The organism is Ancylobacter sp. Lp-2 (assembly GCF_020523795.1).
Lineage (GTDB): Bacteria > Pseudomonadota > Alphaproteobacteria > Rhizobiales > Xanthobacteraceae > Ancylobacter.
In genome coordinates, this window is the sequence record NZ_JAJALI010000001.1 from 733,472 (window position 1) to 789,636 (window position 56,165).

Sequence of the window (56,165 nt, forward strand, 5' to 3'; positions counted from 1 at the left end):
TCATGGGCGACGACGCCGATGTGCGCGACATGCTCAAAGCCGACCTCGCGCAGAATGTCGAAAACCTCGCGTTGGGCAACGAGGCCGGCGCCGCGTCCCTCCAGTCCGTGAATCGAGCGCTCGGTGACGGTGACGTTGAGGCCTGCGCGATGCAGTAGCACGGCGGCGAAGAGACCACCGATGGAGCCGCCAATAATGAGGATGCGGGGGCTCATAATCGTTCCCTCCAAGGGGGATTGCGAAGGGGCCGGCCGATTGATGCGCAAGCCCGGGACGAGTGGTTTTCGTGGGAGGCGTTTCGTTCAGGGAGAGCCTGTCGCACCTGCAGGAAGATGAGAGGGCGCCGAAGCAGCCGAAGACTGACCCACAGGCGCCGGTGCGACGGGCACCGCCTCGGCGGGAAGGGGAGGGACGGCCAGGGCCTCGCCCGCCGTGTTGCCGATGAGGGCACCGTTACGGTCGATGGATATGGAGGCAGTGAGGCCGGCAGCGAGCCGGACAGACGGCGGCACATTGTCCAGCGCGACGCGCACCGGCACGCGCTGGGCAAGGCGGACCCAGGTGAAGATCGGATTCACCGTAGCGAGACCCGAGGCGTCCGGCTCCGCGTTTGAGACGGCGATGCCGCGTCCGATACCGATGACATGGCCTGCAAGCGGTTCAGAATAAGCCATCAGAGAGACGCTGGCTGGGGCACCGAGACGGATGCCTTCGAGAACGGTCTCTTCGAAATAGCCGTCCACCCAGAAGCTGTCGCTGTCGATTACCGACAGTGCGCGCTCGCCGGAGGTCGCATAGTCGCCGGGTTGGGTGAGCAGGTTGGTGATATAGCCGTTCACCGGGGAGACGATCCGCGTCCTGCTAAGATCGAGCTTGGCCTTGTCGCGATTGGCCAGCGCCTGCTGATAGGCCGCTTCGGCCATGGCGGCGGCCGCGGCATAGGTCTGCTGTTCCTCTTTGGAAACGGCGATCGCGTTCAGTTCCGCGCGCCGCTGCGATTCCGCCTGCTTGTTGTCCAGGTTGGCCTTGGCCTGCGCGACCGCTGCTTCCGCATTGGCGAGTGCGATCTGGTAGTCATCCTGCTCGACCATCATGAGCAGATCGCCTTTGCGGACGAACTGGTCGGCCTTCACCGAAAGCTGGACGATACGCCCGGAAACTTGTGGCGTGACGGTCACGACATAGGCGCGCACGGTGCCGTCGCGCGTCCAGGGGGTCTCCATGTAGGACTGCCACATGCGCCAGCCGAGAAACGCTGCCGCCCCCAGTGCGCAGAGTGTGAAAAGGATTGGCAGCATCTTGCCGAGGGAGACGGACCGGTCACTTGCCGGCTCGGTGACGGTCATTGGTGAGCTCCCACGACGAGAACGATGACGGAAAGGATGATGACGTAGATGCAGAGGTTGAAGAGGCCGGGGTGCCAAACCCTGCGAGCGATGCCGCAACGGTTGGCCAGCATGCTCAGCGGGAGGGTCACGATCCAAGCGGCGAGCATCATCACCGCGAACGGCGCGACATAGACTCCGAGGATGCTGATTTCCGTGTACATGGTTCGAGTTCCCTCACGTGAAGGAAAGCAGGAGCAGGTCGAGCGGCTCGACCGGTTCGGAGAGCAGTGCGGGATGCGAATCGATGGCATCCGTGATTACCGCCAATGCCGCTCGCAGACGTGCCGGCCGCACCGTCTCGTCATTGGTCGTCGGAGGTGGCGGGTGATCAGCGAGACGGCTCGTCGCGATGAGTGTTTCCCGCGCCGTTGCAAGCCGGCTTTCGGCGAGTTCCACCAGTGCCTGCGACAGCGAGGTGCCGGCCGGGCCGCGAGGTATAGCCTGGCGCAGATAAATCACAGCCTGGCCGAGGGCTAGCAGGGCTGTGATGTTGCCGGCTACTTCCAGTGTGGCCTGCGGCGGCAAGGCCTCAATGCGGCGGGTCAGCAGGGCGGTCCAGGTCGCAAGCGCATGCGGCCAACGACCCTGCGCCAGCCTCCGGAAGTCCCGCAGAGCAAGCGCCTCAAGACGGCGCGCGCGAATCTCCGGCCGAGGCACCGGCATGACGACGAAGAACATAGTCCCCACCACGGTGCCGAAGACGATCGCCACCACCAGATTGAAATAGTCCGCCGCGCTGTAGAGGATTGGATTGCCGACCCCAAGCAAGGGCAGCGACACGACGGACATGGCGAGAAAGACGACGCTGTGCCACTTGCCCGCCTGTAGGACGCCAAGCGGCACGAAGAGCATGACGAGCACGGTCATCAACGCTGGAAAGGTCGACAGCGACGGTAGGATGGCGAAATAGAGCCCGCCGCCCAGAACCGCCATAAGTGCTGATCCGATCGCGTAGTCTTTCGCAAGGGCACGTGCCTGATCGCCGAATGAACCAAACACCAGCGTACCGATGGCGGCGAATACCACGGCGAACGAGCCGTTGGGCCAAGCGGTGAACACCCAGAATACGCAGGTCACAAGTACCGCTGAAAAGACGCGGACGCCGTTCAGGATGGCCGGCAGCGGATCCGCGACCACGAGAGGTGCGGCCGGGCCCATCAGGCGGTCGCCTTCCCGGTCGCTCAGCAGAACAATGCAGTCGACGAGATCCGCGAGACTGATCGCCACGTCCCGCGACGCATCGACCAGCAGGCAACTGGTTGAATCAGTACTGGCAATGGTACGGAACTCGCCGACGACCTCGCGGCAGATCCGTTGCAGCCGTCTGGGGTCACTGCGTATCAGGGAGACGTCGACGCGTTGCAGAAGAGGCACGACGATCGATGTGACACTCAACTCACCATCATGTCTCGCGAGGCGATTGCCGACATTGCGCCACGCGACCAGCGCGCTGACAAGGGTTGCCATCATCCGCTGAAGATTGCCAGTACGCGAGCGGAAGAACGAGGATTCACCAATGGTGGCGTCGACTTGGGTATCGAGGGAGCCCAGCGCCCGCGTGAGATTGCGGCGCGCGGCCTGCAGTTCGGGCGTGTCATCTGCTCGCATCAAGGTTTCGAGGAACCCACCGACAAGCTGCTCGGTTGTCTGTTGCAACGTATTGGCAAGCTGGCGGCTGGCGGTGCCGAAATCGGTGAGAAGCATCACGAGGCCGGCAGCTCCAATGCCGATGCCGATCTCTCCCACCCGGATCACCGAGAGAAAGAACGCATTGCTTGGGTTAGTCAGAGAGTCGGCAAAGATGATGGTCGCGGTTATGCCCGCCAGCGCAGCGGCGTAGGACGCAAAGTTGCGCAGCATCACCACCGCGAAGCCGCATACCCCGCACCACAGTGCAAGCGACAACATCAGTATGTCGCGCTGCTGCGGAAATACCGCGTAGAGCTGCACCATGACCAGCGCTCCGACGATGGTGCCGATCACGCGAAAGCGCGCTTTCCGTAGCGAGGCGCCGAGGTTCGGTTGGCATACGATGGCTGCTGTGGTCGCCGCCCAGAACGAGTTCTGCAGCTCGAGAAAATAGGTGATGTACAGGGCCGTGCACACAGATGCTGCAAGACGGGCGCCGAACAGCAGTCTTGGATTTAAGCGGACCACCCAAGATCCCAGCGCTGCAAACGGGGTGAGCGGGCCATGCAAATCTCGGGCGCGGGATTCGTAGGTGTCGCTCATCGCGTTACCATGCCGTTGGACAGATCGATGTTTCTGAGCATAGGCAGGGGGCGATTGCGGAAAATCATACTCCCGTGTTCGCCACCCCCACTATGGTTTGCTTGTCCCAGCCTTTTCGCAGGTGAGCGGGGGTCCATCCTAATGTGCAAATTAGGAGAGGCAGCTCCACCTCGCGGCGTTGAGGGCGTAGACTCAAACAGTTGAGCTGGCTTTTGGACGGCCGCTCCCCCGACATGCTGTCGCGACGCGAATGGCTGGCCTGTTCGGCATTTATCCAGGCGGTTTAGGCTCAGGACCTATTGGTTCGGTTCGGTCAGCCTTTTGCTGGTTCCGCGGACACCGAGATGAGGCGTTCAACGGGGCTGGAGAGCGGGAATGCAACGACGGAGGTTCAGCTGTTAATTCATGCTTTGGGTCGTGATCTTGATGAGGGCAAGCGAGCAATCTCGTGCACGTTCACCCGGGCATCTCCGCCTCAGAAGATTGGGTTTAACAAGCCACCCCTTTGGCATATGCCCGGATGAACAATCTACATAGTTTCGACAACTAGCCTTAGACGACGGACTGGTAGGCCGTCCGCAGAGAGGACAGCAACGGCTCGCCGACGTCCAGATGGCCCTGGACCAGGTGCTTTGGTGTCAGAGCAAGCCAATTATTAAGGGAAACGTCCTTGAACTCGCCGGTATGGAACACGTTGAGAACGCGCACTGGTTCATCGCCTGTGTTCTCGATATAGTGAGCGAGCGTTTTGGGCACATAGCCCACATCGCCGGCAACGAAATCGAAGGTACGTGCGTTGTTCACCGCGTCGAAGACGGTCATACGCGCCTTTCCACTGATGTAATATTGAATTTCGTCCGCGTCCGGATGCCAGTGGATCTCGCGCATCCCACCAGGTTCGAGGTCGATGATCAGTGCGGCAAGGTTGGTGACCTCGAAGTTCCTTGAATCGATGATCTGGGTAGCGCCGCCGGGATAGGTGGTCGGGGTAACCTGCGAGGCGCGGAACACATACTTGTCGGTGAAGTTCACTGCGCCAAGGGCTTTGCGGACCTCCTCGATGGGCGGCGGCACCGGCTGGCGGAAGATGTACTTCTCCTCGGCTGGGATCCCGTCGAAGGCCTCAACTGGCACGCCGAAATTCTTGGCCAGCACCTCTCGCGGGGTGTGGGCGAACAACTCGGTAACCAGAAGTGTCTGGTTCTCCGAGAAGTTGCCATCATTGAAGACAAGAACGAATTCCGTTCCCTCTTCAAGACCTTGGATGGCATGCGGGAACCCAGCCGGGGCAAGCCACAGATCGCCAGGCCCCAAATCTTCGATAAGCGTCTGGCGCTGATCGTCGACCAGATAAAAGCGCACGCGCCCGTTTAGCACATAAGCCCATTCGGCCTCCTTGTGCCAGTGCAGTTCACGCACCACGCCCGCCGGCAGCCGCATGTTAACGATGGCGAGTTCCTTCAGGGAACCGAGTTCGCGCTGAGTAACTTCGCGGGCCCAGCCACCGTCCTCTAGGCGATTATGCGCCATCGCAAAGGGGTATTTCAGATTCGGGATGCCGCCATGATCGGTCAAGGGCGGGATCAAGATATCAGGGTTCTGTGCCTCTACGCCCGGATTGCGCGGGCCGACGATGTCGGCACCCTTCGTGCCTACGATTGGCTGTTTCAAAGAGTTCATTTAAGTTTCCTCTAAATTATATATTTTAGTGTAGAAGTTGGTTTAAATCATAAACAACAAATATCCATAATCTGTATGGACAATGCTGTTTGACTCTCAAGGTGATTTTGACATGGAATTGTTTGGCTTCGTTCGAAAACGCACGCAGTTTTGTTAAATGAAATGAAAATAGGTACTTTGGTAGGAGTATATATTTGTCGTATGCGATAATTTATCGAAGTAGATGGGCCGGGATAGGTCGCCATATGAGGGGCCATCTACACTGAAGGAAGCCCGTCGCTTGGGCGCAGGACTCATGGCTAGAAAGGCGCGGATGCGGCGAGGAGTATGGTGAACGAGACGGTGGTCGGATATCGGTCGTAACGGGTGGACAACCGGTGCCAGTTCTTCAGTCTGCCGAAGATGATCTCGATACGTTTTCGGCGATTGTATCCGCGCTTGTCGCAGCGGAATGGGCTGGGTCCGGATTTTCGCTCTGGGATGCAGGGCTTGATGCCCTTGGCCTGCAAGGTTGTCTCTAAACGTGCGCGTCGTAACCCCGGTCGCCCAGCCGCCACTGTGCCCTAGGCAGACTATCTAGCCGGGCCGCAGCGCCGGTGTAGTCGCATGCCCGCCTAATCTGAATCAGATTGGCAAACCAAATAGCTGGGTCCTTAGTCAGGGTCTATGTGGGTCGAACTCCAGGTGGCGAGCGCCATTTCGGGCATGTTTTATGGTGCGAGCGCTCTATTTTCGAACTTAGTAAAATATGGACAAATTTAATAGAAAAATTATATTACATATAATGTAATTATCTATATGAATCATACGGCTTGTTCAATAAATGAACTGATTATGGAATTGAATTTTGATGGATTTTCGAGAAACATGAAGTGCGATCCGCCTTCGTCATTCTCAAATATGACCGTGTGCGAATACTCGATTGCCCTGCCAAGTGATACCATGGCCTGCCACGGAACGATGCTCCGGCGGGCACCCACGCACAGACATGGACGGGTGATGCGAGCGATGACGTCCCTCCAGTCCTTGAACGCGTGATCGTAGAACAGCTGTGCGGCCTGCCGGCGCGGAAACAGGGCGTTCTGATCAAGCACCCAGGCCAACTCCCTCGATGAATAGCCGGCACTGAACATGCTGGTGACAAAGGAGGTGCTGAGAGAGCCATCGTCCCGAGCGAGCCGGATGACAAGATCGACCGCTTCCTCTGCCGAGAGGATCGACCCCGCGCTGAGCCGCTCCTGCTCGGACCAGTTCGGCATGCTGACGATCGCCGAGGCCTGATCGACGAAGACCATGCGCTCGACCTTGGCCTCGCCATACTGTTCCAGGTAGCTCCATATCACCGACGAGCCCATGGAGTGCCCGACCAGAGTTACGTCGCTCAAATCGAGGGCGCGGATAAGATCGTCGAGGTCGGCGGCTAGCCGGGCGATCCGATAGCCATGGTCCGTCTTCTCGCTGTGTCCATGCCCGCGCATATCGACTGCAATGACATGATGAGTCGCCGCCAGATGCTCGATCTGGAACTTCCATTGCGCAGCCGTCTGCGACCAGCCGGGAATCAGGACGACCGGCTTGCCGGCGCCGGCGAACAGATAGTGCAGCTGAACGCCGTCGTTCGTACGGAAGGAGCCTTCGGCCCAAGATTTTCCGGCACTGCCGCCCAGCTCTCGCATCTTGCCTTTCCCAATCGAGGGCACCGCCACGTCGAGGCCGGCGCGCGGCGGTAAGCTCGGCTGAAAAAGCACAGAAGTTCAAGACAGGCCGCCGGAATTGTCGTGCTTATTCGATCATATGGAAGGCTGAGGGCTGAACGGTGTCCGACTGTCATCGGACGCGGGGGGATGTGGATTTCGTGGCGCGCGTGTCAACGACAACGGCCAATTCAGTAAATGGAGACAGGTGGGGCTATCCGGCCGCCGCTCTTGTTCTCGCCATGCTGTTTTGCGCTGATCTCTGGCTTCCGGTTCATGGTCCGATCGCGGCACTTTATATCATCGTGGTGCTGATCATCGCGTTGTGCGGTCGGCAGGCGCTTGTCGTTCCAGCGGGTGTCATCTGTCTCGTTCTTACGACCATCGCCTTTCTCGTCTCTCCGGTCACGGCGACGAACCCCAATGCGGTGCCCGATTTCGTCATAAGCGGGTTTGTCATTGTCGGCGTGACGGCGCTTGCGTTTCAACTTGGCATTCAGCGCGGCCCACTTCTCGAACAGGCGCGCATTCTCGAACTCACGCACGACACGGTCATCGTCCGCGACGCCCAGAACCGCATCACTTATTGGAACGATGGTGCAGAGCGGCTCTATGGTTGGGCACGCCAGGAAGCGATCGACGTTGATTGTCATGATTTGCTCCGGGCCCGCTATCCGGAGGTCGATGTCGAGATGGCGCTGGCCTCACACGGCAAATGGGTCGGAGAAGTTACGCGACAGCGAAAAGATGGAAGCGAGATTGTGCTGGCCAGCCGATGGCTGGTGCGTCTCGATCGGCTTGGGCGCCGAATAGGCATCATTGAGGCGAGTTCCGATCTGACCGCCGAACGTCGTGCACATGAGGACCGCAGGATCTCCGAAGAGAGCTACGAGGCGATCTTCCACGCATCGCCCGTATCAATATGGGAATCCGATTGGACCCGTGTCCTAGCTCACTTTCGAGCCCATGGCGTGACGCCGCAGACGCTGCGGGCCAGCCGTGATCAGCTGAGTATCGTCCGCAATCTTGGTTCGACGCGCATTGCCAACCTGGCGACCGCTATACTGTTCGGCGTAGAGACCCCGCGTTCCATGACCGGCAAGACTTTCGTCGCTCACTATATGCCATCGACCGAATTCGCGCTCGCTGAAATCTTTGCTACCTTCCTCGAAGGTGGGCAGATGCGAGAGGTCGAAACCCAGTTCCGAACCACCTCAGGCAATATTATCGACGTGCTTTGGCGCGCCACTCTTCTGGCGAGCGAGGCCGAGTGGTCTCGGGTGCTCATAACCGCCGTCGACGTGACAGATCGCAACAAGGCGCGAACGCAACTGGAACAGGCGGCAGCCGATCTCGCCCATGCCGCGCGAATATCGACTTTGGGCCAGTTGTCGGCCTCCATCGCCCACGAGGTTAGCCAACCACTGGCCGCTATAAAAACATTTGGCGAATCCGCCAAGAGATGGCTCGCCGCACCAACGCCAGCTCTGGACGAAGTTGTCAGTTGCCTGAATGGCATTGTCTCCAATAGTACGCGCGCGTCCGATATCCTAGCGCGCGTGCGCTCAATGGCGAAAAAGGAGGCCTCGGTGCCCGAGGTCTTCGATATGGCGGAGCTCGTCATGGAATCTGTGCGCATGCTTCAGCGCGAGGCGAGCGCACATGGAGTCCATATTCGCGAGTTTATCGAGCCCGACTTGCCTAAAGCGTTGGCCAATCGCGTGCAGATCCAGCAGGTCACCGTCAATTTGATGCTCAATGCCGTTCAGGCCATGGACAAGGTCGAGGGGCGCTCGCGGGAGGTGCTCATTTCAGTCACGCTTACGCAGGATCAGATGATGCTCGTGCGGGTTCGCGACAATGGCACCGGCATCGCGCTGAACAATCCCAATGATATCTTCCAACCGTTCCATACTACCAAGGCGGAGGGGATGGGCATGGGGCTGACCATCTGCCGCTCCATCGTCGAAGCGCATGGTGGAGCCATAAGGGCCGAGAATAATATCGACAATGGCGCGACGGTCGCCTTCACCGTACCGATGCTTATAGGTGAGGTCGATACGGAGCACCTGCAGAGGGATGATGGTCACGACCAGACCGGCGGTATAGTCGTTATGGCGAGGCGCAACTTTGGAAGCGGCTATCCAACGGGGTTGACTGATGTCAACGGGGACCGCTGAGTACTCGCAGTCGGCTACTCGGCATGTTGTTGTCCAAGCGAAACGCGAAGTGTCCTATTCTGCACGTCGCGCCGCCAAGCACCCGGACTGGCGCCGACCTGACGACTAAAAACGCGCGTGAAGTGGCTTTGCTCCGCGAAGCCGCACATCAGGGCGATGTCTGTCAATGGAAGCGACGTTCCAATCATAAGTTGCTTGGCCTCGGCAATGCGGAGCTCTGAGAGATAGCGATGCGGCGAGATTCCCATGCTGTTCCGGAAGGCGCGGGCAAAATGGCTTGGCGTTAGCTGGCACTCGCGCGCGATCTCTTCGATCGTCACCTGACTACCGATCCGCGCCGTTAAAAGCTCTTTCGCCCGACGTTCCTGCCATGGTGCCAACCCGCCTTCAATATGGGAACGCCGTACGCGTAATCCGCCGTAGGTCTGGGCAAAATGCGCGAGAAGGCTGAGGCCCAGCTGGTCGATGAAAAGGCTGCTGACCGGCATTTGCCGTGCGGTGATTGTCGTGAGCGCGCGGGAGAGGGCGGCCAGAGTCTCGTCGTTCTGGTCACGGGGCCATCTAAGCGTGTCGATACCTCCTCCACCATGCTCATGGAAAAAGTCCTCGAGCAATTGACGCGGAACATAGAATTGCAGCGCTTCAAACGGGCCAATGAATTCGCATTGGGGATTATTGTGAAGGTCGATGACGCTCACGGTTCCGGCTGCAAAGCCGCTCGAGTACCGCTGCTTGCCCGCCAGCCAACAGGAATGACGTTCGAGATCCTTCAATTGGTGAAGAATACTGAAGGCATCTTCCGTAGGGATCGCCGTGCTTCGTTCGCGCGTCAGCTTGTCACACGAAATATGTGTGACAGCAAACGGGAATTCGATGCGTTGATTGGTGCCGGCGATGAGCCCCCCCGACATGCCTAGGTGGTTGCAGATGCGTTCGCCAAAAAAACCGCGGGGCATAACGGTCTCTGTCTTGAGAGGCGACATGCCAGTACTTTTTCCTCTTTGGTACGATATGCTTAATATAATACTCGACGCGCTCTCCATCATCGGGATAGAAAGCGGGACAGCACGGACTACAATTCCGCATGGATAAGCTTGACGGCATCTCCATCTTCGTTCAGGTGAACGATTCCGGCAATTATGTTGCGGCTGCCCGCGTGCTCGGCATTTCCGCCTCGGCGGTGGGCAAGGCCATCGTCCGACTGGAGGAGCGGATCGGGGTCCGTCTGCTCCATCGAAACAATCGAAGCATCGGGCTGACGCCAGAGGGCGGCGTGTTTCTTGCCCATTGCCGCAACATAATGGCCGAGATGGCGGCGGCGGAGGCGAGCCTCTCGCGCGCTCATGCGCGACCGAGCGGAAAGCTGCGGGTCAGTGCACCGGTCGGCAGCGAGGGATGGAACCGGGTCGTGTTGCGGTTCATGGCGAATTTCCCGGACGTCGATCTGGAGGTCAGTTACACCAATCGCCTGGTCGACCTGATAGAAGAAGGGTTCGATGTCGTCTTGCGCATTGGCCCGCTCGAGGACTCGCGCCTGATCACGCGGCGGGTGGGTACCTTCAGCCTGATGCTGGTGGCGTCTCCCGCCTATCTGGCTCGGCGGGGAACGCCCGAGACGGTCGAGGACCTGCTGGGCCATGATTGCCTGCGCAATCGCAACGTTTCGCGCAATCGTCTCGACAATTGGCCACTCGGTGCGGCGTATGCACATGTGAATGCTGAGTTGTCCAACAGATTCGTCGCCGACAATTACGCTGTGCTTTTGTCGGCGGTCTTGGACGGGCTTGGTCTAGCCTGCATGCCAAGCTTCTGGGTCAAAGAGTACGTTGCCCAAGGGGCCCTGTGCCACCTGCTTGCCGATCAAATGGCGAATGAGCGAGCGGTATCCGCCGTTTGGCCCGCAGGGCGCGGGTTTCCGATCAAGCTGGCAGCTTTCGTCGACTTCATGGCGCAGAATCTACCGGCGATCCTTCGTTGACCCGCACTGGTCCGCTGCCCGCGAAGTGCAAGCTCATGCACGAAATTGCATAATGACCGGCATTTCCGCCAATCCTCGCTGCCCGTATTTCCTTAGTGTGCCGGCGCAAGCTGTCTGAGGTCAGCTGCTACGGGAGGGTGAGGTGATTGAGCGGCACGAGCGACCCGCTGCATTTAAGGAGCAACTGTACCGTCAGTTCGGAGTGGCTTCAGAGATGGTCGTGAGCACCAGTTCGGATTGCAGGGTCAGTCTTGAAATGGCCCGTCTCCGTTACGATCAGCCAAATTTTGGCGAGGTATCTGTCCCGGCCAATGCTTCTGGATTCATAATCAATATCCAGCTCGGAGATCTGCATAAACGGAAAGTGCGCTGCGGGAAGACGGATAGTATTATCACATATAATCGCGATGCAATAAGCATTCACGATTTGAGAGAAGATTATAGTGCCGAACTATTGACACCTTTCGATTTCGCTGTGTGTCATGTGCCGTATGAAACATTCGAGGCCATCGCACAGGAAGTTGGGATCAAGAATTTCAGCACCTTTGATTGCTCTATCACGACGTGTGATCCCGTAGCTGCGAGTCTCTGCCGCGCCCTCTTGCCTGGCCTGCACCGACAGCGCACAAGTGAGGCCATCTTCGTGGATTCAACCGCGGTGGCGCTCGTTTCTCATCTTGCGAGCACCTATGGTGGGCGAGCGCCCGCGCCAGCGACGGGACACGGTGGGCTGGCCGAATGGCAGAAGCGCCGCGCGATCGAACTTCTCTCCCTGACCGGTGACGCGGCGCGAAACATGTCTGTCGCGATTATTGCGGCAGAGTGTCGACTGTCACGCAGTCATTTCGTCCGGTTGTTCAAGAAAACGACGGGCCTGCCGCCGCATCGCTGGCTGACCGAGTACCGCCTTGACAAGGCGAGGCGCCTTCTTATGGAAGGTAGCCATTCGATCGCCGAGATTGCCGATAGATGCGGATTTTCCGATCAGGCGCACCTGACACGCTCTTTTGCCTCGGCCGTGGGGATCACGCCGGCCGCGTGGCGCAAGCGCCTCAAATCCTGAACATTCGCGTCATGCGACCCGTATCAACCGGGCATCGCCTCCAGCGCCCCGCCCTCTGCCAAGTAGCACGGATAGCGACATTTCTGGCGTCGCGCCACGCGGGCGTCGATATCGACTACAACAACAGCTTGGCTGGACGAGGTTGTCGCCATGAGCTCACCGTCGGGTGCGAAGGCGAAACCCGATCCGCCGAATTCCGGATTGTTTCCGGCTCGACCCATACGATTGGAGCTGACCACGTAACTCCCTGACACAATGGCAGCCATCGCACCGGCCGTCACGCACGGAGACGCTGCGTCCGTGGCGCGCGGCACGACGATCAACTCAGCTCCGTCGCCGCCCAGATTGCGGGCGAGCTCATTGAACATTAGCTCCGTACACAACAGCATTCCAACCCGAACACCGAGGACATCAGCGAGCAGGGGGGCTCCACGACCGGGCCGAAACCAGGTTCTTTCCCGCCAGCCTTCCTGATCGGGTAGCACGAGCTTGCGGTGCAGGTAGCGAATGCGTCCGCCTTCGAGTACCACGCCTTCATTGGCCAGACGACCGTCCGACCAGACCGGGCGAGACGTGATGACGGCAGGGAGGTCGAGGTCGGACAGCGCGATGATGCCCTGCTCGTGAATAGCAATGCTTTCCGCGGCCACCTTCTCATCATAGCGGGGCGATTCCGCGATCCATCGTCCGAACGGCAATTGGTTCGTCACCAGAATGTCCGGGCCGGCGGCTTCGATGTCGCTAGCGAGAGCTTGCCATTCCGGGCTGGAGGGAACGAGCCCGTCGGGCCATTGGACAAACGCTACGCGCAAGGAGACCTCCAGTCCGACTCGTCAAGGTGCCAGTGGCTGATGCTTCGCCTTACTCACGACAATTCTACCCTATCGGCCCTGCTAAAATCACAGCCTTCAAAAGCCGTGCTCCCGCGCTATTTTGACACCGCGCCGAATAGTGCAACACTATATCGTCCGGGCGAGTGACGCTAGTTTGATCTTTTTGAAGCACGGGTTGGGCCGTGAATTGATCTCCGGGGACCGATCCGTGAATGGGAGGAACTATGGTGCCAACATTGCTCGGCATATACATTTGAGCGACGCTCCACATCTTGTCATCGGTACGGCGGCGCAGATGCAGCTGGCGGTCACGCGCCTTCGCTCGGATGCTGCACCGCCCGCCGCGACACTGCCGATCCCGTGCGAGCCGGCGTTCATGGTGAGCCTGCAACTTCGGCACAATGCCGATCACGAGCTCTGGCTCAACGGAAAGCGGGAATTCAGGGGAGCCTATCGGCAAAATACCGTGAGTGTCGTCGATCTCCGGCACAATCCCATCGCTCGTCCACGCAACGCATTCGATTTTATCAGCTTTTATGTCACGCAATCGTCCCTCGACAACGTTTCCCGTGAACATGACGGTCACGCCATAACCTCCCTGAACTGGCCCCGAGGAACGGAAGACCCGATATTGGCGGCCTTGGGAAGATCTTTGATTCCCGCCTTGGAAGAGCGATCCGATCCCGGTTCGCCAACTGTTCAACACATCGGGCTCGCAATTCGCATCCATATAGCGTGGGCCTATGGGGGTCTCGATGCAGCGCGGCTGGTGACCGCCGGTGGCCTCGCCGGTTGGCAGGAGCGCCGCGCAAAAGAATATATCCGCGAGAACTTCGCCACTTCGCTCAGTATTTCCGACATCGCGCGCGAGTGCGGACTGTCACCAAGCCATTTTACTCGGGCATTTCGGAAAAGCACGGGGATGCAACCGCATCGCTGGCTCACCCATCATCGGGTAGAAACCGCGAAGGCGCAGTTGTTAGAAAGTAAAATGACGGTCGCTGAGATTGGGATCTGCTGCGGATTTGGCGACCCAAGCAATTTTGCGCGCGTCTTCTCATCCGTAGTCGGATTAAGTCCGAGTCTCTGGCAGCGAATGCATCGCTGAGGCCGGCGTCGAACGAACTCGCCAACGTGATCGTACCGAGGGATTCTGTTTCAGAGTTTGGTCACGCCGCCGTGGCCTCGGATCCACGGAACGGCGGCAGAGCAGCCTGGAGTGATCTCGATCTTCAGGAGGCAGCTCATGTCGCGGTGCGTGCAAGATAAGTGTGAATCTGGGAAACGACTGCGGCTCCTTCGCCAACGGCGGCGGCAACTCGCTTCGTCGATCCGGCCCGGACGTCGCCGATGGCAAACACACCTGGCCTGCTGGTCTCGAGCGGCAGTACCACGGGCCGGTCAGGACCACCTTGTTGCCCGGTGACTACGAAGCCATGAGCATCGCTATCCACGCACCCGTCCAGCCATTCGGTATTCGGATCAGCGCCGATGAACAGGAATAGATGGTGCACGGGTAGGGTGACTGACCTTCCCTCGTCAAGTCGACGACACACTACCCCGCGAAGGCCATGGCCCGTATCACCTTCCAACGCCACGACCTCTGTTCTTGTATGCATCTCCACATTCGGAAGCGAGCCGATGCGGTCGATGAGGTAACGCGACATCGACGCCTCCAATCCACTCGCCCGAACAATGAGGTGAAGTCGCTTCACCTTTGGTGCGAGGAAAGCGATAGCCTGCCCGGCGGAGTTGCCTCCCCCGACCAGCGCCACGTCCTGGCCTGTGCAAAGGCGGGCCTCGATGGGTGATGCCCAGTAAGCTACGTCCGACCCCTCAAATGTCGCGAGATTGGCGACGTGCGGGCGCCGATATCGTGCTCCAGTAGCAATCACGACGGTGCGCGCCTGCACTGTCGTGTCGTTGGATAGTGCGAGACGCCATGGCTCCACGCCGTCCTTCTCGCAGTCGAGCCGCTTCACCTCTAAAGGAATTGCCAGTTCGGCACCAAACTTCTGTGCCTGGTTATAGGCTCGCCCGGCCAAGGCCTGGCCGGAAATGCCGGTGGGAAACCCCAGATAATTCTCAATGCGAGCAGATGCGCCCGCCTGCCCGCCGATGGCTCGTTGGTCCAGCACCAGCACCGAAAGTCCCTCGGACGCCGCATACACAGCCGTTGCCAGCCCGGAGGGCCCGGCCCCTACCACCGCGACGTCGTAGACCCTTTCGGGATCAAGCCGGGGTAGCATGCCGAGGCAGGTCGCGACCTCAGCCGTGGTGGGGCGCTTGAGTATCGTGCCGGTCGGGCAGATCAGCAATGGCAAGTCATCGGACAGGACGCCGAGCCGTTGCACAACAGCGCGGCCTTCCTCGTCCTTCGATGCATCGAGAAAGGTAAAGGGGTAGCCGTTTCTCGTTAGCAGTCCCTCGATTACGACAAGCAGTCCCTCGCCAGGCCGGCCGACGAGAACCGAGCCTGCCGCTCCGCCCTCGATGAGCCCCACGCGCCGCAGTATCAGAGCACGCATCAGCAGCTCCCCGATCTCCGCTGAGCCTATGGCAAGAGCTCGCAAGTGAGAGGCATCCAAGGGGAGTGCCGTGCATCCCTCTGGACCTGCGGTCGCTGCGGCATACGACGGACGTCCCGCCAACTGGCTGACTTCTCCCGTAAATTGACCAGGGCCCTGCACGGTGATCGGCTTTTCCCGGCCAAGTCCATCGCGACGCACGATCGCGATCGAACCTTTCAGGATAAGCCATGTCGGGACCGCGACGTCACCGACGTTGAATACCGGCTCACCTGGATGGAAATGCCGTTCCGGGCCGCTCGCGAAGCGTTGCACCATCTGCATTTGCATCGCGGTGAGGACGGGAAACATCTGATGCTTGCGTTCGTCGATGAGGCTCACGATTACGATTCCCGTCCGGCCGTCATTGTCTGGGCAAGGCTCCAGCCTCCACCGTTTCAGCGTGCCCACTGCCCGATCAAGATGACGCGGCTGCGCGGCGGTCGTCTTCCGGACCCGAACGAGATCGGGGGGCGTGGTTTTGCGATACGCCCATCATGTGCCGGCCCTAGGCCGGCCGGCGAGCAGGTTTTGCGGGCGAATTTTCGCGGCATCGAGGGGCAACGCATGTAGTCGTTGTCCGGTGGCGTCACGCACAGCGTTCGCGATGGCCGCTCCTGTCGGCCCTTGCGCGGCCTCGCCCGCTCCAAGGAAGGGAAGGCCGGGGCGGTCGACGATGTGGACGTCGATCGCGCGCGGCACATGGGCGAAGCGCAGAATGGGATACGCCGCCCAGTCGATCGACGTGATGCGGCGCCGATCAAAGCGCACGCCCTCGAACAGCGTCCAGCTCGTCGCCTGTACGATCCCGCCCTCGATCTGGTTGCGCACGCCATCGGGATTGACGACCTGTCCGGTGTCCACGGCGGCCGTCGCCCGCTCCACGATCGTGCGGCCAGTGTCCTGATCGATAGATATCTCCAGCGCCACGGCGCACCAAGCTTCGAGATTCTTGTAGCGCGCGAAGCCAAAGCCGTATCCGCCTCCCGCCGGCAGCTTGGGCCGTCCATCCCAGCCGAAGCGTTCGGCCGCCGTGATGATCACCGCCTTCGCCCTCTCATCGGCGAGATGACGCAAGCGGAACGCTACGGGATCCTGCTTCGACAGACGCGCAAGATCATCCATGGTGCTTTCGATAGCGAACACATTGAGATAGCCGCCAAGCGAGCGCATGGAAGATCCGCGCAGGAGCATTTCCGGCAGGAAATGATTCACGGCCCGTGCATTCGGCAGCACATAGAGCGGTATTGCGTTGCGGTCTCCTCCACCTTCGGGCATCGGCAGGTCGACGGGAGGCGGCGGTGGGAACGGATCGGCCTTTTCCCGCGCGGCGAGCAAGGTGCCCGGTGGACCCGGCCGCATCATGTGAGATTGGCTCCAGACCTCCTGCCGCCAGGTGGAGATCATACCATCGGCGCCGAGCGCCGTCTGCAAATGGACGACCATGCCGGGGCCGAAAGGCTCCCAGGCGTGCTCCTGCTCGCGCATCCATTGCACGCGCACCGTCCGGCCAGGCAGGGCGCGCGCCAGCATCGCGACGTCGGCGCCGACATCGTCAGCACCGTTTTGGCCATAGCAGCCAGCACCTTCAACCTGGATGCACCGTACGTTCTCGCGAGGCATGGCGAAGAGCTCCGCCAGCGCATTGCGTAGTGGAAACACGCCCTGTGTGTGAGTCCAGACCGTGAGCGTGTCGCTGTCCATCCGCGCCACGGCACAGGAAGGGCCGATTGATCCGTGCGCGAGATAGGGGCGACTGAAGCTTGCATCAACATCATATTGCGCGGCGTCAGGCTTTCCGACGTCGAGAATGACGGTATCTTGCGTAGGCAGGGCCATCAGCGCCTCGGCTAACCGGGACTCGTCGGGAAGTTCGGCCGTCTCGTTCCATTTCGCGAGCGCCGCGAGCTGCCGCATGGCTTGGATGGCCGTCCATTCCTTCTCGGCGATCACACCGAGAAACGAACCGTCTTTCACGACCTTCACTACGCCGGTCATTCCTTCGACGGAGGTGGCATCGATCGAGACAAGACGGGCCCCATAACTGGGCGGGCGGACGACGCGCCCATGAAGCATGCCGGGCACCCGCATGTCCTGCACATAGGAGGCCACCCCGGTGAGCTTGGCGGGGATGTCGACGCGCGGCACCGGCTTGTCCATGACCGTAAAGTCTTTGGGGTCGGTCAGGTTGGAGGTGGGCTGCGCTTCGACATGCAGTAGTTGGGGCGAGACAAGCTCGCCATAGCTGAGGCGAAGGCCACCCGGACCGGTGACGACGCCATCGCGCGCTACCAACTCATCGGCGCCCGCGCCGGTACGACGTGAGGCCTCACCGATGAGAATCTCGCGGACCTGCGCGGCTGCGTTGCGAATGGCGGTACCGGAATCCTGAACGGAATGGCTGGCGGCGGTATACCCCTCGTTCGGTGTGCGTCCGGTGTCCGCCGTCACTAGCGTCAGCCGTGTAAGCGGCAGCTTCAATTCTTCCGCCGCCACTTGAAGCAGGGCGGTCTTGATGCCCTGGCCGAGTTCGGCCTTGCCGGTGAAGATCGTGGCACTGTCATCGGGATCAATGCGAATCCACGCGTCCAGCATCGGCGTGGAATCAAGATCGCCGGGCAGCCTGTGCACCGAAGTGTCGCCTACGCCGGTTTCCGTGAGGGCGAATGCCCGTCGTGTGAGCGCAAAGGACAAGATTAGCGCGCCGGTGCCTTGCAACACTGCGCGTCGGGAGATGTCGTGTCTCATTTGGTTGCCTCCGCTGCCGCGGACAGGCTCCGTGCGGCGTGTTTCACGGCGCGGATGATGCGCATATGTGTGCCGCAACGGCAGAGTTGCGGCTCGAGGGCGCCGCGGATCTCGTCGTCGTCGGGGTTCGGACTGCGTTCCAGCAAGGCTTGCGTCCGCATGATCATCCCAGCGATACAGTAGCCGCACTGTGCTGCCTGCTCCGCAATGAAGGCGGCCTGCACAGGGCCGGGATTCTCCAGCGTGCCCAGGCCCTCCAGGGTGCGTACTTCGCGGCCCTCCAGCAGAAGGAGTGGCGTGAGGCATGAAAAGACCGGCTGACCGTCGATCAGGACGGTACAGGCTCCGCACTGGCCAAGACCACAGCCGAACTTGGCACCGTTCAGCTCGAGTTCGTCGCGCAGCACGTAAAGGAGCGGCGTATCCGGATCGGAGGAAACAGTCCGGAGCTCGCCGTTGACGATAAGATGGGTCATCGTGTGGCTCGCACATGGATCGGAGGGGAGGCGGCTTTCCGGGCCGCTGCGACAGCGGCGGGGAGGTCGGGCCAGGCCGATTTGCCGGCAACCTCCACTCGTAAGAAAGTCAGGAGGGAGGCCAGCGTCGCGTTGGTCATGGATCCGGCGAAACCCGGCATAATGAGCGCCGGGTTGCCATCGCTTGCCGGCACGCCGTTCAACACGATGTCGAGGAGATTTTGCGGTGTGGAGGCCGATAGGCTGGTCGACAGGGCGAGATCGACCCCACCCAGCGGAAGCGGCCGCTCGCTGAGATGACAAGAGGCGCAAGCGGCGGAGAAGATCGCCCGGCCGATCGGGCCACCCGCCGCAGGAGTTGAAATAGCCGCCTGCCAGCCCGCTGACTGCGGGCGTTGGCCTGACGCATCGGGAGAAACGGTCGGTATCTGAACAGAGGGCCCCGCCGTGGCTCCGAGCGAAGCGAGGTAGTGCGCCATGGCCGCCACGTCTTGCGCCGGCGCCTCGGCTAGGTTCTCCACCACCGGCCGCATGGGGCCGAGAGCCACGCCATGGTGGGCCTGCCAGCCCTCTCGTAGATAGTGGTTCAGGGCATCCTCTGTCCATGGAATGGGCGCGGGCGAAAGACGCCCAAGCGGGAAGGCGGACCATCCTTCCACCTCGCCACCGGCGTAGTCCTCGGAGCGAGTCTCGGCGCCCATGAAATTGCGCGGCGTGTGGCACGCCCCGCAATGGGCGAGTCCCTCGACCAGATAGCGCCCACGATTCCAGATATCGTCATGCGTCGGATCGGTCGTGTAGCGCGCGGGATGGAAAAATAGCAGCTTCCATCCGGCGAGGACGAGACGCACATTGATTGGAAAGGGCAGATCGTTGGCTGGCGCTTCGGCCACGATGGGATCGCGGGTCATGAGAAACGCGTAGAGCGCCTTCATGTCCACATCGGTGGTCAGGCTGAAATGGTCATAGGGAAAGGCTGGGTAGAGATGGCGCCCTTCCCGGTCGACGCCCTCGCGCATGGCACGGGTGAACGCCTCAAGCGACCACTGCCCGATTCCCGTCCGTGCGTCGGGCGTGATGTTGGTAGAATAGATCGTTCCGAACGGAGTGGGCATGGCAAGGCCACCCGCGAATGTCCGCCCCCCGGGCGCGGTGTGGCAGGTGCGGCAATCACCGATTAGCGCCAGATCTGCGCCGTACCTCACCTCGGAGGCGTCAAAGCCTGTGGGTGATGGTGGGGCAATTGGAGGCAGGGCCGGTTGCCAGGCATAGATGAGCGCCGCGCTGCCTGCGCCGCATGCGAGGATAAAAGCAGTTGTAACGATCCGTTTGATGGTCATGCTGGAACTCCATCGCCGCAGTGAATAATGGGCGATGGATTAGATTTCTTCTGAGAATGCACACATCGGGATTGGTCATCGTTGTTTGTCGCGGTGTCTCATATCGATGGAATTGGCTGGCGATGCATGACGATGCCTTAGCGAACGTCCCCGTAGGCCTGGCTTAGCCTGGGCGAGCTTCGCGCCATGGGAGAAACGTAAACCCAAGTATTATTTTGGCACGCCAACAAGCAATTTCGCGCGTCGAACCGAACGGCAAATATGACGGCGTGGGTTGAGGAGCGGACAGGCGTTGAGATGCCGGCCTCCGTTCAGCTTGCGGCGTGCCATGTGGCCCGTCGTCCGGGGCTTTGGGGCTTGATAAGCCGCAGGTTACCGGCCCGTTGACGCAACGGAGGTCGCCATATGCTCGCGGCAACACGCAGGACGATTGCCCTTTTTGAACTCAGGCGTACCGAGGGTAGTTGCGCCGCGCCAGGCGCGGTCGTGATGTGCCGCGCGCAAGGAATTTCGGTATGACCCGTTCCGTTCCGCCCGTGAGTGTCGGGGATCACTCGATCGGATCCCACAACGCCTTGGTCACGCTGATCGAATACGGGGACTACGAGTGCCCGTACTGCGGTGAGGCCTATCCGGTCCTCAAAGCCGTGCAACAGGCGATGGGTATGCGGCTGCGCTTCGTTTTCCGCAATTTTCCCCTTGTCGATATGCATCCACATGCGCTGCGTGCGGCTGAATTTGCCGAAGCTGCGGCAATCGAAGGGCAGTTCTGGGCGGCTCACGACCTGCTTTATGAGCACCAGAACGCGCTCGATGACGAAAGCCTTATTGTCTATGGCGATCGTCTGGGCCTCAGTCGGGTGGGTTTGCTCGCAGCCTTCGAGGGGAGCGTCGACGCCAAGATCCGCACGGATTTTTCGGGCGGCGTATATGGTGGTGTGAACGGCACACCGTGCCTGTTCATCAACGGTGCCCGTTACGACGGTCCGCGTGATGTCGACAGCCTTGTCGCGGTTCTCGATCAGATGGCGCGGACCAGCGCCTGATTTCCACGTTCGCATGATGTTTCGCATCGGCACCGTCCTGAGGGGGCGGCGTCGTTCGCTTTCCCATTCACGATGGAATGTTTCCATGACGATGCAGCACACCGTTCAGGATAGTGAACCCACCACTTCCGTCCTTGGGGCCGGGGCGACTTTTGCGATGGCTACGGCCGCTGGTCTGGCCGTTGCCAACATTTATTATAATCAGCCTATGCTCGAATTGATCGAGCAGGACCTGCCCGGATCGCTGGCGGGGGCGATCCCCACGGCGACCCAGCTGGGTTATGCAGTTGGTCTCTTCCTCCTGGTCCCGCTTGGAGATCTCGTCGAACGGCGGCGCCTGATTGTCGCCCAGTTCCTTGTACTTGCCGTCGCCCTGCTGGGTGCGGCGATAGCGCCAAGCGCGCTACTTCTTGTATTTGCATCTCTCGCAGTCGGTCTCGTGTCGACGGTCGCACAACAGATTGTACCCTTCGCCGCACATCTTGCGGCTCCCGAGAAGCGCGGCGCAACGGTCGGCACCGTGATGGCGGGGCTGTTGACCGGCATCCTGCTCAGCCGGACGTTGGCAGGGTTTGTCGCTTCGCATGCCGGTTGGCGCGAAATGTTCTGGTTGGCCGTACCGCTCGCTGTCGGGGCAGCCGGCCTGATGATCGCCATCCTGCCACGGAGCACGCCGGACTCCACGCTCAGCTATCCCCGCCTTTTGCATTCGATCTGGCACCTGTGGCGTGAATTTCCAGCGTTGCGCCTCGCCGCTTTGACTCAGTCGGCGCTGTTCGCCGCCTTCACGGTGTTCTGGACCATTCTTGCCTTTCGGCTTGCCGAGCCGCGTTATGGCTTCGGCGCGGAGATCGCGGGGCTTTTCGGTCTTGTGGGTGCCGTCGGCATTCTTGCCGCGCCACTGGCGGGGCGTTTCGCCGACAAGCGCGGGCCGACACAGGCCGTGGTGCTTGGCGCGTTGGTCACGCTCGTCTCATGGATCGTATTCGGCCTTTGGACCTCGCTCGCCGGGTTGGTTGTCGGCGTCATATTGCTCGATTTCGGCATACAGAGCGCGCTTGTCTCGAACCAGCACATCGTGTTCGCGCTTCGGCCTGAAGCCCGCGCCCGGCTGAACACAGTGCTTATGGGCACGATGTTTCTCGGCGGAGCTCTTGGTTCGGCAACCGCGACCCTGGCTTGGGGAAGTGGTGGATGGTTGCTGGTCAGTGTGCTCGGCACCGCCTTCGCAGCGTTCGCTGCAGGACTTCAATTTTTGGCGTGGCGTTCTCGTTAGTATCCAATGGGAGGCATGAAAATGTCGGATCTTCTGTTCAGCTCCATCCAGGTCGGCAGGATGTCGCTCGCGTCACGCATCGTGATGGCACCACTGACCCGGTCGCGTGCCGGCGCCGGCAATGTTCCGACCGGAATCAATGTCGAATACTACCGGCAGCGGGCCGGAGCCGCGCTGATCATCACCGAGGCGACACAGATTTCCCAACAGGGCCAGGGCTATGCGTGGACGCCTGGCATCTATTCCGACGCTCAGGTCGAGGGATGGCGACCCATAGCGAAAGCCGTGCATGAAAAGGGAGGGCACATCTTCATGCAGCTTTGGCACGTGGGTCGTGTGTCGCATCCAAGTTTCCAGCCGGGCGGCGGGTTGCCGGTCGCACCGACGGCCATGCCGGTGGAAGGCAAGACCTTCATTGTGGATGCCGACGGCAACGGTACCTGGGCCGACCTGCTTGTCCCGCAGGAGCTGACGCTCGACGGTATTAAGGCGATTATCGCAGATTACGCGACAGCCGCAGTCAACGCACTCGCCGCGGGCATGGACGGTATCGAGATTCATGCCGCCAATGGCTATCTGATCGACCAGTTCATCAACAGCGCGAGCAACCACCGACGCGATGCTTATGGTGGTCCGGTCGCCCATCGTGCGCGACTTCTGCTCGAAATCGTCGACGCGGTCATTGCGGTGGCCGGCGAGGACCGCGTCGGCGTCCGACTGACGCCGCTGGGACGTTTCATGGGAATGGGCGACGACACGCCGGAGGAAACCTTCGACTATATCGCAACCGCGCTGGATCGGAGAAAGATCGCCTATCTGCACGCCGTCGAACCGACGACGTTCGGCGTCGAGACCGACATGCCGATCACGCCGGAGGGAGAAGCCATGATGCGCCTCATCCGTAAGCGTTTCTCGGGAACTATCATCGTCGCCGGCGGCTATGACCAGCGAAAGGCCGAACAGGCACTCGCTGACGGACGTGCCGATATGGTCGCGTTCGGGAAGCTCTTTATTTCCAATCCCGATCTCCCTGTCCGCTTTTCTGTGGGAGCCGCGCTCAACGAGGCGGATCGTGCGACTTTCTTCGGCGGAGGGGCTCATGGCTACACGGACTATCCATCGCTGCCTTCGTCTGTGACCCTGGAAGCCATTGCAGGATGATGCTCCGGACTGTTGCCGGCTCCGTGGGGACCAACGTTTGGAGGCATTTCACGGAGCCGGAGACAGACTGGGCACGGCAATGCCTGATTTCGACGACGCGCCCTCCATCTGAAACCAACCCTTGATCGTGCTCGCTACTGACCATGCTCCGGTAGATTGACGTGCTGATGTCGTGGGGCAGTCCGGTGCCGGGGCGATCCTGGCGGTTGAGGCGAAAGACGTTCCCCTTTTGTGGCTCGCACAAGGAGCTCGGCAAGCCGAAGAACGATCGGGCGAAGCAGCTTAGTCACCGGAAGCGGTCTGGAAGGCGGCCTCGGCGAGATCCATCTCCCGCAGCAATTTGTGGGCGATATCGCTCGATATGCGGTGGCTGCGCACCATAGCGATGATGGCGGCGCTTTCGGCTCTCAGAGCCAATACGTGCAGTTGCTCCTCGTCGTGCAGAGTGCCTTCCTCCCGAGGCTGCTGAGCTCCGGGCTGTAGCTGAGTCAGGCGGTGCTGGTAGTAGTCGGCAACGGCGGCAATCGCCGCCAAACGACTGCCCGCTTCCGGCCCCTGGTGCTCTCCGGCTCGCCCAAGCGCGGCGATCGCTGCCTTTGCCGCCTCAATGCGGGCCATCAGCTCTTGCTGGTCCTGTCGAGGTTCCTCCGGCATAGGCACCCCCTTCAACAGTCTCGGCAAACCGACATTGGCCAGGATCAGCGAACCGAGGATCACCCCTGCTGCGATGAGGATGGCAAGATCACGGGAGGGAAACGGCGACCCGTCAGGCAGCAGCAATGGGAGGCTGAGAGCGCCTGCAAGCGTGACGGTACCCCGGACGCCCGCCATCGACATCGCCAGGACCAGCCGGCTGTTCGGCATCCGTTGGCCATGGGCGAGCGTTGTGTTGAGCCGCAGCCAGATGAACACCGAGATCCAGACCCAGGCGAAACGCAGCACCGCAAGGGCGGCGATCACGGCCAGCACATAGATGGCGAGCCAGCCGAGCTGCGCATGGCCGCTCTCGGCAGCGCTCGCGCCAACGCGCGCCATGATGCCGGGCAATTGCTCACCGAGCAGCAGGAAAATGGCCCCGTTGAGTGCGAATTGCAGCGTCTCCCATACCGCGTTGCGGCGGATGCGTGTCACGGCAAGCGCCTGACCGCTCACCTCGATCCAACTCATCATCATGCCGGCAGCCACCGCCGCCAGCACCGGCGAGCAGCCGATCGCATCAGCCAGTGCATAGGCTCCGTAGGGGTTGAGGAGGCTGATCAGGATCTGGGAGGACGTGTTCTCCCCCAGCCGCGCCACCACCCACAGCTTGACCGAGGCGATGACCCTGCTGAAGGCGAGGCCAAGCGCCACCCCGCCGATCGTTGCCCAGGCAAGTCCGCCCACCGACGGCCAGAAGGGAAAGGTGCCGGTCATCATCACCGCTACGGCGAGGCGGAGGCAGACGAGACCGGACGCGTCGTTGAAAAGGGCTTCACCTTCCAGAATTCGGAGCAGCCGACGCGGGATCGGCACATCCGTCACCATGGCGGTGGCTGCCACGACGTCGGTGGGTGACAGCACCGCCGCCAGTGCAAAGCAGACCGGGAGCGGCATGGCGGGGAGGATCACGTGCAGCATGAGCCCAACCCCGAGCACGGTGAAGAAAACGAGCCCGAAAGCAAGCGACAGGACGATCGCCGCATTGTCCTGAAGGTCGCGCTTCGGCACGCGCCAGCCGTCGAGGAACAGAAGCGGCGGCAGGAACAGCAGGAAGAACAGTTCAGGTTGTAGCGTCACGCCGAAATCGGTGGTGAGGCCGATGACGGCGCCGGCGGCGATCTGGATGAGTGGTGGGGCGATCCGCCCCCCTGCTGCGCCGGCGATCCAATGGGTGGCAACGACCCCGACCAAGAGCACGAGGATGATCCAGAGCAGGTTCATGTGGTCTCACCGGGAGAGATGCGGAGCGGGTTTCGTTGGGATGTTCTGGCTGGCGACATGATGCAGGCTTGAACGGTCGATCCCTCCGCTCGCATGGCGGATGGTCTGAAGAGGAGGGGGGGACGAAATCCCTCGGGAGAGGGCGACGGCTCAGGCCGCTGCGGGCGAGCATGCCGGGCGGGAGCGTGTCGGTCTTTTCGATCCACATCGCTGATGCGGTTTCGATCGGCGGGACGTCACGCTGGAGGCTGCGGGGCGGGTGAGAGCCATGGCCGTTTCCGGACGACGCTCGCATCCGTAAGCGCCTGACACAAAGCACTGTTATTTCTCACAATCCGCTCGACTTCGCTGCGCTGTGGAGCGATCAGTGGTCGCCAGGACGACGACGCAAACGAGGGGCTCCGGGACAAGGCTGCGTTGGCTGAAGCTCCCTGGCTTCGGTCAGCGGATAGACGGCCGGGCGATCTCCGCTTCGCCGCATTGACGGCAGGATGGCTCCCGTTTCGGGGGCTTGTGGCAGTGGCGGCGCTGATGCCGCCAGATCCCAACGGAGCTGCCTCATGCCGCGTGCGTTCAAACCCACTGACACCCACCTCGTTCTGCTGTCGGCTGCGGCCCAGCGCGACGATCTGCTGCTCGATCTGGCCTCCCGCCTGGAAGGCGCTGACCTGCAGCGTACCGGAGAGAAGCTGCTGGCCGCGGGCCTGGTTGCTGAGACGGTGGCGGGACCGGATCAACCGACCTGGCGCAGCGACGATAACGAGCAGCGCATCGGCCTGATGCTCACGCCGTCCGGCTTGGCCGCGATCGGGGTGGAAGCTGGCGCCTCCACGGAGGTCGATGTTGTGGCGACGGGGGAGGGCGCGGAGACGGCGGTTGTCGCACCTCGCGAACGCAGCGGTACCAAGCGCGCCCTGGTGATCGATCTGCTGAGCCGGGAGGAGGGGGCCTCGGTTGCCGACCTCATGAGCGCGACCGGCTGGCTGGCGCACACCACCCGTGCGGCGCTCACCGGCCTGCGCAAGCAGGGCCATGTGCTGATCAAGGCGTCGGGACCGGATGGCAAGACGATCTACCGGATTGTCGTGGCGTCCACGGCTGTGGCGGGAGCGTGAGGTCATGCCGGCGATGACCCTCACCCCGGAGGCGCTCGAGCGGGAGCTGGCGAACCTCGGGACGCTCGACCTGCCGGAGCTCAGGGACATGTTCCTTGAGCTGATCGGCACGCCGCTGCCGAAATTCCTGCGCACGGGCTTCGTCCGGCGCGTGGTCGCCCATGCACTGCGTGAACGCGCGGACGGCGGTCTCGACCGCGAGACCCGCAGGCAGCTCGACGATCTGGTAGCGCAGATCACCCCGAACGGTCAGGCGCCACTGATGCGACCGAACCGCAAGCTGCGCTCCGGCACCCGGCTGGTGCGCGAATGGCAGGGCAAGGTCCATGAGGTCGCCGTCACCAAGGACGGTTATGTCTGGAACGGCACCACCCACCAATCACTGTCGAAGATCGCCAGCTCCATCACCGGCACGCGCTGGAACGGCTGGGTGTTCTTCGGGGTGAAGAAGCCGGCACCGCCGGAGCGCGATGCCTTGCCGACCCCGGCGAACTCGGGTGCCGGTCGCACGCGTCGGGAGGCCGCCCATGGCTGAGACCCGACGCACCATCCGCTGTGCCATCTACACCCGCAAATCCAGCGAGGAGGGGCTGGAGCAGGACTTCAACTCCCTGCATGCCCAGCGCGAGGCCTGCGAGGCCTTCATCGCCAGCCAGAAGCACGAGGGCTGGCAGCTGCTGCCGGCCCGCTATGACGATGGCGGCTACTCCGGTGGCAACATGGAGCGTCCGGGTCTGACCCGGCTGCTGGCCGACATCGCCTCGGGTAGCATTGATGTGGTGGTGGTCTACAAAGTCGACCGTCTCACCCGCTCGCTGACCGATTTCGCCCGCATCGTCGAGGTGCTCGACCATAGCAATGCCAGCTTTGTGTCGGTGACCCAGTCCTTCAACACCACCACCAGCATGGGGCGGCTGACGCTGAACGTGCTGTTGTCCTTTGCCCAGTTCGAGCGTGAGGTCACCGGCGAACGCATCCGCGACAAGATCGCCGCCTCGAAGAAGACGGGGCTGTGGATGGGCGGCCATGTGCCGCTCGGCTACGACGCCGCGGGGCGCACCCTCGTCCTCAACCCACCTCAGGCCTAGACGATCCGCACCATCTATCGTCTCTATCTCGAGCTACGCTCGGTCGATGCGGTGAAGGAGGAACTGGCCCGCCGGGGACTTCGCGCCACCAACAGCCCCTTCTCCCGCGGCCATCTCTACCGCCTGCTGGAGAACCCGATCTATATCGGCCGCATCCGGCACAAGGCGACCATCTACAAGGGCCAGCACCCGGCGCTCATCGATCGGCCGCTCTGGGATCAGGTGCAGGCGCTGCTGGCGCAGAACCGCGCTGGCCAGCCGCACCGTTCGAGATCGAAGAACCCCAGCCTGTTTGCTGGTTTGCTGTTCGATCACAAGGGCCGGAGACTTCTGTCCACCCATGCGGTGAAGCGCGGGGTGCGCTATCGCTACTATGTCAGCCCGGACCGGCTGAAGCGTCAGGCCGATGCACCATCTCCCGATGCGGCGCCTGGCCTGCGGCTTGCCACCGCCGAAGTGGAGGACGCCATCCTCGCGCTGCTGAAGCGCCTGCTGCGCGATCGCGACTGGCTGCTCGGCGCGGTCATCCCGCCGCAGGCCTCCCTCGACCTGCAGCAGACGATCCTCCGCCGGGCCGACCATCTCGCAGAGCGTCTCGCCAGCGACAATCCGGTCACAAGGCGCGATGCCGTGCTCACTCTGCTGCAGCGTGTCGATCTCCGCGACGACGAGGTGCAGCTGACGCTGCAACCGCAAGCACTGGGCCATGCCACGACCCCGATCGCCGTCGCCCGCCCGCTTGCACTTCGCCGCCGCGGCGTCGAGACCAAGCTGATCATCGAGGGGGAGGGGCCGGCCGATCCGCAGCCCGATCCCGCCATGGTGCGCGCTCTCGCGCAGGCGCATCGCTGGTGGCGCGATCTCCTCGACAAGCGCTACCCGACGATGAAGGAGATCGCCCAGGCCTACCGCACCGACGAGCGCTACGTCGCCCGGATCATCCCGCTCGCCTTTCTTCCTGCCCAACTCACCCGCGACATCCTCAACGGCACCCAGCCGCCCGAGATGACATTGGTCGAGCTGATGGCGGGCGAGGGTGCTTGAGGGACCGAATGTCGGCATGCGGAACGGGAAGTGTTGACCCGAAGTAGGTCGCAAGCCGCCTACCGTTCGTGAACCGTCAGCCGGGCCTGAGCAGCGGCATTTCTCCCCTTCTGACGCTGGACTGCAGCTCGATCTACCGCCGTTGGATTACCGTGAGGGTCGAACGGCTTTTTGAAATCGAACGCGAAGTAGGTGGGGCCATGGTCGTGAATGTGCTCCAGCCGCTCGACACCCTCTTGCCAACTCGGAACAGAGCCCTCGCGGACCCACCAGAGGACGTAAGGTGGCCATTTGTGCCGATCGAACCACTGCCGGGCGTTCTGCATCGCCTCGATGTGAATGCCCGAGTAGGTGAAGGCGAACAACGAGGATAGGTCCCGCCACAGCGACAGCGATGACGGGGCCCAGCCGTCGCCGTTATCGACATAGAAGCGCGGAAACACTTGAGGCCCCCAGCTGGCTGGGGCCTCTTCCTCCCCGTGACCGGACCGGGCGATAAACCCTTCGCTGATCTCCGCAGCGCGAAAATTCAGGTCGTTCCTGTCGTGGAAGCCTTGGTTGATCGGCTCGTCTGACGGGACTCGGAAATTATTGAAATTGTAGATGGCAAGGTGATGCATGCCTTCGCCGTTTACTCCGGTTTGTACGACCACTTTTGATCAGAATATTCGGGCTGCGCTTCGGCTACTAGGGGTCGGGAGCAGAGCGGCAGCTGCGCGGCATACGCAGCCCGATAGCTGACCGTCCGGAGACGGCCCCTAACCGGCCATTCGTCGCCGCCGTAGCGAACTTCTGCTTCTGGCGCAAAGGCGCCCGACTTGCCCGCCTCGCTAATGTCCGCTTTTGGGCCGCGGTCGTCACCAGATGAATGACCGAGAACGCGGCGCAAAGCGTACGTCGCCGAAAGGGCAGTCGAGGGCTGGTATGGGTCACGAATACCACTCTGACGTTTCAGTCGGGTGCGAGCAGAAGCATCATTTTTCGCGTCGGTTTTTATGTGCTGAACGAAGTCAGAGGTTCCCAAATAAACCACCGCGGCACACTGTGCGCATCGGCTGCCACTGTTCGCCGAGACGTAAATGAGCTGCAGGGCAGCTAAACTACGCTGCCTGGTCCGCAAAGGAGGCGGCGTCAGCAATTGCCTGAAATTGCTCTAGGTATTCGGGTCGATGCTGAAGGAGATAGCGCACGACGCGTGGATTGCCGAGCAGCTTCCCGAGGTACCCCCTTACGACGGTAAGTTGGAGATGATCCTTGCCATAGGTCTCGTGGATCTCGGCCATCGATTCCTGAAGCCGGGCAAGCTCCTTCTCCATCCTGGCCATTGCCTCCGGCGTGACGCCGCGCACCTTCTTCGATTTCTTCTCCCCGGCGAGTTCGCTGGACGGGGTACCGGCGAGCAATGCCGTCGCGTAGGCCGCCGTGTAGTTGTTCGCCGCGATCATCAGCTCGGTGGCCTCGATCTGCCGCAGAGGCTTCATCCGCTTGAGGATCTCGAACACAGCCATCGGACACATCGTGTCCTTTAGCATCGAGACGACCTCGTGACTGATACCGTCGAGAAGGTTCGCCTTCCGCCTCACACTGTTGACATGGAGGCTGAGCGCGCGGGCGATTTTTTCGCTGGAGACGCCCCGGGCGATGGCCTTCCGGATCATGGCGTGTTCCTGGACGGCAGACAGGCGGCTGATCCGCTTGTTGAAGGTGAAGGCCTCGTCGTCGGTCGAGACCAAACACTCGACCTCGGTCCTATCGAGGTCCTTCAGGATCTCCACGCGGACATGTCCGTCGAGTAGGAGGAAGTTCTTTGGATTGCCTTCTATCCTGGCAACGACAGGCGGCTCGACTAGCCCGACCTCGATCACCGAGGTGCGGATCTGCTGGTACTTGTGGCTCGCTTTGACCGAGGGCCTCGGGGGACGGACAGGTAGGAGGGCAGCGATCGGCACGGTGATGCATTCGGGCTCGAAAGCGATCCGCGCGAAGGTCTCGATCTCGCTCATGCCGCTTCTCCCAAGATGCGCATCTCCAGGTCCTTCGGCATGGTGTCAAGCTTCTCAGCCCGGAGCAGGGTGACAAAGTTTTCGTCGACCCGCAGATTCTTGAGCGCCTCGACGATGAAAAGGAGACGCGTCTGCGTGACCTCGGCCTTCTTGACGAGCAGACGCTGTTTGTCGGCCTCCTGCTGGAAAATCCGGACAAAGGCCTCGGAGGTCCTTGCCCGTGTCAGCTTTTTGCCGAATGCGTTCATGGAGATGTGTTTGCCTCGCCGGGTCCGCTGTTCGATCAGGCGCCGCATCTTGATGAGCCGCGGTCCCGTAATTTTCCCCTCTGTATAGGCCTCCGCGAGCATGTGTTGGATCACCTCGTCGTCGGCACGGACGATCTCGATCGCCACCGAGATTGGGATCGTCCCGGCGTCGACGGCCTCGATGAGGCGTTGTTCGCCCTTCTCGATCAGCAATGCCATCATGCTTACCCATTCGGGCGTGGTGCCGATCTTGTCAGCGATCTGCCGGTCCGTGTAGCCGCGCTTCCGCAGCGTGGCGACATCCTGGAGCAAATCAATGGATCGGTGCTGCCGCCGGGCGCAATTCTCCACGAGGCTCATGATCAGGCACTCTTCGTCGGACGCTGCCGTCACGATTGCGGGGATCTCGGTTCGCCCGAGCTCTCGGAACGCCTCAATGCGTCCTTGGCCGCAGGCGAGCCCGTAGGATCGCTGGCCGTCCGCTCCCATCATCGTGTTCACCCGAATCGGACGCTTCAGGCCAACCGTCCGGATGCTCTCGACCACGTCCATGAACTTGCGCCGGTTGCGGACGCGCGGGTTCAGCACGACGATCCGGTCGATCGGGATCATCTGCACGCAGGTATTCGTCGCTTGGGTCATGCCGCCTCCTCAAACAGTGCTCGGGCCGCCAGGGAGAAAAAGAAGTCGAGGGTCTCGAAGCGATAGCTATCCAGGGATAGGCCGTTGCTCTCCCCGAGCCGAAGCCTGTGTTCGGCCATGTCGAGACGCGGTAGCAGATAGTAGTCGAGCGGGGAGACGTTGATGCGATCCATGCGCACCGCGACTGTGATGTCGGGCACCAGTCCGGTGTCGAGCCGAATGCGCCAGCGCGGCGAGCCCCCCTGCGTTTCGCCGCAGCGCGCAACGACCACGGAGGCGGTGAACTCGCCGTTGACGTCGAGCAAGCCGGTGTGGGGATCGACTTGAACCTCGCCGCCTGCGTTCCTCAAACCGTCCACCACCAATGCGACTACGTCGGGATGCATCGCCCGTAGGCGCCGGTTGATCTCGACATAGCGATAGTCACGCCGCGGGTTGTACCCGACGAGATGGTAAGCACGCAGCAGGCTGCCAAAGCGGCTTCGGTAGACGCTGCTTGACGGCATATCCTCATGCTCGTCGATGACTAGGCAGGAGAGCGCGCCCTGCTCAAGGAGGAGCGACCGGAGCAGGTCGAGGAGATCAGCGTCAGTCAGCCTCCGGCTGCGATCCTCCACGATCCTGGCGGCGCGCTCGAAAGTGGCGGCATCGACGATAGGTGTGAAAACGGCGCGCGCACGAACCCAATGCTCCGGGGCGTTCACGACGCGGCGCATCTTCAGCTTGAAGGAAACGCGATTGAAAACGTTGTCGCCGATGTATTTGGGGCTCGTCAGGACCTGATGGACGGTCCCGCGCGTCCATGGACGCCCGAGGTTGGTGACGATGCCATCGCGATTCAGGCTGGTTGCGATCTCGGATTCCTGGATACCCTTCTCGACGAAGAGTCGGTAGATGCGCCGGACTGTCTCGACCTCGTCGAGTGGTCCGGGGACCAGGATCACCCGTTCGGTCTGAAGGCTCTTGCGCTCGCCGATCGCGAGTTCGGCCTTCGGCTCGCCATGCTCGTCGATGAGGAGCCGCCGAAGTCCATATCCGGCCATTCCCCCTTGCCGAAACCCCTTCTCGACGAGGCGGCACTGGCCGGCGAAGACTTTGACCGAAAGCTCGCGGCTGTATTCGCCGGCCATGACCCGCTTGACGGTCTTCAGCAGGTTGGAGCCAATGCTGCCGTCGTTTTCGAACTGTTCAGCGCAATAGTGGACAACGATGTCCGCGCGATAACACATGAATTCGAGGTGGGCGCCGTGGTCGGCGTTTTGGAAGCGCCCCCAGCGGCTCACGTCATAGACAAGGATCGTGCCGAAATCCGCGGCGCTCCGCTCGACGTCGGAAAGAAGCCGTTGGAACGCGTCGCGTCCCTCCAAGTTTAGTCCACTCTTGCCGGCATCCTCATAAACGCGGACGATTTCGATGTCCCTTGCTGCGGCGAACCTCCGGATGGTGTCGAGCTGGTTCTCGGTTGAATAGCGCTGATGGTCGGTCGACATCCGCACATAGGCGGCTGCCCGCATCGACCGGTCCTCGCCGGCCCTCGCCGTTCGCGGGAGTCCCTCCACCCTGCTCACACGCTGACGCTCCACTTTCTGGCGTCGACTGCCGGCGCACTCCCTCGGCACTAGAGCGCGGAGCTGATGGAATGTCCTTTCTGGATTCGGGCACTATCTTTCCCAAACGGCGCAGCCGTGAGCCTGCAAGACCGTCATTTGCCAAGCTAGTCTCCACGGCATTGCGAGCTTCGCTGCGTGGCCAGTCCTCCTCTATCAAGACGGTGGCGCTCTGGACCGGCGCGAATGAACGGACCGTAAAGAACTGGTTCGCCGGTGATCGGGCCCCGTCCGGAGATCATTTTCTAGGGTTGGCAGCAAACTCGCCTGCGGTGCTCGCGGCCTTCCTGGCGGCCATCCACCGGAATGACTGCCTCGTCATGGCCGATATCGAGGAGGCGCGCGCCAAGGTCGCTGCGGCGCTTGTAACCTTGGATGCCGTGCGCGCCGTGCAACTGGAAGCTATTGGAAGGACGGGGAACTCCGACCCACGGAGCGGCTGACGAACCTCAGGAGATGGCTTTGTTTTGGGTGAGTCCGGAGCGATGCCTCAACTCCGGCCCCCTAGTCTTTCTCTGGTCCTACAACATCCTCAACGATCTCCTGCCGCAGCTGCGGCCCCTTGGCGAGGCGCCGGCCGAGCGCGCTGGTGTAGGCCGCGTAGCGCTCGGAAACCTTGGCCCGGGCCGCCTGGGCGGCCGGTTCGGGCAGCGCGGGGGTGGTGGCGAGCCAGAAGCGTACGAAGGTGGCGAAGGCTTCGGTCGAGATGCCAAGGTCGCGCTCCAGCCGCGCGAGGCGGCGATCGATCTGGCCGAGGCGCCGGGCAAGAGCGGCCTCCTGACGCTCGGCACTGTCGGGCGACAGGAAGGAGGCGATCGCGGCCTGGGCGATCAGGGACATGGACTGGTCGCGCTGGGCGGCGTAGTGCGCCAGCATGTCCATGATGTCGGGCTCGAGATAGACGGAGATCTGCGCTTTCTTCGTGCGACCTGCCAAGGCGATCACAGCTCCATGCCGTCATTGGGATTGAGGCTGACCTGTCGGGCGACGCCTTGCATCAGTCCGGTCAAGCGCCGGTTCCTCGCCGCGACGTCCTCCATCTCGTCGTCGCGATCTATGTCGAAATCGAACTCGTTCTCGATTGGCTGCATTTTCTCGGCCGCCTTCACGCGGCTGAGCTCGGGCTGGTGCCGCGGTTCTGATCCGGTCTGGTCATCGTCTCGACCTTCAACGGCGGCGCTTCCGCCTGTGCCTTCCTGTGGCTTTGGCAGTGGCAGCGCGGTCCAATCATCGTATTGGGCATTCGAACCACGGGAGGGCGTTGGCGGCGGCAGGAGTCGATCCCGAAAGCGCGGATCCTCGTAGTAGCGCGCCTTCTTCGCCCGGATCGGGGGTGTGCCGGCGACCATGACGATCTCGTCCGTGGGCGGCAGCTGCATGATCTCGCCGGGCGTGAGCAACGGGCGGGCGGTTTCTGAGCGCGATACCATGAGATGACCCAGCCATGGCGAGAGCCGGTGCCCGGCATAGTTCTTCATCGCCTTCATCTCGGTGGCGGTGCCGAGCGCATCGGAGACGCGCTTGGCGGTGCGCTCGTCATTCGTGGCGAAGCTCACCCGGACATGGCAGTTATCGAGGATGGAGTTGTTCGGGCCATAGGCCTTCTCGATCTGGTTCAGCGACTGGGCGATGAGGAAGGCTTTCAGGCCATAGCCGGCCATGAAGGCAAGCGCGCTCTCGAAAAAGTCGAGCCGGCCCAGCGCTGGAAATTCGTCGAGCATGAGCAGCAGGCGATGGCGTCCGCCCTTGGCCTGCAGGTCTTCGGTGAGGCGCCGACCGATCTGGTTGAGCAGGAGGCGGATTAGCGGCTTGGTGCGATTGATGTCGGAGGGCGGCACCACGAGGTAGAGGGTCGAGGGAGCCTTGCCGCCGACGATATCGGCGATGCGCCAGTCGCAGCGTCGCGTCACCTCGGCGATCACCGGATCGCGGTACAGGCCGAGGAAGGACATGGCGGTGGAGAGCACACCGGATCGCTCATTGTCGGATTTGTTGAGCAGTTCGCGGGCGGCGCTGGCGATGACGGGGTGCGGGCCCGCCTCGCCGAGGTGGGCGGTCTTCATCATGGCGTCGAGCGTGGTCTCGATCGGCCGCTTCGGATCAGAAAGGAAGGCGGCAACGCCGGCAAGCGTCTTGTCCGTCTCGGCATAGAGAACGTGGAGGATGGCACCGACGAGGAGCGCGTGGCTGGTCTTCTCCCAGTGGTTCCGCTTTTCCAGTGAGCCTTCGGGATCGACGAGGATGTCGGCGATGTTCTGCACGTCACGGACTTCCCATTCGCCGCGGCGCACCTCGAGCAGCGGATTATAGGCGGCGGACTTGGCATTGGTCGGGTCCCACAGCAGCACACGGCCATGCCGGGCGCGGAAGCCGGCGGTGAGCTGCCAGTTCTCGCCCTTGATGTCATGGACGATGGCCGATCCCGGCCAGGTCAGCAGCGAGGGCACCACGAGGCCGACGCCCTTGCCGGACCGGGTTGGCGCGAAGCACAGCACATGCTCGGGCCCGTCATGGCGCAGATAGGCACGGTCGAAGCGGCCGAGCACGACGCCATCCGTGCCGAGCAGCCCGGCGGCCCGAACTTCCTCCCTCTCGGCCCAGCGCGCCGAACCATAGGTCTCGACCTTTGAGGCCTCACGGCCCCGCCAGACCGACAGGGCGATGGCCACGGCGATGGCGAGGAAGCCGCCGGAGGCGGCGATCAGTGCGCCCCGGAAAAATACGTCCGGCGCATAGGCATCGAAAAAGTACCACCACCAGAAGAAGGCCGGCGGGTAGTAGATTGGCAGGTCGAGAAGCGCGAACCACGGTGCGCCAAGCTGCGCCTGAAAACCGAGGCTCCAGGCCACATATTGTGTTGCACCCCAGATTGCCGTGAGCACGATCAGCAGCACGGAGAGGATCTGACCCCAGAGGATTTTCGTCGCCGACATGGTGATAATCCCTCTCGCGGGTCAGAGGCCAAGGCCGCGCTTGCGACCGAAACTCCAGTCGACGCCTCCATCGTCACGGGCGACGCCGGAGACATGCTTGCCGAGCTGGCGTTCCAGAGAGGGCGACCAGGGCACGAGCTGGAAGCCGAGCCCATCATCGAGCATGGCGAAGCGACCGGAGGCGAGCACAAGGCGCTGGCGATACGTGCCGGCGACATACTCGCCGGTACCGGCCTTGTTGAATGGCAGGCCGGTCTCGTCGGCGAGCTTCTCGCCGACGGCCTCCAGTTCCCGGCGGCGGAGTATCTCGATGAGGTTGCGGGCGAAGACGACGCGCCGTCCCTGCCGCTCGGCCATGCCCTCGCGGATGAGATGCTCGGCGCGTCGGTCAAGTGCCTGGCTCACCTCGGCGCCAAAGCCGCCGTCTGACAGAGCAACGGGATCACGCGCAATGGCCTGCCGGTCAAGCCAGGTGGCGCCGGTGGCAGTCACCTGATGGGCGAGATCGAGATCGGAGCGCACAGCGAGTGCCACACGCCGCTTGCCGTGCGCATCATCGAAAGTCCGGAGCTCGATGATGGAGCCCGGCGCGCCATCGCCAGCGGCATCGAGGTCGGGCAGCCGGATGTGATGGGAGCGCCCGTCCACGCCATCGACGATGGCATAGGCGGAGCCGTGGAGTTCATCATCGAGACCGCGCGCGACCAGCCGGCCGATGACCGGCACATCGAGGCTCTCGGCGGCGAGGACATAGCTGGCCGTGCCGCGCTCGATCCCCCGCTCGGTCAGAGCGCGGTGCATGCGCTTGATGATATCGCCGCGCTCACCGAGCGCGCGCAATGTAGCCTCGGCTTCCGGCTCCACCACCCATTGCGCGTTGCCGATCTCGGTGGCGAGGCCGAGCGTCTCGAGTTTGCGAAGGCGCCCGATCTTGAGCGCATGATGTTCATCAGGCTGTCGGCCCGGAACCGGCGCCATGTCGATGATGCCGCTCTCGCGGACCTCGCGGACAAGCTGCCGGTCGAGCTCGGTCCAGCGCTCGGCCTCGATCTGGCGTTCCAAACCCCGGCGGATATCGAGCTCGGTGCGCGGGCCGAGTTCCTGGGTGATCAGGTCACGGGCGCGATCGCGCATGCCCTCCTTGATGTAGTCACGGGAGATCACGAGATCCTGGCCATCGTCGCGGCGGCCACGGACGATCAGGTGCACATGGGGATGCTCGGTGTTCCAGTGATCGACGGCGACCCAGTCGAGACCGGTGCCGAGGTCCTTTTCCATCTGCCGGGTGAGGTCACGTGTGAAGGTGCGCAGATCCTCCATCTCCAACGCGTCGTCAGGCGAGATGATGAAGCGGAAATGGTGACGGTCCTCGCGGCAGCGCTCAGCGAAGGCGTCGACATCCACGCTCTCGATCTCGGGACCAAACAGCCGCGCCTTCTCACCGTCGCGGGTCACCCCCTCGCGGCGGAGATAGGTGAGGTGTTGACTGAGGGAGCCCGCACGGGCGGTGTGTCGCACGACGCGGGCTTTCACCACGGCGCCACGCGAGTGCGGCGTGATCCGGCGGCTGGCCTGAAGGCTGGCAACCTGCCCGCTGCCGAAACGCGAGCGGTTGCCGGCGGCAATCTTGCCGGAGCGAGAGACCCCGCCGCCGGCCTTCCGGGCCGCGGCGAGCGCCTGGGCGATGAAAGGTCGGGCCTGCTGGGCGCGGGTCGAGCGGATGCGGCCGGGACGGACGTGGAACTCGCGATCATCGCTCATGGCGAAGCCTCGCAATGTGTGATGAAGCGTTGATGCGTCGCCATTTGGGGGACGCGTGAAACGTGTGGTTTGGCTCCGCAACGTGCGGAGGGCGCGGAAAACACCCGAAAAAACAACACCACGACCGCCGCGCACTGTGCGCCCTTTTATCCTGCCCTCGTGCGGTCGTGGTCCCTGTCCTGCGCTTCCTTGCTCGCCATGGAACGCCAGAGCCCGACACCATGCGAAAGCGGAGCAGCCTGCTCATGATGCCCTCCGCGATGGCGAAGGTGCAACGAACAGCGCGTCCGATCCTGGCGCGAGGAACGCGGCTTCGACTGGATAGCTGCGCGCGGGCGGCGTGGCGAACAGCGGAGCCTCGCGCCAGCTTTGCGCCATTGGACGCACCAATCCGGTGGCGCCGGCTGCAGACTCTTTGTCGAGGATGGTCGCGAGAGCCGCGATGTAAGTGTGCGTCTCCGGCGGCAACGGCTTGCCGGCAAGCGAGGCCTCATAGCGCGCAGGCCCGGCATTGTAGGCCGCGAGCATGGCGCGGATGCTACCATAGCGGTCATGGAGCTGGCGCAGATAGGCGGCACCGGCGAGGATGTTGTTGCGCGGGTCGAACGGATCGGCGCCGAGACCGTAGTGGACGCGAAGCTCGTCCCAGGTCGCGGGCATGATCTGCATCAGCCCCATGGCACCGGCGGGTGAGACTGCGCGGGGATCGGCGCCGCTCTCGGCCCGCAGGACCGCGCGGATCCAGTTGGCCGGAAGCTCGAAGCGCTGCGCAGCCTCGTCGATAAAGGCGGCGTAGGACGTGACGGAATACGCCACGGTCGGCAGCGTGGTTTGCGCGGCGGCAGAGCCGGGCGATGCACCGCCGATCAACAGCCCGGATGCGAGGAAGAGCACAGAGCGATGCATGTCAGCGCACCGCAGCGCGCCAGGTGAAGTTGCCGTCGCCGGCCTCATCCGTGAGCAGTGGCATTGCCCGCCCGATGACGGTCGTAGCCGGGATCGGGCCGAAGTAGCGCCCGTCGAGACTGTCGCCGACGTCCGGGTTCATCAGGAACAGATAGCCGGAAGCGATACGCCGACAGCCCTGCCAGACCGGCAGATCGCGGCCCGTGCGGTCGCGCCGAAGGGCTCCTCCCAACGGCACGCGATCGACAGTGATGGCGTTGCCGAGGCGGCAGACCTCCTGTCCCGGAAGCCCCATCACGCGTTTCAACAGCGGCGTGCCTTCGCCGATATAACCGCGCGCGACGAGGAAAACGGCGAGCGGCGGTGGCGGCATCACCGCGACTAGATCGGTGATCTCGAGAGCATCCGCCGGCTCGACAGAATAGAGGCCGACAGGGACGCTCGCCGAGACATTCCAGATCAGCTTGAGTGGCGTCGGCACCGTCGCGGCGAGGGCCACACCGACGCTGGCGGTCGCAGCCATTAGCACATAGGCGGCGCGGTTCATTGTTCGCACTCCCGCCGCTTCAGCCACGCCTGATGGCGCTCCATGCTATAGGCGCGCGGCTCGAATCCGACACTGATGCGGTGCGCGACATGCCCCCAGTGATCAGGGGCGACGGTTGCCCCATCGATGCCGATCGCCTCGATGGCGTCGATGTGCTGAAGGATTTTCTCGACCTTCGGCCAGCCATCCACCCGCAGCAGGATTTCGCCGCCGGGGCGCACGAAGGGCAGCGTCTGGTAGCTCTCGCCCGGCGCCACGCAGCGCACGATGTCGAGGCGGGAGGCCACGGTGCCGAAGTCGTTCGAGGCCCATCGGACAAAGGCGAAGATGCAGCCGGGAGGGAAAGACAGGATGCGCCGGCGGCGATCCAGAAGCTGCTCATGTGCGTGATGGCCGAAGCGAATCCAGTTCTCGATGCGCTTCTCGATATGGGTCAGCTCGACATGGGTCAGGGCATCGGATGGGGGACTGGATGGGGATGCCGTGCTTGCCGCACGGGGCGCAAACGCTTCGCTCATGGCAGATCTCCAGATTGGGGAGGGAATTCGCGCGCGAGGAGGGCGCGCAGCATCTCGGCGACGGTGACGCCGCGCCGGAAGGCGGCGACCTTGATCCGCCCGCGCAGTTCGGGCGTCACATCGATGGTGAGGCGCGCGGTGAACGCGGCGCCGGGGCGGTGCTCTGGCGCGACATCTGCCGCCTTGATCCAGTGCTCGGGATCGGCAGGCCTAGAGGCAAAGTCGCGGCGGATCGGGCGTTCGCTCATGGCGCGCGCCTCCCGAGGTCAAGACCATTGATCTCGGCGCAGAGCGCGGCGATCTCGCGCGTGGCTGGCCCGGCATCGTCTCGCTCGAAGACGAGACGCCCGGACTGCGCCGCCGCCGCAAAGGCGATGCGCTGGCCGATGGTGCTGGTGAGCACCGGCGGATCATGGTCAGCCAGCGTCCGCGCGGTCTCGCGCGCGAGAACCGTGCGCGCGCCGCAGCGGTTGAGGACGAACCGGACCAACAGCGCTGGGCGGTAGATCCGCGCCTCCCGGATCAGCGCCAGCATCTCGGCCGACGCCCAGCCGTCGAATGGCGACGGCTGCACAGGGATCAGCACCAGATCGGCAGCGAGCAGCGCCGATCGCATCAGCCCGGCGACGCGGGGTGGTCCATCGATGACGATGTGATCGGCGTCACGCGCAAGCTCGGGCGCCTCGCGGTGCAGCGTATCGCGGGCAAGCCCGACCACACCGAACAGCCGTGGCAGGCCCTCGTGGCTGCGCTGCTCCGACCAGTCGAGGCTGGAGCCCTGCGGATCGGCATCGATCAGCGTGATCCGCTGTCCCTGCCGGGCCCATTGCCCGGCGAGATGCAGCGCCAGGGTGGTCTTGCCGGCCCCGCCCTTCTGGTTGAGGAGCGCGACGATCATGGCGCGCTCCGCACGTTCACCGGGGTCGCGCTCGTCGTAGTAGAATGGCGTAGTTCCGTTAGAAAGATTCCGAAGGAATCCGGGTTAGAGAAGTTACGGACGCCGGAAGCCTCTGATTCAGAAGACTGAATCGTCGATTTTGGTCCCCGATAGCACGAGGATCCGGTCCCTGATGGCACGAGGGTGCTGGTCCCCGATAGCACGAGATGATTCACAGCTTGTCCCCAGATCGGATGGCCGCGAGACGGCGGCGGGTTGGGAGGGCAAGGCGTGCAGCGTCGATCTCGACGAAAGAGAGGATGTCAGCACCGTCCGTCTGGCGGCGCATGCCGAGCCGGTAGCCGGGCAGCGCCTGGCGGCCGACGATCGCGCGCAGGTCATAGGCGAAGTGCTTGAGGGGCGAGAGGCTGCCGGATTTGGCGTGGAGGTGAGCGACGTCGAAGCTCCAGCCGTGGTCCTGGTGCCCGCCATGCTTGCGCACCAGACGGTAGAGCCAGCGCTCAAGTCCGCCCGTCAGCCCGAAATAGGCCCGGTCGATGGTGAGCACGAGCGCATCGTCGAGCACGGCCCTGTAGAACCAGTCCGGCAGGATGAGGTCGACGCCGTCGGGCCGGCCGTTGCGGTCGGTGCGCTCCTGCCATTCATTGATCCAGGAGAAGCGGTGCCGGCGTCCCTCTGCCGGCTGGCGGATGGTGGTCGACACTGTCGTCGACTGGAGACGGTCGAGTGCGGCCTTGAGGCGCTGATAGTCGCGCAGGGAGGTGCCGCGCCCGACAAAGGTGAGGATCTCATAGGGTGTCGCCGCCATCAGGCGCGAGGTGTGCAGCCCCGCGTCGCGGGCTTCAACGATCTGGCTCGCCGCCCAGATGAGAATGTCGGCGTCCCAGATGGTCGCCATGCCGTGGTCGGGCACGGCCTCGACCCGGATGGCGATGCTGCCGGTCCGGAAATCGATCGGCGCGACGCGCGGCGTCTTGGAGAGGGAGAAGAAGGGATAGGTCATGAGATCCTGCGCATCTCGTGGCGCGAAGTCCCCCGGCAGGGCGCGGAACAGATCGAGCTGTCCGCGCTCCGAGAGGCTGTGATGCCGCGCCGCCATGGAAGCGTTCAGCGCGCGGCGCGGCCAGCGAACGAACCTGCGGCAAGCGCGTGGCGCTTGGCCGGCAGGACGGAGCCGCGCGGATCGGAGGTCGAGGTGACCGCGCCGCGCTCAGTCCAGGCCTGGAGGTCGTCGATGGAATAGACGACGCGTCCGCCGAGCTTGCGATAGGCGGGACCGGTGCCATAGGTGCGGTGCTTTTCCAGCGTGCGGGCCGACAGACTGAGAAACTCGGCGGCTTCCTTGGTGCGCAGATAGCGCGGCGGGAGGGTGGCGAGATCGGGTCGCATGGAGCGGGCCTCCGTGGGCGTGGCGGGAGCCGCCGGAGTGCGGCGGCGGACGGTGACCACGGTGGCGGAGGAGGATTGTCGGGAGGGATGGGGAAGATTAGGGGGCTAAAGTCCCCACCCTAGCGGGGCGACGTGTGGCGGCGTCGCCGATGAAGGAGCTTGCGGTAATCGCCCTCGATCATGCGCCGCGCATCCTCCACGAGCGCGATGACGGTGTCGCGCAGGGAGGATGTCTTCCAGGGCGCTGCCGCGACCCGAGCCTTATCGAACAGGCTGGTGGCGATCTCACGATAGGTCGCGCCCGCACGGCGACCGTCCCCCGCTTGAAACATGTGGCGCAAGCGACGGCGCTGCTGGAGTGTGATCCTCCGGTCTGGCGGCACGGCCGCTCTCTGCATATGGGCCCAGAGCCGTACCAGAGCCTCGATACGATCCGGCAGATGCGCGTCCATCCGGACGAGGGCACAGAGGGATGGATCGAGGCGATGGCCTTCTGGCAGCATAACGGTGATCGCGTCGCGGCCCGCGCCGACTATCACACAGCTGGATGCATGCAGGTGATGGTCCGTGTCTTGAGATGTATTACCAGTGGTCAGGCGGCCACAGGCGGTGTCGCGCTGCGCGACAAGCATGATGAGGCCAGGGTCGGTTTCCAGGTCCCAGACGACAGAAACGGTTCGGGCATCACGTGCGGGATCGATCGGGAAATCGTAGACCCCAGCGGGCTTGCATGAGCGCCGCGAGGGTCTCCTTCTCGGGATCGTCGACCACACGGAACCTGGCGTAGTCCCGTCGATACGCCTCGTTGCGCCGAAGCCATTCCCAGGCGAGCTGTGAGGGTGAGAGAGCATCTACGAAGGCGTAGGCCTCTGATGACTGCCAGGCGGTTTCCAGGACCATCGGGATCCCTTTCGAGCGTGCCGCGATACGCCTGACGATCTCGTCTGAAGGGAGCTTCCGGAAGAAACGCCAGAGACATGGTCTGATGCCAGGCCGGCATCACCCGATCACTTGTCGGGTCGACGCAGGAGTTCCTGATATCCTTGCGCCGACATCCAGCGCGCCCGCGCCAGATGGGCTGCGTGGACACGCCTGGCATGTTCCGGCGCGGTGAGCGGGTCCAGGCCGAACAGCAGCGCTACAACTTCCTCCCAGTCGGCGCCCGCCGCTTCGGCATCGAGCAGCCGCAGATAGAGCACGGCATGCCTGCGATCATAGTCGGTGACGGTCGGCGAATCGGGCGGCGTATCGTGGAAGGCTCGGGTCATGGCGAGCGTCGCTCTTCATCGTGATGAGCGAGAGACTAGGCCGAACAAGTGGTGGGACGGCAGGCCGTGGAGCGGCATCATGTGATGAGGCCACGGCATCGCGGGAGCGTGCCCAGATGCGTACGCCCGCACGTGATCGGCGGCCGGTTAGACGGGTAGCACTCTGTTCTACTCTCAGAACAATCGAAGCCGCCGGCATCGAGTTCATTCCCGAGAATGGTGGCGGAGCTGGCGTTCGCTTCAGGACGCCATCGCGCAAAGCAGATTAGTCGTTACATATTATAGTTGATAAACTTGATCGTCAGAATCCGCGACCGCTTGCGCCATGGACATGCGCAAGCTGGTCGGCCGCAATCTCGCGCGCCTGCGTCAGGCTCAGAAGCTGACTCAGGAGGAGCTTGCCATGCGTTCGGGGTTCAGCCAGCAATATCTGTCCGACGTTGAGCGCGGCCTCAAGAATCCGACGATCATCACACTGTACGAGATCGCGCTGGCCCTGAGCGTGAGCCATGTGGCGCTCGTCGAGCCGGACGGCATGGCGGAGGAGACGGCGCCACAGCCTAAGCGAAGGCGCGCCGCGGGGACCGGCCGGATCAAGTGACACGACAACGGAATGTGCGGAGATCACGTTCGGACAGCGCACCGGTGGCCCGGGTATTTCCTTAGTTCGCGCGCGACGGACAAAAACCGCGTCAGAGCCGGGTTGGGATTCGAGCGTGACCAGACGGCACGAAGCGGCAATCGCTGTCCTGTGAGAGGACGGCAGGTGACCGGTGCATGAGATGACACGGAAACGGTCGTCAGCGTCAGGCCCTGTCCAAGCGCGACCAGCTGCAGGAGGTTTGTCTCCCGGGCGAGCGGCTCAACCGAGAAGCAAACGGTAGACACCTGGGCCAAGAGGTTTCGGAAAACGGGCAGAGCCGGGTCGCCCGCCATGAAAATGAAATGTCTCCCGGCCAGTTCGTCGAGGTCAATCGCGGGCGACCCGGCGAGAACATCCCGCTCTGCCATGACGATGAGTACCGGCTCGTCCCACAGATCGAGTTCGGCCTCGCCCTTCAGCGCTGGTGCCCCGGCTTGAATCACGACATCAAGTTCATGCCGCCGAGCCGCCTGACATTGCGAGGCCGGATCTGTGTCGACGAGTTCGACACGGATGTGCGGACAGACCTGTAGGAAGCGATGAAGCAGCTGCGTGAGGCGGGCGCCCGGTGTGATCGGGGGTAGACCGATGCGAAGCACGCCATCCTGCGCGGTTCCAGCGCGCTCCACCGCCAGTGCGGCCTGCGATGCCTGTGCCAGAATCTCCCGCGCGGGTCCGAGCAGACGACCTCCCGCGAAAGTCGGCCGCACGCCGGCATGGGACCGGGCAAAAAGGGTGGCCCCCATGGCATCCTCAATGTCACGAATACGCCGGCTCAGCGTCGATTGCTGTACCCCCAGCCGGTCCGCTGCTCGTCGGAAGCTGCCCTCTTCCGCCGCGGCTAGAATGAACCGCCAATGTTTCAGCAGGAAGGGATCCAGGCGCTGCGCAATGGCGGCAATATCCCGCTGTGCCTTCATGCGTCGTCCTCGCGAGGCGTCGACAGGTGGAAGGCGGCGTAGATATAGCCGGTCGTGCGCTCCAGCCGATCATCCATGCCTTGCTCGGCCATCAAGGCGAGGATGGAGGCGCGCTCCTGCGCGGTCGAGAACCGCCGCTGGCGTTGTCGAAGGTGTGGGCACTCGGTTGTGACGAGACCGAACCCCGCCAGCATCGAGGCAATGTCCTCATAGCCAAAGGGATGCATCACGAAGCTCGCCACCCAAGGGCGGGACGCGGCGGTCACCTCGTAGACCCGTTTGAATGTTCGGACGGTCGCATAGCCGACGCAGCCCGTGCTGATGATCAGATCGGCGTCACGGAGAGCTTCACGGTCCGTTGGCGTGAGTTCCTCGGTCTCCAGATTGGCTGTCACGGCTGCTCCAATCAGGCCGACGTCATGGGCGTAGCGCAACGCCTGGCGGCTGGGATCCAGCCCCACGATCTCAAGGTCCTCCCGCAGCTTCTGGCACGTGAAGAAGGCCTCGTGATCCTCAAGGCTTTGCGACGCCAGCGGCCCATCCGCCAGGGTATAGGCGGCGTAGAGATCGTCCAACGAGAGCGGAGCGCGCAGCAGGGCCGCGTTGAGCCCGTAGGACGCACCGATATCCACGATCTTGAGAGGTCGATGCGGCCGCTGGTGGCGGAGGCGCGTGATGATGGTCTCGAACACCGACTTGGCCCGGTCGCAGATCATGTAGTCGAGAGCGAGATGGGCCAGGTAATAGGCCTGCGGCCAAGGCTGGTCATAGGTCGGCGAGAAATCGTGCTTGGCCGCCCGCACCCCCGATTCAGATCCGCTCATCGACATTATCCGCCTTCGCATTCCCGCGTGTGATAGCGAGGAATTTTCGCGGCGGGAGCTGTCGATAGCAAACTACTTTCAGGAATGTACCAGACATTTCAAAAACTTACTCCAACTGACGTAAACCAGTATACCGGTTATCGAATCCGGAACTCGGTCGTTGACGGTACATATTTTAAGATGTACCACTTGGACAACAGGAGGCCGCCATGACAGTGACTGTTGAGAGCCGACCCACGCCGAGGGAGCGGTTTTCCGCGATCCACCGCGCTTTGCGCGACCGCATCTGTCTTCTGATTTACCCGCCCGGGACGGCACTCAGCGAAGCCGAGCTCGCGCGCGAATTCGGTGTCAGCCGCACCCCCATGCGGCGGGTGATGCAGGCGCTGGAGAATGAAGGGCTGATCGAGACCACACCCAATGTCGGCTCGATGGTAACGTCGGTGGAACTCAAATCCCTGCGCGATGCCTATGCGCTGCGCATGAAGCTTGCCGAACTGCTCGGCGACCTCAACCCAGCGTCCATGCTCGACGCCATTACCGCGACGCTCCGCGAGCTTCTGGCCGAATGCCAGCCCCTCAGCGGTCAGGTCGATGTGCGGGCTCTAGCCCAGATCAGCCATCGGCTTCAGGACGAAATCCTGCATCTTTCGGGCAATGCCGAATACCGGCAGGTTTCCGAGGTTCTCTACTACAAGACGATCCGCGCCTATCTCGAGATCCTGCCCGAACTGAACTGGGCGGCTGAAGTCGTGGCGCAAGCCGACGAGATCACCGAGATACTGGCCTCGCTCGCTGCCGGAGACGTCCGCGCGGTGGGCTTCATCCGGCGCAACCACATCGCCCGCACCCTTAACCGCATCACCAGCTTCATGCTGGGTGATCACGATTGAGGGGCGCCCATGCTGATGAAGGTTACCAGCGCGCTGGCGCCATCAGGCAACGGGATCCAGGCGGAAGCTCTCGTGTTGCGCCGCGTCGATAAGACCTATGACGGTGTCAGCAAGGTGGTGGACGCGCTTGATCTCGACGTTCACCCGGGCGAGTTCCTGACGATTCTCGGTCCCTCAGGCTCCGGTAAGACCAGCCTCCTGATGATGCTCGCCGGCTTCGAGGCGCCGAGTGCCGGTACAATCGAGATCGGTGGGCGGGACGTGTCCAGGCTGCCGCCCTACAAGCGCAATATCGGCATGGTGTTCCAGCATTATGCGCTGTTCCCGCACCTGACCGTCGGCGAGAACCTCGCTTATCCGCTCCAGGCGCGCGGCTGGCGTAAATCGGACATCGCCGAGCGGGTCGACTGGGCGCTGCAGCTGATCCATCTCGATGGCATGCAGGACCGGCGGCCGGCGCAGCTGTCCGGCGGGCAGCAGCAGCGCATCGCCGTGGCTCGGGCGCTGATCTACAGGCCGCAGCTCGTGCTCATGGACGAGCCGCTGGGCGCGCTCGACAAGCAGCTGCGCGAGCAGATGCAGGACGAGATCGTCAGGATCCATCGCGAACTGCGGCCGACCATAGTCTATGTCACCCATGACCAGAGCGAGGCTTTGTCGCTTTCGGATCGTGTGGCTGTGTTCGAAGCGGGACGGATTGCCCAGATCGGCACCCCCTCGGAACTCTACGAGCAGCCCGGGACTGCCTTCGTGGCCGGATTCATTGGTGAGAACAATCGCATCACCGGCAGCGTGATCGCCGTCACGACCGAGTTCTGCCATGTCCGCTGTGCCGATGGCGCCATCGTTGAGGCGCGAAACATCGCCGACGTGCGGATTGGCGACCGCGTGAACCTTGCGGTCCGGCCCGAGCGTCTTCGACCGACCCAGGCTGGGGACGGGTCATCGGTCGAGGTGGAGGTCGCCGACATCACCTATCTCGGTGAGGTTTCCCGTGTGCGCTGCCGGATGCGCGACGGCACCGAGATCATCTGGAAGCTGCCCAATTGTGGCCAGAGCGAGCGCCCCAATCGCGGCGCCACCATCGCTCTCGGCTTCAGCCGAGAGGACGCCCGGGCCTTCGCCGCCTGAGCGCACCCTTCCCATCTTAAGGAGGTTCACCATGGTCATCGCGTGCCCGAAAGTGTCGTCCGCAGCTCTTCTCTGCCTTATGATTACTTATGGCCCCGCGTGCGCAGCGGACGCTCTGACCATTGCCTCCTTCGGCGGTCAATACACGGCCAGCCAGAAAAAGTCGCAGTATGAACCATTCACCGCCAGCACGGGCGTGACGATCAAGTCGGTCGATTACAATGGGGGACTGGCCGAACTGACCGCCCAGGTGCGTTCCGGAACGGTGAGCTGGGACGTCGTCGATGTCGAGTTGCAGGATCTTGATCGTGGCTGCGCCGACGGTCTGTTCGAGAAGATCGATCCGGCGCAACTACCGGCAGGCTCCGATGGGGTTCCGGCCATCAAGGACTTTGTTACCGGGTCACTTCATGAGTGTGGTGTCGGCACCGTCATCTGGTCCAATGTGCTGGCCTTCAGCGATCCGGCCTTTCCCGATGCCAAGCCGAGTCGGATTGAGGACTTCTTCGATCTGGAGAGGTTTCCAGGCCGGCGCGGGCTGCCCAAGCGTCCTCACGCCATACTGGAATGGGCGTTGATGGCCGATGGCGTCGCCCCCTCTGAGGTCTACGGGGTGCTGGCAACGCCGGAAGGTCTCGACCGTGCCTTCGCCAAGCTGGACACGATCAAGTATCACGCCGTCTTCTGGGAGACCGGGGCGCAAATGATCCAGCTTCTCGCCGATGGCGAGGTCGCGCTGTCCGCTGCCTATAATGGCCGGGTACAATCGGCGATCTCGGACGACGCCAAGCCGCTGAAGATCATCTGGGATCGGCAGATCTGGAACGCGGATTATTATGCCGTTGTCGCCGGCACCCAAGCCAAGAACACCGCATTTGATTTCGTGCGCTTTGCCACTGGAACCGTTCCGCTGGCCGAGCAGACGAAATACATCGCTTATGGGCCAGCGCGCCGATCCTCTCAGCCGCTGATCGCGCCGGCGATCGCCGCCACACTTCCGACGGCACCGGCCAATTTCAACAACGCCCTGGCCTTCGACGCCGCCTGGTGGACCGCTCATGGCGACGCGATCAATGAACGCTATGCGGCGTGGCTGGTCCAATGAACGCGGTTTCGCCCTCCCGCGCCGGCTGGGCGCTCGTGCTTCCCCTGGTCGCCTTCATCGTGATCGCCTTCCTGGCGCCCATCGCGACCATGCTCCTGCGCAGCGTCCATGACCCGGAAATCGCCGATCTGATGCCGCGTACGCGCCAGACCCTCGCTCGATGGGATGGGATCGGCGTTCCCCAAATGGCCACTGAAGCCGTCACCGCGGATCTACGGGAGGCGAGCGCGACCAACCAAATCGGTCGGCTCGCCCAGCGTCTCAACCGCGAGCGGAATGGGCTTCGCGTGCTGATCGACGTTACCGCGCGACATCTGGAGCGGGAGCCTGACACCAAGCTTTCGCGGATCGATCCAGGCTGGAGCGATCCCGCCCTCTGGCAGATTCTGGCGCGCGTCACCTCGCCCTGGACGGGACAACATCTGCTCAATGCACTGGATCTGACCGTAACGCCTGATGGAGCAATGGTTCGGCAGGAGGAGGCGCGGCGACTTTATGTCGATCTCTTCCTGCGCACAGCCTGGGTTGCTGCTCTTGTCACACTCATCTGTGCGCTGCTCGGCTATCCCTATGCCTATGCCTATGCCATGGCGGCGGCGGGCCCCTCACTACGTGCGCTACTGCTCTTCCTGGTGCTGCTGCCGTTCTGGACCTCATTGCTGGTGCGCGCCACGGCCTGGATCGTGCTGCTGCAACGGCGCGGCGTCATCAATGAAGGGCTCCTCGCGGCGGGCCTCATTGGCGAGACCGGCCGTCTGGACCTGATCTACAACATGACGGGGACCATCATCGTCATGGTTCACGTGCTGCTGCCCTTCTTTGTGCTTCCGCTTTATTCGGTGATGGCGGGACTGCCGACGTCCTATGTGCGCGCCTCAGCAAGCCTGGGAGCGCATCCAGTGCGGACCTTCGCACGCGTCTATCTTCCACTGACCTATCCCGGTGTCGCTGCGGGTGGCCTGCTCGTCTTCATCCTGTCGCTAGGCTATTACGTCACCCCGGCCCTGGTGGGAGGACGAACCGGCCAGCTCATCAGCAATCAGATCGCTTTCCACATGCAGAGGAGCCTGAACTGGGGCTTGGCGGCTGCTCTTGGGACGTTGCTCCTGCTTGCGGTTCTGCTCCTCGCTTTGACGCTGCCGCGTCTCGCCGAACGCGGAGGGCTGCGCGCATGAACCGGCTCGCCCGTTTTGGGTTCTATCTTCTATGCGGCCTGATCGCGGCCTTCCTTGTCCTGCCACTCCTCGTGATAGTGCCGCTGTCCTTCAATCCGGAGCCGTATTTTTCCTTCACGCCGGCCATGCTCCAGCTTGATCCTGCTGGATGGTCGCTGCGCTGGTACCGGGAAATTGCGGAAAGCGCGCAGTGGCGGCTGGCGCTGCGCAACAGCCTGGGCATCGCGGCTGTCGTCACCCCGCTGGCAACCCTTCTCGGCACGATGGCGGCGCTTGGATTGCGGCGGCTACCGACGCGGCCGCGTAAGATGTTGGCTGTCATCATCGCGTCTCCGCTGGTGGTGCCGGTCATCCTGTTCGCCACGGGAATCTATTTCTTCTTGGCGCCGCTGGGGCTGACCCAATCCTTTGCCGGTATCATTCTCGCCCATACCGCATTGGCGGCACCCTACGTGGTGGTGACGGTCGGCAGCGCGCTCACCACCTTTGACGAGCGCCTGCTCCGCGCCGCGTCTATTCTGGGTTCGCCGCCTTTATCCACCTTTTTCAAGGTGACCTTGCCGCTGATCGCTCCTGGGATCGCTTCAGGTGCTCTATTCGCCTTTGTCACATCCTTCGATGAAGCCGTCATCGCCCTGTTCCTCGCAGGCTATGACCAGCGCACCATTCCGTTGCAGATGTGGTCGGGTGTGCGGGACCAGTTGAGTCCCGCCGTGCTCGCCGCAGCGACGCTCATGGTGCTTCTCGTCACCATCGTAATGCTCGGCGCGATGCTGATCGCTCGCTCCGCGCGATCGGCAGGAACACGCAGATGACGAGTCAAGACTGGCTCGATGCCGACTTTCTGGCGGACGTCGCTGCGCGGCTTGCCGGGCGTAACTGGCCCGCCGCGAAGTTAGCGCCGCTGGTACAGGGGGCGGGGCATGGCCTCGTCAGTGGCCTGGGCGATCTGCTGGCAGGCTTGCAGAGGCTCGCCGATGGGGATCTCGCCGACATCGGACCGGCAATCCCTCCTTTCCAGGAAACAGGCCAATGAGCGACCTCACGCGTTTGTCCTTGCGCAAGCTCCGGCGGCTGATGGTCTCCGGGGAGGTCCGGCCGGAGGAGGTGACCGTGGCGTTTCTGGCGCGAGCCGAAGCCCGCAATAGTCGAGATCTCAGCTTTGTCTCGATCGGCTTGGAAGAAGCTCTGGCGTGCGCTAGCCGGGTGGAACAGGCTGGCGCATCGGGGCGCATCGCCGGCATCCCCTTCTCCTGCAAGGATGTGTTCGACACAGTAACGTTGCCGACCACGGCCGGCTCGCGCGCCATGGATGATTACCGGCCAATCAGAGACGCGCAGGCGCTTGAACGCCTCAAGGCGTCTGGCGCCATCCTTTTGGGAAAGAACAATCTGCACGAGTTCTGCTACGGCATCACTGGCGCCAACCCGACCTTCGGCACGCCGGCCAACCCGCATGACCGACGCCGCCTGGCGGGCGGATCCTCCAGCGGCTCCGCCGTTGCGGTCGCTAACCGCACGGCGATGTTTGCCCTCGGCACCGATACGGGCGGCTCGGTGCGCGTTCCCGCCAGCCTGTGCGGCCTTGTCGGCTTCAAGCCGACGCGCGGGCAGATCAGCCTGAAGGGTGTGGTGCCTTTCTGCTGGTCGCTGGACCATGCCGGGATTCTTGCTCGAAGCTGTGGGGACGCGGCCAACGTGTTCCTGGCCGTTCGCGAGGCGGATGAGGCCATCTTGGCGCCGAAGGCCGATCATTCCGAGCGTGGTAACTCTCTGCATGGGCTGCGCATTGGCGTTCCCAAGGGAGCCTTTCTCGAGAATGTGGCGTCCGACATAGCGTTGCGCGTGCATCAGCTGATTGCGGAATGCCGCCGGTTCGGAGCCCACATCGTCGACGTGGTGATGCCGGACGCCACCCATGTGCGCACAGCCTCGCTGGCCGTCCAGCTCGTCGAAGCTTTTGCCTGGCACCGGACAAATCTCCAGCGCCGGTTCGATCTCTATGGCGAGGATGTCCGTGAGGGGCTGCTTCAGGGCCAGTTCATCCTGGCCGAGCATTATGTGCAGGCGCTCCGGCTGATCGCCGCGAAGCAGGCCGAGGTCAGCGAGCGGCTCAAGGATATCGATGTGCTGATGACGCCGACGACGCCGATCGTCGCGCCAGCGCTGGATCAGAAGCAGGTGTCACTAGCGGGCGTTGCGGTGCCTGTCGGCAATGCGCTGTCGCACTTCACCTGTCTTTTCAACTTGACTGGTCACCCCGCGCTATCCGTTCCCATCGGTCGGGACGGTGATGGCCTGCCGATCGGAGTGCAACTGATCGGTGCGCATCATCGGGACATGAAGCTCCTGGCGATCGGCGCTGCACTGGAACGGGTCGGTCTGGCCGGCTGGATCGAGCCGAATGACGAGATGGATGATGGCACCGTCATGCCGTCTCCGCTGGCGCAGCAGCGAGAGTTCTATGCGCATTAGGGATACGGGCGCTACGGATACTGTCCAACTCCGAGTGGCACCGCCTGTGGAGAAGGCGTTCCCAATTTGGGAAAATGCCTTGTTCCCGATTCGGGAATTCGCTATAAGCTCCTATGCAGATCATCGCTCGCCGGACTCTCAAGCTCTTCTGGGAGCGCTATCCGCAAGCTGAGACGCCACTCGTGCTCTGGTATGCCCGCGTGGCGAAGGCCGCGTGGGCCGGCCCTCAGGACGTGAAAGCGACCTTCGGGACTAACGTGGATTTCGTAGGGGACAACCGCCTGATCTTCGATGTCGGTGGCAACAAGTTCCGACTCATCGTCCACGTCGCCTATCCATTCCGTCGGGTGTTGATCAAGTTCGTGGGCACTCACGCTGAATATGACGCCATAGATCCGGAGACCGTTTGATGGACATTCGACCGATCAAGACCGACGCGGACTATGAGTGGGCGCTGGCCGAGGTAACACGCTATTTCGAGCAACAGCCTGAACCGGGCTCGACAGAAGGGGACCGCTTCGACGTGCTCTCGGACCTTATCGCGGCGTATGAGGAGCGGCACTTTCCGCTGCCAGATGCCGATCCTGTCGAAGCGCTGCGCGCTTTCCTTGAAGCGACCGGGCGAACGCAGCAGGATCTTGCGGCGTTGCTCGGCTCCGCACCGCGCGCATCGGAAGTCCTGCGCCGCAAGCGAGCCCTGACCGTCGATATGATCGGCAAGTTGAGCAAGGAGTGGGGTATTCCGGCGGATGTCCTGGTGCGGCCTTACAGGCTGGCGGCGTAAAACGTCCCCAAGGAAAGTTTCATCGCGCCGCGGGATGGTGCTGGTACGATCAAGCTCGATTTGCGAAGGGGGACCGATCAGTGGGGAAATTGAGATCCACAGTGTCCGCCTTTCAGGACATTACTCGGTCGAGGTGATGTCCTCCCGATCACACGCGTTAGTCCTGCATCAAGGATGTTGCGAGCGCGCGCATGACCAGATCCGGCAGCGCCGCCTCAAGAACCCGGAAATGATCATTCAGAGCGATCACAGCCGCCCCCATTTTTCCGTCGGTCAGTGCTGAGGTCAGCGCGGCGAGGGAGGCATGCAGCGGCACGGTCAGATCGGATGATCGATAGGCGCAGCGGCGAACATGATGGGTCCGCTCGCACAAATCGGCCACGTTGCGCTCGATCACATCGCTGCCCGTCCATCGGCTCATGCCGATGAAGAGGGCTTCGGTCCGGCGGGCCAGCGCAATGGCCGTCCTTGGGTCGCAGGGTGGGAAGGGGGGAGGTCCCATGTCGGGCAAGGGTCGCAATGATGCCTGACGAGCGACCACTTCGAGGCTGTGTCGGAGGAGTATCTGCAGGAGGTCGTGGATTTCCTGCATTTCGCGCAGACGCAGTTCGCGAGCGAAGAAACCTCGCGCGGGAACAGCGGCAATATGGCCTTCGGCATGCAGTCGGATGAGCGCTTCGCGAACGGGCGTGTTGCTGACCTTCAGCTGGTCCGACAATTCGACGACGGCCAGATGCTGGCCGGGACGGAACCTGTAGAGGAGCGCCCGTGTCTTCAGGGCGCGGTAGACCTGATGCCGCCGGTCCCCGCCGAGACATCCTGATGGCCGCGATCCCGGGTGAAATCGGTCCCCGTCACGTTTCATCCTCGCGTCCACGGCTCCCTGCCTCAAAGAACCTTCAGGTTGCGGGGATAGGGCGTGAGATAGTCGAAACCGTCCTCGGTCACGACGATGGAGTCGCCGATCCGTCCGCCGCCCTTGCCGGGCACGGTGATGCCGCCATCGACGGCAAAGGTCATGCCGGCACGCAGCTCCCGCGTCTCGCCGCGCTTGAGTTCCGGCGCCTCCAGCAGCGACATGCCGACCGAGCGGCCGGTTCGATAGCCCGGAGAGAAGCCGGCCGCCGCATAGGCCTCTTCCGCCGCGGCATTGACCGCCTCGCAGCGTATGCCGGGGCGGATCGTGGCCAGTGCCGCGCGCTGGGCGGCCAGAGCGGCTTCCTGGATGCGCGCCTGCTCATCGGTCACAGCCCCCGCGAAGAACTGGCGGTCGAAGCCGAGCTTGTAGTTGCGGAAACTCACCATGCCGCAGAAGCACAGATAGACCGGATCGCCCAGCTCCAGCGGTCGCACGGCGGCGCGGCGATGTACCATGCAGGTATCCGTGCCCGATTGCAGGATCTGCAGATTGTGGATCAGTGGCGAGACATAGCGGTCCTGCGGATCGCGCAGCAGAGAGGCGGCACGGCGCGTGCCGGCCTGCATGGCGGCGAGTGCGATCTCATACTCGGGCACGCCGGGACCTATCGCGTCCGCGGCCGCATCCATCATGGAAACGGCAACCTCGCCGGCCTGGCGCATGATGGCAATCTCGTCCGGAGACTTGATCATGCGCTGCTCTGCGATCAGCGGAGCAATATCCGTCAGGATGCGAGCTGGAAGTTGCTCCCTGATCTCGGCGGCGATCACATTCGGTAGCCGGGCCGCTTCGATCCCGATCGGCGTGGCCGTTGCGGGGCTGCCCAGCAGGCCAATGAGCAGGTCCCGCCATTCCCGGCCGCCGTCGGTCCATGGCCGGATGTCGCCGACCCAGCTCATGGCGGCACACATTTCCGACTCCATCAGCGGCGTGACGATGACCGGTGATTGGCCAGGTGCGACGATCATCAGCGTCGGGCGTCCGAACTCCATGCCGAGATAATTCCAGTAACCCCCGTAATAGGCGATCGAGTCCGGATCGCTGAGGACGGCGAGGCTGATGCCGGCGTTCTCAAGAGAGTGGGCAAGGAGATGCACGCGGACCTCGAAGGGGCTTGTCATTTTTCGACCTGTATGCAGCTATGATGTGCGCAACGATAATGAGGCAAAAAATGCCTTGTCAATCTGTCTATATGGCAGACATGCAAAATGGATCGCATCTAAGCTGCATACATCATGGAGTGGGAAACGTGCGTGAGATCAAGAGCGATGCCGGACGCCATCACCGGGCAAAGATCGGCTTCGTGCTGCTGGCGATGGAGCAGACCATCGAAGACGACATGTTCACGCTCCGTCCGAAGGGCGTGGGCATTCACTTCACCCGCGCGCCCATGGCGAACCGCGTCAGCGTCGACACGCTGGCGGCCATGGCGTCAGGCATTGCCGATGCCGCTAGCCTCCTACTGCCCGACGAGCCGCTTGATGTCGTCTGCTATGCCTGCACCTCGGGCAGCGTCGTCATCGGCGAGGAACGGGTCTTTGCAGAGCTGAACCGCGGCAAGCCAACGGCCCGGGCGACCTCGCTGATCACCTCGGTGATGCGGGCGCTGGAGGCGTTGAAGGTGCAGCGCATCGCCATCGCCACCCCCTATCTCTCTGAGGTCGATGCTATTGAGCGCAGCTACATGACGGCGCGCGGCTTCGATATCGTTCACATACAGGGATTGGGCATCGAGAAAGACGCCGAT

Annotated in this window: 57 protein-coding genes and 1 pseudogene (2 of these 58 running past the window's edge); 23 read left to right on the top strand and 35 right to left on the bottom strand. The window is 62.7% G+C overall.

The features are described from left to right. The 7 genes and pseudogenes from LGR54_RS03470 to LGR54_RS03500 form a co-directional block, all read right to left on the bottom strand. Positions 1-215: the 5' portion of an FAD binding domain-containing protein gene (locus LGR54_RS03470; RefSeq protein ID WP_230360550.1), read on the bottom strand. 901 nt of this gene lie to the left of the window's left edge; the window shows 215 of its 1,116 coding nt (coding positions 1-215); it begins with the start codon at positions 213-215; its stop codon lies off the left edge, out of view. Positions 216-302: 87 nt separating this feature from the next. Then, the gene (locus tag LGR54_RS03475; protein ID WP_230360551.1) at positions 303-1,346 is read right to left on the bottom strand and encodes an HlyD family secretion protein; all 1,044 of its coding nucleotides are present in this window, start codon (positions 1,344-1,346) and stop codon (positions 303-305) included. Continuing rightward, positions 1,343-1,549, bottom strand: a complete 207-nt coding sequence (locus tag LGR54_RS03480; RefSeq protein ID WP_230360552.1) for a DUF1656 domain-containing protein — start codon at positions 1,547-1,549, stop codon at positions 1,343-1,345. Before LGR54_RS03480 ends, LGR54_RS03475 begins: the two co-directional genes overlap by 4 nt. 13 nt (positions 1,550-1,562) lie before the next feature. After that, positions 1,563-3,620 carry an FUSC family protein gene (locus LGR54_RS03485; RefSeq protein WP_230360553.1) on the bottom strand — a complete coding sequence of 686 codons (2,058 nt, stop codon included), beginning with the start codon at positions 3,618-3,620 and terminating at the stop codon, positions 1,563-1,565. Positions 3,621-4,172: 552 nt separating this feature from the next. Continuing rightward, positions 4,173-5,300, bottom strand: a complete 1,128-nt coding sequence (locus LGR54_RS03490; RefSeq protein WP_230360554.1) for a cupin domain-containing protein — start codon at positions 5,298-5,300, stop codon at positions 4,173-4,175. A 299-nt stretch (positions 5,301-5,599) separates the two neighbouring features. Next, positions 5,600-5,904: pseudogene (locus LGR54_RS03495) on the bottom strand (transposase); the annotation flags it as partial. 199 nt (positions 5,905-6,103) lie between these two features. Beyond that, positions 6,104-6,976: an alpha/beta fold hydrolase gene (locus LGR54_RS03500; protein WP_230360555.1), complete on the bottom strand. Its 873-nt coding sequence runs from the start codon at positions 6,974-6,976 to the stop codon at positions 6,104-6,106. Positions 6,977-7,146: 170 nt separating this feature from the next. Here LGR54_RS03500 and LGR54_RS03505 point away from each other — a divergent pair, with 170 nt between their 5' ends. Continuing rightward, on the top strand, positions 7,147-9,174 hold the full coding sequence (locus tag LGR54_RS03505) for an ATP-binding protein (protein WP_230360556.1): 2,028 nt from the start codon (positions 7,147-7,149) through the stop codon (positions 9,172-9,174). A 14-nt stretch (positions 9,175-9,188) separates the two neighbouring features. Here LGR54_RS03505 and LGR54_RS03510 read toward each other — a convergent pair whose 3' ends face one another. Further along, entirely contained in the window at positions 9,189-10,157 is a 969-nt protein-coding gene (locus tag LGR54_RS03510) for an AraC family transcriptional regulator (protein WP_230360557.1), read from the bottom strand. Between the two features lie 101 nt (positions 10,158-10,258). Here LGR54_RS03510 and LGR54_RS03515 point away from each other — a divergent pair, with 101 nt between their 5' ends. Beyond that, positions 10,259-11,152, top strand: a complete 894-nt coding sequence (locus LGR54_RS03515; RefSeq protein WP_230360558.1) for a LysR family transcriptional regulator — start codon at positions 10,259-10,261, stop codon at positions 11,150-11,152. A 142-nt stretch (positions 11,153-11,294) separates the two neighbouring features. Continuing rightward, positions 11,295-12,215 (top strand): AraC family transcriptional regulator, encoded by a 921-nt coding sequence (locus tag LGR54_RS25945; protein ID WP_230360559.1) that lies wholly within the window; start codon positions 11,295-11,297, stop codon positions 12,213-12,215. Positions 12,216-12,238: 23 nt separating this feature from the next. Here the strand turns inward: LGR54_RS25945 and LGR54_RS03525 are convergent, their stop codons facing one another. Further along, complete coding sequence (locus tag LGR54_RS03525) at positions 12,239-13,027, bottom strand: carbon-nitrogen hydrolase family protein (RefSeq protein WP_230360560.1); 789 nt, start codon at positions 13,025-13,027, stop codon at positions 12,239-12,241. A 274-nt stretch (positions 13,028-13,301) separates the two neighbouring features. Between LGR54_RS03525 and LGR54_RS03530 the strand changes: the two genes are divergently transcribed. Further along, positions 13,302-14,156, top strand: a complete 855-nt coding sequence (locus LGR54_RS03530) for a helix-turn-helix domain-containing protein (protein ID WP_230360561.1) — start codon at positions 13,302-13,304, stop codon at positions 14,154-14,156. Between the two features lie 136 nt (positions 14,157-14,292). Here the strand turns inward: LGR54_RS03530 and LGR54_RS03535 are convergent, their stop codons facing one another. The 4 genes from LGR54_RS03535 to LGR54_RS03550 form a co-directional block, all read right to left on the bottom strand. Continuing rightward, entirely contained in the window at positions 14,293-15,957 is a 1,665-nt protein-coding gene (locus LGR54_RS03535) for an FAD-dependent oxidoreductase (protein WP_370638116.1), read from the bottom strand. Between the two features lie 153 nt (positions 15,958-16,110). Further along, entirely contained in the window at positions 16,111-18,363 is a 2,253-nt protein-coding gene (locus tag LGR54_RS03540) for a molybdopterin cofactor-binding domain-containing protein (RefSeq protein WP_230360562.1), read from the bottom strand. Continuing rightward, positions 18,360-18,839, bottom strand: a complete 480-nt coding sequence (locus LGR54_RS03545; protein WP_230360563.1) for a (2Fe-2S)-binding protein — start codon at positions 18,837-18,839, stop codon at positions 18,360-18,362. The genes LGR54_RS03540 and LGR54_RS03545 overlap by 4 nt, the downstream gene beginning before the upstream one ends. Next, on the bottom strand, positions 18,836-20,179 hold the full coding sequence (locus tag LGR54_RS03550) for a cytochrome c (protein ID WP_230360564.1): 1,344 nt from the start codon (positions 20,177-20,179) through the stop codon (positions 18,836-18,838). Before LGR54_RS03550 ends, LGR54_RS03545 begins: the two co-directional genes overlap by 4 nt. Positions 20,180-20,694: 515 nt before the next feature. Here LGR54_RS03550 and LGR54_RS03555 point away from each other — a divergent pair. The 3 genes from LGR54_RS03555 to LGR54_RS03565 all read left to right on the top strand — a co-directional run bounded on the left by LGR54_RS03555 (position 20,695) and on the right by LGR54_RS03565 (position 23,662). Then, positions 20,695-21,225, top strand: coding sequence for a DsbA family protein (locus LGR54_RS03555; protein WP_230360565.1), 531 nt, complete (start codon positions 20,695-20,697; stop codon positions 21,223-21,225). Positions 21,226-21,310: 85 nt separating this feature from the next. Beyond that, positions 21,311-22,501, top strand: a complete 1,191-nt coding sequence (locus LGR54_RS03560) for an MFS transporter (RefSeq protein ID WP_370638117.1) — start codon at positions 21,311-21,313, stop codon at positions 22,499-22,501. Between the two features lie 21 nt (positions 22,502-22,522). After that, complete coding sequence (locus LGR54_RS03565) at positions 22,523-23,662, top strand: alkene reductase (protein WP_230360566.1); 1,140 nt, start codon at positions 22,523-22,525, stop codon at positions 23,660-23,662. A gap of 282 nt (positions 23,663-23,944) precedes the next feature. On the opposite strand, the gene LGR54_RS03570 is transcribed toward LGR54_RS03565, so the two are convergent. Beyond that, positions 23,945-25,582 carry a Na+/H+ antiporter gene (locus LGR54_RS03570; RefSeq protein ID WP_230360567.1) on the bottom strand — a complete coding sequence of 546 codons (1,638 nt, stop codon included), beginning with the start codon at positions 25,580-25,582 and terminating at the stop codon, positions 23,945-23,947. Between the two features lie 560 nt (positions 25,583-26,142). Here LGR54_RS03570 and LGR54_RS03575 point away from each other — a divergent pair. From LGR54_RS03575 to LGR54_RS03590, 4 genes are read left to right on the top strand one after another with little or no spacing between them, the layout of a single operon-like run. Next, positions 26,143-26,697, top strand: coding sequence for a DUF3489 domain-containing protein (locus LGR54_RS03575; RefSeq protein ID WP_230360568.1), 555 nt, complete (start codon positions 26,143-26,145; stop codon positions 26,695-26,697). 4 nt (positions 26,698-26,701) lie between these two features. Continuing rightward, positions 26,702-27,232 carry a DUF2924 domain-containing protein gene (locus LGR54_RS03580; protein WP_230360569.1) on the top strand — a complete coding sequence of 177 codons (531 nt, stop codon included), beginning with the start codon at positions 26,702-26,704 and terminating at the stop codon, positions 27,230-27,232. Beyond that, positions 27,225-27,785: a recombinase family protein gene (locus LGR54_RS03585; RefSeq protein WP_230360570.1), complete on the top strand. Its 561-nt coding sequence runs from the start codon at positions 27,225-27,227 to the stop codon at positions 27,783-27,785. The genes LGR54_RS03580 and LGR54_RS03585 overlap by 8 nt, the downstream gene beginning before the upstream one ends. 12 nt (positions 27,786-27,797) lie before the next feature. Further along, on the top strand, positions 27,798-28,829 hold the full coding sequence (locus LGR54_RS03590; RefSeq protein WP_370638135.1) for a recombinase family protein: 1,032 nt from the start codon (positions 27,798-27,800) through the stop codon (positions 28,827-28,829). Between the two features lie 59 nt (positions 28,830-28,888). Here LGR54_RS03590 and LGR54_RS03595 read toward each other — a convergent pair whose 3' ends face one another. The 4 genes from LGR54_RS03595 to LGR54_RS03610 form a co-directional block, all read right to left on the bottom strand. After that, positions 28,889-29,449 (bottom strand): DUF3291 domain-containing protein, encoded by a 561-nt coding sequence (locus LGR54_RS03595; protein ID WP_230360572.1) that lies wholly within the window; start codon positions 29,447-29,449, stop codon positions 28,889-28,891. A 480-nt stretch (positions 29,450-29,929) separates the two neighbouring features. Beyond that, positions 29,930-30,832, bottom strand: a complete 903-nt coding sequence (locus tag LGR54_RS03600; RefSeq protein ID WP_230360573.1) for a plasmid partitioning protein RepB C-terminal domain-containing protein — start codon at positions 30,830-30,832, stop codon at positions 29,930-29,932. Then, on the bottom strand, positions 30,829-31,722 hold the full coding sequence (locus LGR54_RS03605) for a plasmid partitioning protein RepB C-terminal domain-containing protein (protein WP_230360574.1): 894 nt from the start codon (positions 31,720-31,722) through the stop codon (positions 30,829-30,831). The genes LGR54_RS03600 and LGR54_RS03605 overlap by 4 nt, the downstream gene beginning before the upstream one ends. Continuing rightward, positions 31,719-33,236, bottom strand: coding sequence for a recombinase family protein (locus LGR54_RS03610; RefSeq protein WP_230360575.1), 1,518 nt, complete (start codon positions 33,234-33,236; stop codon positions 31,719-31,721). The genes LGR54_RS03605 and LGR54_RS03610 overlap by 4 nt, the downstream gene beginning before the upstream one ends. Positions 33,237-33,361: 125 nt before the next feature. Between LGR54_RS03610 and LGR54_RS03615 the strand changes: the two genes are divergently transcribed. Further along, the gene (locus LGR54_RS03615; protein WP_230360576.1) at positions 33,362-33,772 is read left to right on the top strand and encodes a hypothetical protein; all 411 of its coding nucleotides are present in this window, start codon (positions 33,362-33,364) and stop codon (positions 33,770-33,772) included. Between the two features lie 61 nt (positions 33,773-33,833). Here the strand turns inward: LGR54_RS03615 and LGR54_RS03620 are convergent, their stop codons facing one another. The 13 genes from LGR54_RS03620 to LGR54_RS03680 form a co-directional block, all read right to left on the bottom strand. Next, positions 33,834-34,265, bottom strand: a complete 432-nt coding sequence (locus tag LGR54_RS03620; RefSeq protein ID WP_230360577.1) for a CopG family transcriptional regulator — start codon at positions 34,263-34,265, stop codon at positions 33,834-33,836. 5 nt (positions 34,266-34,270) lie between these two features. Then, the gene (locus tag LGR54_RS03625; RefSeq protein WP_230360578.1) at positions 34,271-36,262 is read right to left on the bottom strand and encodes a conjugal transfer protein TraG; all 1,992 of its coding nucleotides are present in this window, start codon (positions 36,260-36,262) and stop codon (positions 34,271-34,273) included. Between the two features lie 21 nt (positions 36,263-36,283). Continuing rightward, complete coding sequence (locus LGR54_RS03630; RefSeq protein ID WP_230360800.1) at positions 36,284-38,023, bottom strand: VirD2 family relaxase/mobilization nuclease; 1,740 nt, start codon at positions 38,021-38,023, stop codon at positions 36,284-36,286. Between the two features lie 243 nt (positions 38,024-38,266). After that, the gene (locus LGR54_RS03635; protein WP_230360579.1) at positions 38,267-38,929 is read right to left on the bottom strand and encodes a lytic transglycosylase domain-containing protein; all 663 of its coding nucleotides are present in this window, start codon (positions 38,927-38,929) and stop codon (positions 38,267-38,269) included. 1 nt (position 38,930) lies between these two features. Continuing rightward, the gene (locus LGR54_RS03640; protein ID WP_230360580.1) at positions 38,931-39,476 is read right to left on the bottom strand and encodes a S26 family signal peptidase; all 546 of its coding nucleotides are present in this window, start codon (positions 39,474-39,476) and stop codon (positions 38,931-38,933) included. Further along, the gene (locus LGR54_RS03645; protein WP_230360581.1) at positions 39,473-39,994 is read right to left on the bottom strand and encodes a DUF2840 domain-containing protein; all 522 of its coding nucleotides are present in this window, start codon (positions 39,992-39,994) and stop codon (positions 39,473-39,475) included. The genes LGR54_RS03640 and LGR54_RS03645 overlap by 4 nt, the downstream gene beginning before the upstream one ends. Further along, positions 39,991-40,242 (bottom strand): hypothetical protein, encoded by a 252-nt coding sequence (locus LGR54_RS03650; protein ID WP_214008345.1) that lies wholly within the window; start codon positions 40,240-40,242, stop codon positions 39,991-39,993. Before LGR54_RS03650 ends, LGR54_RS03645 begins: the two co-directional genes overlap by 4 nt. Further along, complete coding sequence (gene parA / locus LGR54_RS03655) at positions 40,239-40,892, bottom strand: ParA family partition ATPase (protein ID WP_230360582.1); 654 nt, start codon at positions 40,890-40,892, stop codon at positions 40,239-40,241. Before parA ends, LGR54_RS03650 begins: the two co-directional genes overlap by 4 nt. A gap of 211 nt (positions 40,893-41,103) precedes the next feature. Beyond that, entirely contained in the window at positions 41,104-41,991 is an 888-nt protein-coding gene (locus LGR54_RS03660; RefSeq protein ID WP_230360583.1) for a replication initiator protein A, read from the bottom strand. Between the two features lie 8 nt (positions 41,992-41,999). Continuing rightward, positions 42,000-42,281: an AlpA family transcriptional regulator gene (locus LGR54_RS03665; protein ID WP_214008348.1), complete on the bottom strand. Its 282-nt coding sequence runs from the start codon at positions 42,279-42,281 to the stop codon at positions 42,000-42,002. A 119-nt stretch (positions 42,282-42,400) separates the two neighbouring features. Continuing rightward, entirely contained in the window at positions 42,401-42,913 is a 513-nt protein-coding gene (locus LGR54_RS25950; RefSeq protein ID WP_370638118.1) for a DUF2285 domain-containing protein, read from the bottom strand. A 52-nt stretch (positions 42,914-42,965) separates the two neighbouring features. Further along, positions 42,966-43,181, bottom strand: a complete 216-nt coding sequence (locus tag LGR54_RS03675) for a transcriptional regulator domain-containing protein (RefSeq protein ID WP_230360584.1) — start codon at positions 43,179-43,181, stop codon at positions 42,966-42,968. A 107-nt stretch (positions 43,182-43,288) separates the two neighbouring features. Further along, positions 43,289-43,549 (bottom strand): DNA -binding domain-containing protein, encoded by a 261-nt coding sequence (locus LGR54_RS03680; RefSeq protein WP_214008350.1) that lies wholly within the window; start codon positions 43,547-43,549, stop codon positions 43,289-43,291. Between the two features lie 325 nt (positions 43,550-43,874). Between LGR54_RS03680 and LGR54_RS03685 the strand changes: the two genes are divergently transcribed. Further along, positions 43,875-44,150 carry a helix-turn-helix domain-containing protein gene (locus tag LGR54_RS03685; protein ID WP_230360585.1) on the top strand — a complete coding sequence of 92 codons (276 nt, stop codon included), beginning with the start codon at positions 43,875-43,877 and terminating at the stop codon, positions 44,148-44,150. A 23-nt stretch (positions 44,151-44,173) separates the two neighbouring features. Here LGR54_RS03685 and LGR54_RS03690 read toward each other — a convergent pair whose 3' ends face one another. Both LGR54_RS03690 and LGR54_RS03695 read right to left on the bottom strand, forming a co-directional pair. After that, positions 44,174-45,112, bottom strand: coding sequence for a LysR family transcriptional regulator (locus tag LGR54_RS03690; protein ID WP_230360586.1), 939 nt, complete (start codon positions 45,110-45,112; stop codon positions 44,174-44,176). Then, complete coding sequence (locus tag LGR54_RS03695) at positions 45,109-45,936, bottom strand: hypothetical protein (RefSeq protein ID WP_230360587.1); 828 nt, start codon at positions 45,934-45,936, stop codon at positions 45,109-45,111. Before LGR54_RS03695 ends, LGR54_RS03690 begins: the two co-directional genes overlap by 4 nt. Before the next feature lie 209 nt (positions 45,937-46,145). Between LGR54_RS03695 and LGR54_RS03700 the strand changes: the two genes are divergently transcribed. From LGR54_RS03700 to LGR54_RS03740, 9 genes are all read left to right on the top strand, one after another. Further along, the gene (locus LGR54_RS03700) at positions 46,146-46,829 is read left to right on the top strand and encodes a GntR family transcriptional regulator (RefSeq protein ID WP_230360588.1); all 684 of its coding nucleotides are present in this window, start codon (positions 46,146-46,148) and stop codon (positions 46,827-46,829) included. 9 nt (positions 46,830-46,838) lie between these two features. Further along, complete coding sequence (locus LGR54_RS03705; protein ID WP_230360589.1) at positions 46,839-47,960, top strand: ABC transporter ATP-binding protein; 1,122 nt, start codon at positions 46,839-46,841, stop codon at positions 47,958-47,960. Between the two features lie 31 nt (positions 47,961-47,991). Beyond that, the gene (locus LGR54_RS03710) at positions 47,992-49,065 is read left to right on the top strand and encodes an ABC transporter substrate-binding protein (protein WP_230360590.1); all 1,074 of its coding nucleotides are present in this window, start codon (positions 47,992-47,994) and stop codon (positions 49,063-49,065) included. Beyond that, positions 49,062-50,240 (top strand): ABC transporter permease, encoded by a 1,179-nt coding sequence (locus LGR54_RS03715; protein ID WP_230360591.1) that lies wholly within the window; start codon positions 49,062-49,064, stop codon positions 50,238-50,240. Before LGR54_RS03710 ends, LGR54_RS03715 begins: the two co-directional genes overlap by 4 nt. Next, entirely contained in the window at positions 50,237-51,055 is an 819-nt protein-coding gene (locus tag LGR54_RS03720) for an ABC transporter permease (protein ID WP_230360592.1), read from the top strand. Before LGR54_RS03715 ends, LGR54_RS03720 begins: the two co-directional genes overlap by 4 nt. Beyond that, positions 51,052-51,276 carry a hypothetical protein gene (locus tag LGR54_RS03725; protein WP_230360593.1) on the top strand — a complete coding sequence of 75 codons (225 nt, stop codon included), beginning with the start codon at positions 51,052-51,054 and terminating at the stop codon, positions 51,274-51,276. The genes LGR54_RS03720 and LGR54_RS03725 overlap by 4 nt, the downstream gene beginning before the upstream one ends. Then, entirely contained in the window at positions 51,273-52,715 is a 1,443-nt protein-coding gene (locus LGR54_RS03730) for an amidase (RefSeq protein WP_230360594.1), read from the top strand. Before LGR54_RS03725 ends, LGR54_RS03730 begins: the two co-directional genes overlap by 4 nt. 113 nt (positions 52,716-52,828) lie before the next feature. Further along, positions 52,829-53,125, top strand: coding sequence for a type II toxin-antitoxin system HigB family toxin (locus tag LGR54_RS03735; protein ID WP_230360595.1), 297 nt, complete (start codon positions 52,829-52,831; stop codon positions 53,123-53,125). Then, positions 53,122-53,499, top strand: a complete 378-nt coding sequence (locus LGR54_RS03740) for a type II toxin-antitoxin system HigA family antitoxin (protein WP_230360596.1) — start codon at positions 53,122-53,124, stop codon at positions 53,497-53,499. Before LGR54_RS03735 ends, LGR54_RS03740 begins: the two co-directional genes overlap by 4 nt. A 157-nt stretch (positions 53,500-53,656) precedes the next feature. On the opposite strand, the gene LGR54_RS03745 is transcribed toward LGR54_RS03740, so the two are convergent. Then, positions 53,657-54,364, bottom strand: coding sequence for a GntR family transcriptional regulator (locus LGR54_RS03745; RefSeq protein ID WP_230360597.1), 708 nt, complete (start codon positions 54,362-54,364; stop codon positions 53,657-53,659). Positions 54,365-54,387: 23 nt separating this feature from the next. Beyond that, positions 54,388-55,539, bottom strand: a complete 1,152-nt coding sequence (locus LGR54_RS03750) for a Xaa-Pro peptidase family protein (RefSeq protein WP_230360598.1) — start codon at positions 55,537-55,539, stop codon at positions 54,388-54,390. Between the two features lie 128 nt (positions 55,540-55,667). On the opposite strand from LGR54_RS03750, the gene LGR54_RS03755 reads away from it, so the two are divergent. Then, positions 55,668-56,165, top strand: the 5' portion of a protein-coding gene (locus LGR54_RS03755; protein ID WP_230360599.1) for an arylmalonate decarboxylase. The gene runs 240 nt beyond the window's last position; the window shows 498 of its 738 coding nt (coding positions 1-498); it begins with the start codon at positions 55,668-55,670; the stop codon falls past the right edge of the window.

Bases quoted from the DNA above. Each gene is read 5' to 3' on its own strand.
- LGR54_RS03475 (WP_230360551.1), bottom strand. From the start codon at position 1,346: ATGACCGTCACCGAGCCGGCAAGTGACCGGTCCGTCTCCCTCGGCAAG.
- LGR54_RS03480 (WP_230360552.1), bottom strand. From the start codon at position 1,549: ATGTACACGGAAATCAGCATCCTCGGAGTCTATGTCGCGCCGTTCGCG.
- LGR54_RS03485 (WP_230360553.1), bottom strand. From the start codon at position 3,620: ATGAGCGACACCTACGAATCCCGCGCCCGAGATTTGCATGGCCCGCTC.
- LGR54_RS03490 (WP_230360554.1), bottom strand. From the start codon at position 5,300: ATGAACTCTTTGAAACAGCCAATCGTAGGCACGAAGGGTGCCGACATC.
- LGR54_RS03500 (WP_230360555.1), bottom strand. From the start codon at position 6,976: ATGCGAGAGCTGGGCGGCAGTGCCGGAAAATCTTGGGCCGAAGGCTCC.
- LGR54_RS03510 (WP_230360557.1), bottom strand. From the start codon at position 10,157: ATGTCGCCTCTCAAGACAGAGACCGTTATGCCCCGCGGTTTTTTTGGC.
- LGR54_RS03515 (WP_230360558.1), top strand. From the start codon at position 10,259: ATGGATAAGCTTGACGGCATCTCCATCTTCGTTCAGGTGAACGATTCC.
- LGR54_RS03540 (WP_230360562.1), bottom strand. From the start codon at position 18,363: ATGAGACACGACATCTCCCGACGCGCAGTGTTGCAAGGCACCGGCGCG.
- LGR54_RS03545 (WP_230360563.1), bottom strand. From the start codon at position 18,839: ATGACCCATCTTATCGTCAACGGCGAGCTCCGGACTGTTTCCTCCGAT.
- LGR54_RS03550 (WP_230360564.1), bottom strand. From the start codon at position 20,179: ATGACCATCAAACGGATCGTTACAACTGCTTTTATCCTCGCATGCGGC.
- LGR54_RS03555 (WP_230360565.1), top strand. From the start codon at position 20,695: ATGACCCGTTCCGTTCCGCCCGTGAGTGTCGGGGATCACTCGATCGGA.
- LGR54_RS03560 (WP_370638117.1), top strand. From the start codon at position 21,311: ATGACGATGCAGCACACCGTTCAGGATAGTGAACCCACCACTTCCGTC.
- LGR54_RS03565 (WP_230360566.1), top strand. From the start codon at position 22,523: ATGTCGGATCTTCTGTTCAGCTCCATCCAGGTCGGCAGGATGTCGCTC.
- LGR54_RS03570 (WP_230360567.1), bottom strand. From the start codon at position 25,582: ATGAACCTGCTCTGGATCATCCTCGTGCTCTTGGTCGGGGTCGTTGCC.
- LGR54_RS03575 (WP_230360568.1), top strand. From the start codon at position 26,143: ATGCCGCGTGCGTTCAAACCCACTGACACCCACCTCGTTCTGCTGTCG.
- LGR54_RS03580 (WP_230360569.1), top strand. From the start codon at position 26,702: ATGCCGGCGATGACCCTCACCCCGGAGGCGCTCGAGCGGGAGCTGGCG.
- LGR54_RS03585 (WP_230360570.1), top strand. From the start codon at position 27,225: ATGGCTGAGACCCGACGCACCATCCGCTGTGCCATCTACACCCGCAAA.
- LGR54_RS03595 (WP_230360572.1), bottom strand. From the start codon at position 29,449: ATGCATCACCTTGCCATCTACAATTTCAATAATTTCCGAGTCCCGTCA.
- LGR54_RS03600 (WP_230360573.1), bottom strand. From the start codon at position 30,832: ATGAGCGAGATCGAGACCTTCGCGCGGATCGCTTTCGAGCCCGAATGC.
- LGR54_RS03605 (WP_230360574.1), bottom strand. From the start codon at position 31,722: ATGACCCAAGCGACGAATACCTGCGTGCAGATGATCCCGATCGACCGG.
- LGR54_RS03610 (WP_230360575.1), bottom strand. From the start codon at position 33,236: ATGCGGGCAGCCGCCTATGTGCGGATGTCGACCGACCATCAGCGCTAT.
- LGR54_RS03615 (WP_230360576.1), top strand. From the start codon at position 33,362: ATGTCCTTTCTGGATTCGGGCACTATCTTTCCCAAACGGCGCAGCCGT.
- LGR54_RS03625 (WP_230360578.1), bottom strand. From the start codon at position 36,262: ATGTCGGCGACGAAAATCCTCTGGGGTCAGATCCTCTCCGTGCTGCTG.
- LGR54_RS03630 (WP_230360800.1), bottom strand. From the start codon at position 38,023: ATGAGCGATGATCGCGAGTTCCACGTCCGTCCCGGCCGCATCCGCTCG.
- LGR54_RS03635 (WP_230360579.1), bottom strand. From the start codon at position 38,929: ATGCATCGCTCTGTGCTCTTCCTCGCATCCGGGCTGTTGATCGGCGGT.
- LGR54_RS03640 (WP_230360580.1), bottom strand. From the start codon at position 39,476: ATGAACCGCGCCGCCTATGTGCTAATGGCTGCGACCGCCAGCGTCGGT.
- LGR54_RS03645 (WP_230360581.1), bottom strand. From the start codon at position 39,994: ATGAGCGAAGCGTTTGCGCCCCGTGCGGCAAGCACGGCATCCCCATCC.
- LGR54_RS03650 (WP_214008345.1), bottom strand. From the start codon at position 40,242: ATGAGCGAACGCCCGATCCGCCGCGACTTTGCCTCTAGGCCTGCCGAT.
- parA (WP_230360582.1), bottom strand. From the start codon at position 40,892: ATGATCGTCGCGCTCCTCAACCAGAAGGGCGGGGCCGGCAAGACCACC.
- LGR54_RS03660 (WP_230360583.1), bottom strand. From the start codon at position 41,991: ATGGCGGCGCGGCATCACAGCCTCTCGGAGCGCGGACAGCTCGATCTG.
- LGR54_RS03665 (WP_214008348.1), bottom strand. From the start codon at position 42,281: ATGCGACCCGATCTCGCCACCCTCCCGCCGCGCTATCTGCGCACCAAG.
- LGR54_RS25950 (WP_370638118.1), bottom strand. From the start codon at position 42,913: ATGCTTGTCGCGCAGCGCGACACCGCCTGTGGCCGCCTGACCACTGGT.
- LGR54_RS03675 (WP_230360584.1), bottom strand. From the start codon at position 43,181: ATGGTCCTGGAAACCGCCTGGCAGTCATCAGAGGCCTACGCCTTCGTA.
- LGR54_RS03680 (WP_214008350.1), bottom strand. From the start codon at position 43,549: ATGACCCGAGCCTTCCACGATACGCCGCCCGATTCGCCGACCGTCACC.
- LGR54_RS03685 (WP_230360585.1), top strand. From the start codon at position 43,875: ATGGACATGCGCAAGCTGGTCGGCCGCAATCTCGCGCGCCTGCGTCAG.
- LGR54_RS03690 (WP_230360586.1), bottom strand. From the start codon at position 45,112: ATGAAGGCACAGCGGGATATTGCCGCCATTGCGCAGCGCCTGGATCCC.
- LGR54_RS03695 (WP_230360587.1), bottom strand. From the start codon at position 45,936: ATGAGCGGATCTGAATCGGGGGTGCGGGCGGCCAAGCACGATTTCTCG.
- LGR54_RS03700 (WP_230360588.1), top strand. From the start codon at position 46,146: ATGACAGTGACTGTTGAGAGCCGACCCACGCCGAGGGAGCGGTTTTCC.
- LGR54_RS03705 (WP_230360589.1), top strand. From the start codon at position 46,839: ATGCTGATGAAGGTTACCAGCGCGCTGGCGCCATCAGGCAACGGGATC.
- LGR54_RS03710 (WP_230360590.1), top strand. From the start codon at position 47,992: ATGGTCATCGCGTGCCCGAAAGTGTCGTCCGCAGCTCTTCTCTGCCTT.
- LGR54_RS03715 (WP_230360591.1), top strand. From the start codon at position 49,062: ATGAACGCGGTTTCGCCCTCCCGCGCCGGCTGGGCGCTCGTGCTTCCC.
- LGR54_RS03720 (WP_230360592.1), top strand. From the start codon at position 50,237: ATGAACCGGCTCGCCCGTTTTGGGTTCTATCTTCTATGCGGCCTGATC.
- LGR54_RS03725 (WP_230360593.1), top strand. From the start codon at position 51,052: ATGACGAGTCAAGACTGGCTCGATGCCGACTTTCTGGCGGACGTCGCT.
- LGR54_RS03730 (WP_230360594.1), top strand. From the start codon at position 51,273: ATGAGCGACCTCACGCGTTTGTCCTTGCGCAAGCTCCGGCGGCTGATG.
- LGR54_RS03735 (WP_230360595.1), top strand. From the start codon at position 52,829: ATGCAGATCATCGCTCGCCGGACTCTCAAGCTCTTCTGGGAGCGCTAT.
- LGR54_RS03745 (WP_230360597.1), bottom strand. From the start codon at position 54,364: ATGAAACGTGACGGGGACCGATTTCACCCGGGATCGCGGCCATCAGGA.
- LGR54_RS03750 (WP_230360598.1), bottom strand. From the start codon at position 55,539: ATGACAAGCCCCTTCGAGGTCCGCGTGCATCTCCTTGCCCACTCTCTT.